Source organism: Ensifer adhaerens (assembly GCF_028993555.1).
In the GTDB taxonomy this organism is placed as follows: Bacteria; Pseudomonadota; Alphaproteobacteria; order Rhizobiales; family Rhizobiaceae; genus Ensifer; species Ensifer adhaerens_I.
The window spans coordinates 678,446-732,025 of the sequence record NZ_CP118610.1; the positions used below are offsets into that span (position 1 = coordinate 678,446).

The following is a 53,580-nucleotide window of genomic DNA, read 5'->3' on the forward strand; positions in this document are numbered from 1 at the left end:
GCACCGGTCCGATCTGGCGCTGGTGAGGCACCCGACGCGTGGCGTCGCGGCATTGAAGACGCGGCATTAAAGTCGATCTCCAACGCCGCGCCATCGTCCAGTCCTGATGTTGCCTCAGGCCTTCTTCAGAAACTCGGTGCGCAGCACCAGGCCCTTGATCTTCTCCACCCGGCATTCGACTTCGTCAGGATTGTCGGTGAGCCGGATGCCCTTCACCATGGTGCCGCGCTTCAGCGTCGTCGAGGTGCCCTTGACCTTCAGATCCTTGATCAGGGTCACGTTGTCGCCGTCCTGGAGGATGGCGCCGTTCGAATCTTTAACGTCCATGCGAATGTTCCTTTCAAAATAACGACGCGCCCCGATCGAAATCAGGGCGCGGGCAAAACATCGATCCCGAGCGTTGCCGGTTGCCGCGGTTATGCTCAGCGCCGGCTGAGGCTGCCGAGGATGCCACGAACCAGCGCCCGGCCGACCTGGGTGGCGACCGTGCGGGCGACCGATTTCATCGCGGCCTCCACGACCGTCTCGCGCTGGTAGCCGGAGCTGCGCGGACGCGCCTGCTTGCCGGCCGGTGTGGCCGGCTCGTCGTCGCCGAAGCCGGGCAGCGTCCAGCGGCTGCCGCCGGTATTGGCCTCTGTCGTCTGCTGCTCGGCCTCTTCCTGCGCCTGGGCCTGCGCGTCAGCTGCCTTCTTGGCGCGCGCCGACAGCATCTCATAGGCCGACTCGCGATCGAAATCCTCGTCGTAAAGGCCACGAACGGGGCTGACATCCATGACCTTCTGCCGCTCGGCCTCGGTCAGGGGGCCGACGCGCGATTGCGGCGGGCGCACGAGCGTACGCTCGACCATCGAGGGCGCGCCCTTGCCTTCGAGCGTCGAGACGAGAGCCTCGCCGGTGCCGAGATTGGTGATGACGGTGGCGCAGTCGAAGTCCGGGTTCGGGCGGAAGGTGTCGGCGGCGGTTTTCACCGCCTTCTGGTCGCGTGGGGTATAGGCGCGCAGCGCATGCTGGACGCGGTTGCCGAGTTGGCCGAGAACGGTGTCCGGCACGTCGAGGGGGTTCTGGGTGACGAAATAGACGCCGACGCCCTTGGAGCGGATCAGGCGCACGACCTGTTCGACACGCTCGATCAACGCCTTCGGCGCGTCGTTGAAAAGCAGGTGTGCTTCATCGAAGAAGAACACCAGCTTCGGCTTGTCCGGATCGCCTACTTCAGGCAGTTCCTCGAACAATTCGGAAAGCAACCAGAGCAGGAAGGTCGCGTATAGACGCGGGTTCATCATCAGCTTGTCGGCCGCCAGCACGGAGATCGCGCCGCGGCCGTCATTGGTGGTGCGCATGATGTCGGAGATCTTCAGCGCCGGTTCGCCGAAGAAATGCTCGGCGCCCTGCTGTTCGAGGATCAGGAGTTCGCGCTGGATCGAGCCGACCGAGGCTTTGGAGATGAAGCCGAACTGGTTGGAAAGCGCACTGGCATTCTCGCCCATGTAGTTGAGCAGCGCCTGAAGGTCCTTAAGGTCGAGCAGCGGCAGGCCGCCCTGGTCGGCGATCTTGAAGGCGATGTTGAGCACGCCTTCCTGCGCATCGGTCGCGTTCATCAGTCGCGACAGAAGCAGGGGACCCATTTCCGACATGGTGGTGCGGACGCGGTGACCCTTTTCGCCATAGAGGTCCCAGAAGATGACCGGGAATTCCTGGAACTCGTAAGGGTTGGTCGGCAGGCCGATCTGCTCGGCGCGCTTCAGGATGAAATCCTTGGGCTCCCCGATCGCGCCGATGCCGGAGAGATCGCCCTTGACGTCGGCGCAGAAGACCGGGACGCCGGCATTGGCAAAACCTTCGGCAAGCACCTGCAGGGTGATGGTCTTGCCGGTGCCGGTCGCACCGGTGATCAGGCCATGCCGGTTGCCGAATTTCAGTTCCAGATACTCGCCCTTGTTGATCGAATCATCAGGCTTGCGGCTGGTGCCGATAAAGAGCTTGCCTTCTTCCAACATGTGGGCTTCATCTCCGTTTCGTCAATGAAAGCGGGCGGTTCGCAGCTGATCGCAAGTGCCCGTCATCGAAATGTGGCTGGCTCTATGTTATAGGTGGTGCGGTTCCGCCGGGCAACAAGACAGTGTAGGCCTGCAACCGGAAACACGATGCGGATGTCGCGTGCGAATGGTCGCCGTGCCATGAACTTGGCGCGATGAAGCCTTAGGCATCGGGTGATCGCGCAAAGGCCGGAAAGGGACGCGCAAAACCCGTCGTTGGCCGGCCGTTCCAGCTTGTCATTCCCGAGGCGATCATTTACCTTGACGTCAACGTCAAAAACCCAAGTGAGGGAGTTTTCCATGAATGAACTGGTCACGCGCGTTGCTGAGAATGTCGGCATCGAGCCGGCGACGGCTGAAAAGGCTGTCGGCATGATCCTCGGTTTCCTGCAGCGCGAAGCCGCTGACGGCCCGGTTGCCCAGATGATCGAAGCGATCCCGGGCGCCTCCGAGCTCATCGCCCAGTACAATGGCGAGGGCACCGGCGGCGGCGGTCTGCTCGGCGGCCTGATGGCAGCCATCGGTGGCGGCGGCGTCATGGCACTCGGCCAGCAGCTGATGAGCCAGGGCCTCGGCATGGGCGAAATCACCTCGCTCGCCAAGGAAACCATTGCCTTTGCCAAGGAAAAGGCGGGCGATGAAGTGGTCGACGAAGTCGTTGCCTCGGTTCCGGGCCTCAGCCAGTTCGTCTGATCCGCGGACAATCCGTCTGAAATGTCGAGCCCACCGGTTTGCCGCCGGTGGGTTTTTCTTTGAAATTCGCCCTTCGGCGCATTGTCGCCATCACCCCCTCCAGGCTTTGCCCCGCAGCGTCCGTTCGAGCGTCGATGAGAGGAAGATGCAGAGCAGCGCGCCGACGCCGATGAAGGCCGCGCCGGAACTCCAGCCATAGAGCTCGATCGCCGTTCCGACCGCGACCGGGCCAACGAGCTGCCCAAGGTTGCTGCCCTGCATCAGCAGCCCCATCGCCATCGGTGCAAGTGCCGGGCGTGGCGCCAGGAGCGGCAACGACGAAATCAGCGTTGCCGGTATGAGACCGCCGATCGCGGAAAACAGAAGGCAGAGGCCAACGGTCAGAGTTTCGCCAGGCTGAGCCAGAAAGATCCACAGACCGGATATGCCCATCAGCACCGCAGCAGTGGCGATCAGCCGTCCGCGGGCGAAACCGCGCGACAGCAGATGCCCGGCGGTGAGATTACCGATGGCATTGACCAGCGTGATGGCGGCGCTGATGACGCTGACGGCCGCAAGCGAGACTTTCAGGCGCTCGACAAGCAGGATCGGCAGGAAACTTGAGAGCGTGAAGCTCATCAAACTGAAGAGGGAAAAGAGCACGAAGAGCAGCACCGGGCCGGGGCTCGTCAGTGTGTCGGCCACATCGGTCTGGAAACTGCTGCCGATGGAGCGAGCCGTCTTCGGCTGCGGCGACAGAACCAGGAAGACTGACAGCAAGCTTGCGAGCGCGACCATTCCGTTGCTCCACCAGATCGCCTGCCAATCGGGAAAAAGTGGCCCGGTCAGCATGGCGGTCGCCATGCCGGCCGGCATGAAGCAGCTCCACAGCGAGAAGGCGAGGTCGCGGCGATCCGATGTCACCAGGCGCATGAGAATGGCCGGGCCCGCAACGACGACAAGCAGGAACCCGAAGCCTTCGACGATGCGTGACAGCAGAAGCAGAGTGAACGCGGGGCTGACGGCTCCACTGAAGGAGCCGAGCGCCAGCATCGCCATCCCGATGCCGAGCAGACGTCGGTCCCCGGCCGCGGTGACGAACGCGCCGGCCGTCATGCCGCCGACGACGCCGACAATGGCGAAGATCGAGGTGATCCAGCCAAGGGCAGAGAGATCGAGCCCGAGGTCGGACTGGAGCAACGGACCTGCAATCAGCCCCTTGCCGACCTGCATCGCCGCGACCACGCCGGCGGCAACGACTGTCATCACGCCTGCCCAATCGGTTCTCTCCCGGACGAAGGTTGCCGCTGTCGCCATCAGGCGATCTCCGCCACGCGCTGACGACCGGCGACCAGCGCTGCCGCCAGGTCTGCGACGTGGCGTCCCTGAAAGTGCGCGCCTTCCAGCTCGTTGGCGCTCGGCCGGCGATCGCCGCCATTGCCGTCATCGGCAAAGCGTCGAGGCGCCATAGGGTGATCCGCCGGTGATTTCATCCATGCGCATCTGCCCCTTGAAACTATAGGGCAGGCCGGCAATCACCATACCAAGATGCAAAAGAACGGTATGGGTGGCGAGGATCGTCGATTCCTGGCCGCCATGCTGGCTTCCGGTCGAGGTGAAAACGCTGCCGATGCGGCCGACCAAGGCGTCGCGCGCCCAGATGCCACCCGCCTGATCGAGAAAGTTCTTCATCTGGGCCGCCATGTTGCCGAAGCGTGTCGGCGTGCCGATGATGATCGCATCGTAATCCGGCAGTTCCGCCACCGTGGCGACCGGCGCGTCCTGATCGCGCTTGTAGCCCGCCTTGATGGCGACGGCTTCCGGCACGATTTCGGGAACCCGTTTGAGTGAGACCGCGGCGCCCGCGGCGCGCGCGCCTTCCGCAACGGCTGCCGCCATGGTCTCGATGTGGCCGTAGGACGAGTAGTAGAGCACGAGTATTTTGGCCATTCGGCTGCACCTTTTCTTTTGAGCACTGTTGTCGGGAACAGGATGGGTGCTTTTATCAATCTATTGAAGTGATATAATTTTCATCAAATTGATCTACGGAATCGATCATGCTGGATGCCCTGACGCTCGATCAGATGCGGACTTTCGTCACCGTCGCCGAAAACGGAAGCTTTCGCGCCGGTGCCGCGAAGCTCTCACGCGTGCAGTCTGCAGTTAGCCACGCCATCGCCAATCTCGAGACGGAGCTCGGAGTCGCCCTGTTCGATCGTTCCGGGCACAAACCGGTGCTGACTGAGGAAGGACGCGCGCTGCTCGGCAATGCCCGCGATATCCTGCTGCGGGTCGATGCCATGCGCGCCCGGGCGCGCGGGCTTGGCGAAGGCCTCGAGTTGGAGCTTTCCGTGATCGTCGATACGCTCTTCCCGATCGAGACGGTCGGGCTGGCCCTGAACGAGATGCGGACGATCTACCCCAATGTTTCGATCAGGCTTGCGATTTCGCCACTGGGCGGACCGCTGGATGGCCTCGTTGAACGCCGCTTCACCCTCGGCATCATGGTCGGCGAAGACTTCCGCGATCCGGCAATCGCCCGCCAGGCGCTCTCGACGGTTCAGATCGTCGCGGTCGTCGCCGCGCATCATCCCCTGGGGCTGAGTGCTGGCGGTGCCGCACTCGCAAATGCCGAACTTGCCGACCACCTGCAGATCGTCCAGTCCGATCCATCACAGCGTACGGCGGGCCGGGATTTCGGCGTGCTCTCGCCGCAGACCTGCCGCGTCAGCAGCCAGGATACCAAACATGCGATGATCCGGGCGGGGCTCGGCTGGGGCCGGCTACCGCTCTGGCAGGTGGAGCGTGATCTCGAAGAAGGTCGACTTGCGCGCATGCCGACGGCAGCGCTTGGCCGCAACAGCCAGGTTGGCGCCGAGTGCTATCTCAGCCATCGGATAGACGAGCCGCTCGGGCCGGCAGCGCGCGTCTTCGGCGAAGCGCTTGTCCGGCTGTGCGCCAAGACCTAACGACGGCCCGCAAGCGTGAAAGCGAGAGTGAAGATCACGAGCACCGTGCCGACACCAAACGGGCCGGCAACGGGGTTGACGAAGTTCATCAGCGCACCGGTGGCGCCGGAACCTGCGGCACTGCCGGCCGCATAGGCGAGCGAGAAGGCGGCGCTGCCGGCAACGAGCATGCTGCCGCGATATTCTTCACCGAGCATGGTGAGCGCCGCCGTGTAGAGCGCGAAGCTCGCCGCGCCGATGAAGGCGAAGGTCAGAAGCAGCGCGATATCGGAAGTGAGGAACGGCACGAGAAGATATCCGGTTGCAGCGACGGCGGCAGCCGAAATTGCCACCCGGCGGCGCGGCAGGCGGTCGAGAAGCACACCGATGAAGGGCTGAGCCAGGGCGGTCGGGATCGCCAGCGCCGTGACGCTGAGCGCGGCAAAGGCCTGGCTGTGGCCGGTCTTGACGAAGTAGACCGGCATGGCGGAGATCGCCGCGATGTCGGCAAAGCCGAAGATCAGCACCATGAGGATCAGGATTGGCGCCTTCCTGAAAAAGGCAAAGAGGTCACGCGTCGACGTGGGCTCGGGCCGGGTGCGCGCGCCCATGGTCAGGAGTCCGGTGAGGAACGCGACGAGCGCGATGTAGATTGCAAGCAGCGCAAAGCCGAGGCCACCGCTGGTGCCGAGCAACGGGATCGCCAGCGGACCGGCGGCAAAGCCGCCGCACATGCCGGCGCCGTAAAGGCCGGAAACACGGCCGCGCAGCCGGTCGGGACAGGCGGTGTTCAGCCAGGCCTCACCGAGCATGAAGACCATGCTGACGAAGAAGCCGAGGGCGAAGCGGGCGACAAACCAGATGGGAAGCTCGGACGTCGAGGCAAGCGTCGCAAGACAGATCGAGCAGCCGCAGAGGCTGGCGATGATCAACTTGTCGGCGGAAGCAAGCCGGGTCAGCCGGCCGAGAAGCAGGGTCGCGGCGCCCAGGCCAGCGGCAAAGCCCATGGCATTGAGACCGATCATGCCGGCAGAAACGCCGCGGCTCTCAAGCGAAAGCGAGATCAGCGGATAGGTGAGCCCTTGCGCCACCGAGAAGGCGGTGACGCCGAGAACGACGGCGATGATCGCCGGCCAATCCGGAGCGAAATCGCTCGCCTGTGCCTCATGCAACGACATCGCCCCCTCCCTCTGATCGGTGTCTGCGGGCCATGTCCATATCGTATCCGCCGCCGGCAGGGAATTGGCCGGCGGCGAAATGGCGGAGCGGGACGAGGAAAAGTGTGAGCGGTTTTCCGCCCGCATCCCGCTCCATTACAAGAGAACAGATCAGGCGGCCCTGTCCCAGACCGGAGCCAGACCCTCGGGGTTGACGATGCGACCGTCTGCGCGGGCAAGCGCGTGGATCTCCGCCATCTCGCCGTCGCCGAGCGCGAAGTCGAAGATCGCGAAGTTTTCCTTCAGGCGATCGATCGTCGCGGTCTTGGAAAGCGTGACCACGTCCTTCTGCTGCACCAGCCAGCGCAGCACCACCTGCGCCGCCGTCTTGCCGTGGCGGCCGCCAATCTCCTTGAGCAGAGGGTCGTTCGGCACCTTGCCGTTTGCCATTGCGTAATAGGCGGTGATCGACATGCCGTGCTTGCGCGCGGTCTGCAGCACCTTGGTCTGGTCGAGATAGGGATGATACTCGACCTGGTTGGTGGCGATCGGGGCGTCGCTGAGCTTCACCGCTTCTTCCATCTGTGCCGTGTTGAAGTTGCTGACGCCGATGTGGCGGACCTTGCCGGCCTTTTGCACTTCGTTGAGCGCGCCGATGCGCTCGGCCATCGGCACGTCGCTGCCGCCCGGCCAGTGGAGGAGAAGCAGATCGACGTGGTCGGTCTTCAGCTTCTTCAGGCTCTCGTCGACCGAGGCGAGGAAGTCGCGATGCGCATATTTGTCGACCCAGACCTTGGTGGTGAGGAAGATGTCGGCGCGCGACACGCCTGAATTATGAATGGCTTCGCCGACCTCGGCCTCGTTGCCGTAGATCTGTGCCGTATCGACGTGGTGGAAGCCGAGCTTCAAGGCTTCCGGCAGCACGCGCAGTACGTCGGCGCCGGGCATGCGGAAGGTGCCGAAGCCGAGCGCCGGGATGTTGGCGCCGTTTGAATTGACGGAATGCATGGGTAACTCCTTGGTTTTGCACAGCGCCCGGCCAGGGGCCGGGCGGGAAAGAGACGAGGGTATAGGTGGGCCAGACGGCCGTTTGTTCAAGCCGGCTGGGCGACGGTTTCTGCCTTGCGGTCGAGTGCACCACTTAAGAGCGTGAGCAGCAGCGCGCCGACCACCAGGGCGGCACCGAAGACCGGTGTCATGCCAAGGCCAAGCGACGATGCAACGATGACGCCACCAAGCCAGGCGCCGATGGCAATGCCAAGGTTGAAGGCGGCGATGTTGAGAGCTGAGGCCACGTCGACGGCACCGGGCCGATGCTGCTTGGCAAGCTGTACGACGTAGAGCTGCAAGCCGGGCACGGTGGCGAACGACAGGAAGCCGAGGCTTGCCAGCGTCACCAATGTTAGGGCTTGGGACGTCGCCGTGAAGGCGAAGAACACAAGGACGGCCGCCTGGGCGAGGAACAGCCCGACAAGCGCCTTGACCGGGTCACGGTTGGCGATCTTGCCGCCGGCAATGTTGCCGATGGCGATGGCGACGCCATAGAGCACCAGGATCAGGCTAACGGCGCCTTCCGAAAAGCCGGTGATGTCCTGCAGGATCGGTGCCAGGAAGGTGAAGGCGACGAAGGTTCCGCCGTAACCGAGTGCGGTCATGGCAAAAACGATCAGCAGACGGCCGGAGCCGAGCACGCGCACTTGGTCGATGAGCTTGGCGGGCGGCGCCTTGGAGAGCGTGTTCGGCAGCAGGGCGACGATCGCGGTGAGCGCGACGACGCCGAGACCGGTGACCGCCCAGAAGGTGGCGCGCCAGCCGAAGGTCTGGCCGATCCAGGTGCCGAGCGGCACGCCGGTGACGATCGCGACCGTGAGGCCCATGAACATCATGGCGATGGCCGAGGCGCGGCGGTCCTCCGGTACGAGGTCGGCGGCAATGGTCGAGCCGACCGAGAAGAACACGCCATGGGCAAAGGCGGAAATGACGCGGGCGACGAGCAGCGGTTCATAGCTTGGCGACAATGCTGCGGCAGCGTTGCCGACGATGAACAGCGCCATCAGGCCGATCAGGAGCGGCTTGCGCTCGATCCGGCCGGTGAGTGCCGTCAGCACCGGCGCGCCGAAGGTGACGCCAAGCGCATAGACGCTGACGATCAGGCCGGCGAGCGGCAGGGTGACATTGAGGTCGGTGGCAACCGTCGGCAAGAGGCCGACGATCACGAATTCGGTAGTTCCGATCGCATAGGCCGCGATCGTCAGTGCAAGGATGGCAATGGGCACGACGAGACCTTTCCCACCCGGCTGGGAGGAACCGGGTGCGTTGGTAGTTGATGAAGTCGAAGCGGAATATGAGCCTTGGCACTCATCATGATAATGAGCATAATGATACAAAGGACTGTGAATTGATTTCAAAGGTGGTGGATGGACAATCGGGCGGGTGAAATGGAGGTCTTCGTTGCCGTCTCGGAGACCCGCAGCTTCTCGGCCGCCGCGCGGCGTCTGAAGCTTTCGCCGTCTGCAGTCAGCAAACTGGTGACGCGCATCGAGGACCGGCTGGGCACGCGCCTGCTCGTGCGCTCGACCAGGACCCTGCAGCTGACACCGGAGGGGGAAGTCTATCTCCAGCGCGCCCAGCGGATTCTCACGGAAATCGCAGAGACCGAACAACTGGTCGCAGCCGGCGGCCGCATGACGCCGCGCGGGCTGTTGCGGGTGAACGCCGCGGTCGGCTTTGGGGAGCGCTACATCCTGCCGCTCGCGCCGGAGTTCCTGGCCTGCTATCCGGAGGTACAGCTGGACCTGACCCTGACGGACAGCATGATCGACGTCGTCGGTGAGCGCGCCGACGTGGCGATCCGCACCGGTCCGCTGCGCGATTCGTCGCTAAAGGCGCGCAAGCTTATGGAAAGCCGTCCGGTCGTGATCGCATCGCCGGGCTATCTGGAAAAGCATGGAGTCCCGCAAACGCCCGATGATCTCGACGGCCACAATTGCATCCGCTTCAACTTCCGCCGCAGCGTCGACGAATGGGCGTTCCGCATGCCCGGCCAGCCGGCTGCGGAACTACGCTCCGTCTTCGGCAATATGCAGGTATCGAGCGGTTCGATCGTCCGCCAGCTTTGCCTGGCCGGCATTGGTATTGGCCGTATCGGCCGTTTCCACGTCGAGCCGGACTTCGAAGCTGGAACGCTCGTGCCGCTGCTCGAAGAGTATCAATCGGGCGAGATCGAGATTGTCTACGCGGTCTATGCCGGTCACGAGCATCTTGCCGCTCGCATCCGCGCCTTCATCGATTTTCTGGCCGAGCGCATGTAGCGCTACGTCCGCAGCCCCTGCGAGAGCCTAGCCCGCCTTTATCGCCACGATGAAAAATCTCGGAAAGTGCAGAAGCACCTTGCCGTCGCTCGTTGCCGGATAGGCTCTGCGAATCCCGTCCGTGTAGTCGGCAAGAAAGGCGCTCCGCCGGTCCTCGGGCAAGGCATCGAGGTAAGGTCTGAGGCCGGTCCCTTTGACCCATTCGACGATCGCCTCGGCATTCGCGAGCCGGTGGTAGTAGATCGTGTGCCAGACCTCGATGCGTGCTGCCCAAGGAACCAGGCATTCGACGTAGGTTGCCGGTGGCGGCATCGGATTGCGGCGGATGGTCTTGCCGGCAAAGGCGTCCGTGAAAGCCGGGCTTCGAGCCGTCTCCTCCATCAGCAAATGGCTCGGCTCGCCGAGATTGTCCGGCATCTGGACCGCAAGCGCTCCGCCGGATGCGAGCGACTTCATCAGTCTTTCGAAGATCGCGAGATGGTTTGGAAGCCACTGGAAGACGGCGTTGCCATAGAACAGCGAAGCGCCGGCGGGTGGGACCCAGGTCGCGAGATCCGCCTTTTCGAAGGAGATTCCGGGCAGCCGCTTGGCGGCGGCAACGAGCATGTTCTCGTCGCTGTCGAGCCCTGAAAGTGTCGCCTCGGGGAACCGGTCGCGGATGATCTCGGTGGAGTTGCCCGGACCGCAACCGAGGTCAAAGGCAAGGCCCTCGGGCAGTTCGGGCACTTGGGCGAGAAGGTCTCTGGCTGGTCGGGTGCGTTCGTCTTCGAACTTCAGATATTGCGCAGGCGACCAGACCATGGGGAGATCCTTCAGATGCCGAATTGCAGGCTTTCGAGAGAGGGCAGGATCAGTGCCGGCCCGTGATCGCGATACTCGTCCGGCATGTCCGCCCGATTGATCCACACGGTGCGGAAGCCGAATTTCGTCGCTCCGGCAATGTCCCAGCGGTTCGACGACTGGAACGAAACCGCGTGCGGGTAGAGCCGGTAGCTGGTGGTAACGAGATCGTAGACGGCAGGCGCCGTCTTGAACGCCTTCACCGCGTCGACCGAGAAGACGTCGTCGATGACGATGTCGAGTGCGGCGTTGCGGACCGCAGAGGCGAGCATGGCTGGCGAGCCGTTGGAGAGGATGGCGATGCGGGCGCCGCGCTCCTTGAGCCCTTTCAGAACCGCCGGCACTTCCGGATAGCAGTCGAGCGTCCAGTAGGCGTCGAGCAGGCGCTTGCGAAGCTTCGGGTCGGCGGAGGGAAATCGTGCGAAGGCGTAGTCGAGCGACTGTTCGGTCAGTTGCCAGAAATCCTGATAGCTGCCCATCAACGAGCGCACCCAGGAGTATTCGAGCTGCTTGGCCCGCCAGAGTTCGGAGAAGGCCTGCCCGTCCGGGCCGATCTCCTGCGCGTGGCGCCTGACAGCCGCGTGCACGTCGAAGAGCGTGCCGTAGGCGTCAAACACATAGGCCGCGTGGGACATCATTTCCTCCCGTCTTTTGCCTTCGGCACTGGCGGGCAAGATCGAGTCTTCCCGTCAAAGCCCAGCCGAAAACAAAGGCTTACAGCATCATGCCTGATCAGGCAGCCAACTGTCACCGTTCTTTCGTGGGATCATGTCAAATCTTTGTGCAATGCACAACGGCTTGCGGCAAAGCTGCAGGTTTCTCATTTCAGCCTTTGGCTGGCTTCCAGACTTTCGCCGGGAAGCGCAGTGCCTGCTTGGCGAGCTTGCCCTTGAGGCCGAGCGCCGTGTCGCAGAGGTTGACCACATGCCTGTTCGGCTTGGCCTCCGGCCGCAGCGCGTGCAGCGCGGCGGCCGCGTCTTCCGGCGGCATGTAGCGTGCGAGGATGCCGAGGGTGAGCGCGGTCGCGCGGCCGATTCCCCGAAGGCAATGGACGAGCAGATGTGCGTCTTCGGGCAGGCGGTCGACAAAAGCGAAGGTGGCTTCGATCGCCTCCGGGCGCGCCGCATCCGGTTCATCCGGATCGGTGGTGTCGCCGAAAAAGAGTTCCAGGTGCCGCTCCGGCGGCAGTTCGATCATCGAAAGCAGCCGGCTGCCGGGAGCGCGGATCGAGATCAGGTGCGTCGGCGCCCAGAGCGCCCGATTGTGCCGCGCTTCGGTCTGTGAACTGACGATTGCCCGAATCGGCCATCCGGCAGGATGCGCCGGATTGGCTTCGAGAACGGGATGGTAGAGTTCATCTCCGGTAACGGCTGCCGCAAGCGCCATGTCAGGACCTCGATCGTGATTCTTCCGAGCGGATTTTGCCCTGAAATCGGTCACGGCTTAAGGGCAAAATCTTGGAAAGGGCGAAAAGCTGCCATGAGGGCAGGGCATCAGCCCGAATGGATATAGCGTCGCGACCAGCGGGACGGCACCAGAACAGTGGCAAGTGCGAGCCCGGTGCTGAGTGCAAAGGACGCCCAGAGCGAGGCTGCGCCGAAGTGGCGCTGCAACAGAGCGCCGGCAACCGCACCTGAGAACATGCCGAGCCAGGGCACGATCTGCACGAGCCATTGACGGTTCTTGTTGCCAAGCAGCCAGCGGCCGAGCCCTCGCCCGAAGCGGGAAAGGGCGCCGGTCACATAGGTAAGCCCGATCGGCAACCCCTCGATATGTTCGACCGCCGCGTTCACCAGGCCCATGGCGAGCACGACGCCATAGAAATAGAAGGGCTTCGGCATCCAGCTGCCGAAGCCGGCGCAGAGCATCAGCATGAGGCTGACCGACGAGAGAACGCCGACGACACTGAGGCGTGCGGCCGCGATCACGCCGAGCGCGTTACCGATGATGAAAGCCCCAAGCGCGCCGACAAGCAGCAGGGCGCCTATGAAATCACCATCGCCGAGCGCGATTGCTGCCCGGGTCGTGTTGCCGCTCATGAAGGAGACGAAATCGCCAATGCTCAAGAGCCCGATCGCATCGGTCATGCCGGCGAGAAAAGAGATCGTCGCGGCAATGGCAAGCGCCGTGCCGGTGCGCTGCCGCTTGATCAATCTTCGCCGTCTCGCAATGGTCATCTGCCTTGCCCCCGATCCGGAACAAGGTTTAGCGCATTGAGGCCGTGAGTCGGAATGGGCAATGCCGGCGCCTTTGCGCAGACGGTGCTGTTCGGGCTGCCCATAGCGCTATCAGAATCGCGTGATGACGCTGATACCGAGGTCGGTTGAGCGGTCCATGGCGGTCAGCGCGGGTATGGCCTCTGCAAGCGAGATCTCCCGGCCGATCAGTTGCTGCGGCTTCAGCTTGCCGTCGGCGATCATCGCCAGCATGGCGTCGTAGCGCCAGGCCTGCATGCCGTGGCTGCCATAGATCTCGAGTTCGTGGCCGATCACTTGCGCCATCGGGATCTGCGGCGTCGCCTGGTCGCCGAGCATCAGCCCGACCTGCACGTGGCGGCCACGCCGGCGCAGGTTCTTGATCGAGTTGAAGCAGGTCACCGGGTTGCCGAGTGCATCGATCGAGACGTGAGCGCCGCCGCCGGTGATGTCTTTCACCGCTGCGGCCACGTCCTCGACTTCGCGGCCGTTGATCGTCGCGACCGCGCCGATCTTCCTGGCGAAGGCGAGCTTGTCCTCGGCAATGTCGATCGCGATCGGCTGGGCGCCGAGGGCGGCGGCGATCATGATCGCCGAAAGACCCACACCGCCGCAGCCATGCACCGCGACCCATTCACCGCCCTTCACCTTCGCCTGGTCGGCGACCGCGCGGAACGAGGTGGCGAAGCGGCAGCCGAGGCTCGCGGCTGTCGTGAAGTCCATGCTTTCGGGCAGATGCACGAGGTTCTGGTCGGCAAAGTCGAGCGCGACATATTCGGCAAAAGAACCCCAATGGGTAAAGCCCGGCTGGAACTGCGCTTCGCAGACCTGCTGATTGCCCGAGCGGCATTCGCCACAGCGGCCACAGCCGGACACGAAGGGCACGGTGACCCGGTCGCCGACCTTGTATCGCATCACGCCGCGGCCGGCGGCTGTGACAACGCCCGCCAGCTCGTGGCCGGGCACATGCGGCAACCGGATATCGGCGTCATGGCCCATCCAGCCGTGCCAGTCCGAGCGGCAAAGTCCCGTTGCCTCGACCTTGACGACCACGCCGTTTTCCGTGGGCGTCGGATCGGGAAGCGTGCGGATTTCCGGCATCTTCTCGAAAGCGTCGTAGTACATGGCTCTCATCGGGGTGCTCCTTGCAAGGCGGATGGGGTGCGGCCGTCGATGTGCCGCGCCATCAGAATTTCGTCGACCTCTACGTCTCCGTCGAGCATGCCACCGGGTACGCGGCCGATTTCGTGAAAACCTTCACGCGCGTAGAAGCGGATGGCCGTCGGGTTGTCGGCGCGCACGACCAGTTCCAGCAGGCGGACGCCCGACGCGTGGGCATGGTCGGTCAGATGGGTGAGAAGGTGGTGCGCCGCGCCGGATCCGCGCGCTTCGTCGCGCACATAGACCATGATGATCGTGGCCCGGTGCGCCAGGCGGCTCGCGCGCTCGCGCATCAGCCCCATGATCCCCAGCGGCCGGTCCTCATCGAGCGCGACAAAGACGGCATTGGTCGTCAATCGCTCACGCCACTCTTCCGTCGAAAGTCGCTCCCAGTCGGCGGCCGTCGACGCGAAGGCCTGGGGTTCGCGGTTGAGCGCCTCCAGCCTTATGCTGCGGAAGATCTCCACGTCGCCTTGCTCGAGATGCTTGATGTGCACGGCTTTCTCCTTCCAGTGAAAGGAGAGACTAAGCGAGAGGCCATCCCGGTACCAGAATGGCTGCCATGACATTTTTTGATAGAACCATTCACCACGATGCTGTTTTTTCGGGTTATGCCGAAGGATGAGAACAAAAAACCTGAAGGAGACGCCGATGGCCGTCGATACATCCCCCCGCTCCGTGACCTGGACCTATGTCGATGGTGAATGGCTCTCCGGCAATCCGCCGCTGATTGGCCCGACATCGCACGCAATGTGGCTGGGCTCGACGGTGTTTGACGGCGCCCGTGTCTTCGACGGCGTAGCACCCGATCTCGACCTCCACTGCCAGCGTGTCAACCGCTCGGCGACGGCGCTTGGCCTGAAGCCGACCATGACCGCCGACGAGATCGAAGCGCTGACGTGGGAAGGTGCCAAGAAGTTCGACGGCAAGACCGCGCTTTATGTGAAGCCGATGTATTGGGCGGAGCACGGCGCTGCCGGGGTCGTCGCGATCGATCCGGAATCGACCCGTTTCGCGCTTTGCCTGTTCGAAGCGCCGATGGGCAACGGCCATGGCGGTTCGTCGTTGACGCTCTCGCCCTTCCGTCGCCCGACGCTGGAATCGATGCCGACCGATGCCAAGGCCGGCTGCCTCTATCCGAACAATGCGCGCATCCTGACGGAAGCCCGCTCGCGCGGCTTCGACAATGCGCTCGTACGCGACATGCTCGGCAACATCGCCGAGACCGGCTCCTCCAACGTCTTCCTCGTCAAGGACGGCGTCGTCTATACCCCGGCCGCCAACCGTACCTTCCTGGCGGGCATCACCCGCTTCCGTGTGATGACGTTGTTGCGAGAGGCCGGTTTCGAAGTGGTCGAGGCGACGTTGACGATGGCTGACTTTGAAGCGGCCGACGAGATCTTCACGTCAGGCAATTATTCCAAGGTGCTGCCGGTCACCCGGCTCGAGAGCCGCGACCTGCAGGCTGGCCCGGTCGCCGCCAAAGCGCGCGATCTCTATATGGATTGGGCGCACGCGGCGCGCGACGTCTGAGGCGCACCAGCATATCTCTTGCCAGCGCAGGGCCGGAGCCACTGCGCTGGCGGCGGTGCGGGCGGATGGCGCTCATCGCGCAAGGGGAGCGCGCGCCCTGACCGCAGCGCGCTTATGGATCAGGTAGGCCTGCACCGTCAGACCCGACAGGAAAATCACCAGCCAGACCAAGAGTGTAGTTTGCACGATCGGCGATTCCGGTCCGCTGGCAAGCGGCTGCCAGGCGGGCAGGCGTTTCAGCGTTTCGGCGATCGCCGGCACGATCAGCAGGAAATAGCTGAACGAGAGACCGAGCGTCGCCAGGTAGGGTCTCAGGCGGCCGAACAATGCGAGCCGCTCGATGACGAGACTTCCACCGATGACGAGCAGCGTGACGATACCGAGCGCATGGCCGGCGTTGAAGCCGCCGGTGCTCGAAAGGCCTGCGGACGTCAGTACTGCCACGACAATGGTGGCGAGGTAGATCTTGCCGGAGCGCGTCTCAGGAACAATCGCCCCGTAACGAGCAAAGCCGTAGAGGCCCGCGACGACGGGTGCGAGGCTGATCGCCGTATGGATGATACCGAGCGTTGAAAGCGGATTTGCCATGATCTTGCTCCTTCTTGCGTTCGACCGACTAGTTGGTCTGGATGAGTGTGAAAAAGAAACGCGATGAGTTCAACTGCCATCGCGTCCGGTTGCGAAAATTTCTAATGCTGACGTCCGCGGCTTGCCGTTCCCGCGGGAACAGGCGGTCGTGGACCGGACGGCGGTTACGTCCGGATCAGGCCTTCCCCGTTTCCTGAAGCTGGTCCAGGGCCGGCCGCGCGATCGACGAAAACACGGCTGGATCCGAACCGGCAACGCGCGCGGCAAGCATTGCGCCGTGGACCGTCGCCATGAGCGCCTCGGCGGCTGTCCTGGATCCTTGTGCGGCCTTCAGGCGGCCTGACGCCACACCGTCCTCGATCGTTGCTCCGAGCCAGCCGGAGAGGTCGGCGAAATGGCCGCGCACTTGCGCGACGACAATATCAGGCAGCGAAGGTATCTCCGAGGCGAGAAGGGCGCCGATACAGAAAGGCATGTCCTGTTTGGCGATACACTCTTCCCAGAAGCCGATATAGGCCTCGAGCCGGGCCACCGGATCGCTGACAGCCGCAAACAGTTGCTCGACACTACGGCGATTGTTCTTGCGGTAGCGGGCAAGCACGGCTGCGGCAAGGTCCGCCTTTGTCGGGAAATGATGGTGGATGGTCGCCTTGCCGATGCCGACCTCCGCCGAGATGTCCGCGTAGCTGAACGCGTTGTAGCCCCGCGACACCATCAGGCGTTCGGCCGCGTCGAGGATCCGCTCGGAAGTATCGCTCACCATGAGCAAGGTCTACCAACTGGTCGGTCGAAGCTCAAGGGAGGAGCAGTCCTCGAAACCTGTTCCTGGGGCGCGGCGGCCGACTTTACCCGACCACGGATCGACGACGCCTTGGTCTGCACGGCAATTTCCCGCACGCCAGACCAGGTCCACGGAAGCGGGTCGGCGGCGTACCGTCCCTGCGGAATTTTGATGAGGTTTACCGTCGGACTGCCATTGTTCATGTTCTGCCGGACGTCGGCATACTTGAGCCGGCCGGACGCCAGCGCGTTGACGAGCCGCTTGCAGGCAAGGGTCGGAACCTTGCTCGGAGGAACATTGAGCAGCATCGCGCGCCCTGTAGATCCGACTTCGACCACTTCTTGTTGACGCAGTCCTGGTACATCGCCTCTTGAAGAGCCGGGCTGCCTTGGGCCGCTGCCTGCAGGTGCGCATAGTCATCCTGCGACGGTGCGCAGGAGGCAAGGACAGTGAGGATCCGGTAATTGCATGGGTGCCTATTCGCAACCCTCTGTAGCGGTGTGCGGCAATCGAACGGCTTGCGCCGGATCGCTCGCGCCCGGGCTATTTCTTCTTCGCCGGCACACCGACCTTCACCGCGTCGGGCGTCAGTTCACCGCCGAGTTCAACTGTCTTCTTCTGCTTGTCGAAGACGCAGATCTGTGTGACAGCGGCCTTGGAGCCTTTTGGCGTACCGACAACCAGCGCCAGGCCGAAGCTTTCCGAGCCGAAGGGGTCGACGACGACGCTGGCCTTTTGCAGCGAGGTGGCTGCGGCCAGGCACTTTTTTGAAACCTCTGTCCGGAACGCCTCCCAGGCGTCGCCGGAAGAGGCTGAGGCACTTGAAGCAGCGAGCGCGGCGGCGGCGGAAAGGGCGAGGGCGGGGATCAGACGCTGTGGCATCGACGGTCCTTTATGCGTGGTTGTAGCCGCCGCAAAGCTGCAAGCAAACCGTGGCATGAATGTGCTCGAAAGTGTCATGCTTTCAAAATGATGTTGAAAGTATATTCCGTGGGTTGAGGAAAAATTGGCATTGCATCGGTTGCCTCCATCGGGGCCGGTGCCTATGTTCCCGCTCACAGAATTACCTGACGAAATCCCATGCCAAGAGGAGATGCCCACATGGCTTTCGAATTGCCGAACCTTCCCTATGACTACGATGCGCTGGCGCCCTACATGTCGCGCGAGACGCTCGAATATCACCACGACAAGCATCACCTCGCTTACGTGACCAACGGCAACAAGCTTGCCGAAGAAGCAGGCCTTGCCGACCTGTCGCTCGAGGAAGTCGTCAAGAAGTCCTACGGTACCAACCAGCCGTTGTTCAACAATGCCGGCCAGCACTACAACCACATCCATTTCTGGAAGTGGATGAAGAAGGGCGGCGGCGGCACCAGCCTGCCGGCCAAGCTCGAGGCGGCGATCAAGTCCGATCTCGGCGGCTACGACAAGTTCCGTGCCGACTTCATCGCCGCCGGCACCGGCCAGTTCGGTTCGGGCTGGGCCTGGCTCTCGGTCAAGAACGGCAAGCTTGAAATCTCGAAGACCCCGAACGGCGAAAACCCGCTCGTTCATGGTGCTTCGCCGATCCTCGGCGTCGACGTCTGGGAACACTCCTATTACATCGACTACCGCAACGCGCGTCCGAAGTACCTCGAAGCCTTCGTCGACAGCCTGATCAACTGGGATTACGTGCTCGAAATGTACGAAGCGGCCGCCAAGTAAGCGGCTCGTCTTCTCTGCATGACATTTGGACCCGGCGCTTGCGCCGGGTCTTTTCTTTTCGGTAGGGCTCCGGTGAGCGCCTCGTCAGGCCGCCGTCGGTGGCGTCTTCCAGCCGCTGACCCACAGTTCCCTCAGGCGGTTGCCTTCGCCCGGAAAATAGGCGTCGGTCGCTTCGCAATGCTCGACGCGGTCTGCCCGGAAATTGCGGATCGCCTGCCGCAATTCACACCAGGCCACGATGTTGGCGGTTTCGGAATAGTAGATCAGCGCCACCGGCCGGATCATCCGTTCCGTCGCCCGGCCGAGTTCGTCGCGATAATTGAGTTCGAGCTTCTGTTCGTCGCGGATCGCCCGGCGCACCAAGGCGAGATCAATACCGGCAGGCGAAGGGGTGATCGTTCCCCAAGCATGCAGCGCCTGGGAACGAAAGGCGAGCCGGAGTGGTTCGGGCACGGCTGCAGTGATCTTGTTGTTGACGCGGCCGGCAGCCGCCTTCAGCTCTTCGTCGCCAGTCCGCGATAGCAGGGCCAGCGCCACGGCGATCGCCTCGGTCTCCTCGATCGAGAACATCAGAGGTGGCAGGTCGAAGCCGGGCCTGAGGATATAGCCGATGCCGCGGCCGCCCTCGATCGGTACCCGCATCGCCTGAAGTGCTGCGATATCGCGATAGATCGAGCGCACTGTCACCTCCAGTGCTTCGGCCATTTGCGCGCCCGTCACGGGTTTCCTCGCAAGCCTGAGAATCTGGATGATCTCGAAAAGCCGTGCCGCCTTGCGCATCGAAAACCGCCCCCGTCATCAACGCTCCTGACAATACCTTGTCAGTTGCCCGGATATATACCATCAGACAACGAATTGAAAAAACAGCAATTCGTCTTGGGAAATGAGAAAACAGGTGACGGACAACTGACATGACCTACACGGAAAATCTCTGGCTCTTCTTCACCTTGCTGTTCGGCATCATCATCGTGCCGGGCATGGATATGGTCTTCGTTCTGGCGAATTCACTGACGGGCGGGCGGGCCTCCGGACTGTCGGCGACGGCCGGCATCATGGCCGGCGGCGTGCTGCACACGCTCTATGCGGCTCTCGGGGTCAGTGTCATCCTGCATCTGGTACCCGGTCTCTTCAACGTGCTGCTTGTCGCCGGTGCTGCCTACATCGCATGGATCGGTTTTTCGCTCGTCAGGAGTTCGATCACCATCGGTGGCATCGAAGGTTCGGGGAAGCTGTCGCGCTGGGCCAGTTTCCGGCAGGGCGCGCTGACGAGCCTGATGAACCCGAAGGCCTATCTCTTCATGCTGGCGGTCTATCCGCAGTTCCTCAAACCCCAGTTCGGGCCGATCTGGTCACAGGCCCTGGTCATGGCCGCAATGATCGCGACAACGCAGCTCGCGATCTATGGCGGCCTGGCGCTCGCCGCCGGCCGCGGTCGTGATTTCCTGGTCGGCAGCCCCGGCGCAACGGTATGGATCGGTCGTGCCGCAGGGGTGGTGCTCATCCTGGTCGCGGCTTTCACCATCTGGCAGGGCTGGGCGAACTGATGTCCACCGCGACCGGCCAGAAGTATAAACATGACTATAATAATCATATTTGTGGTTCTGACCGGAAAAAATCCCGGAAATACGGGGCGACCATCGGAAATTCCGCTGTCGTAACAAGCACATCAAAAAAATGTTACTTCCGCAGAATAATCAAGATGACATCATGCCGGCGCATTGGACTTGAAGGCTAGCCAGGCAGATTCGCCAAGCAGATTTGATTGACCGGGAGATCCTGATGAAAATACGCGCACTGATGTTGGCTGCCGCTCTTGCGGGCCTGGGTGTTACTGCCGTGACTGCGGCCGACGAACCGCAGGTGGTTCGCCAGCAGGCGATGAAGAAGGTCGGCGCGGCGACCGGCGCGCTTGTCGGTATTGCGAAGGGCGAGAAGCCCTACGATGCCGAGGTCGTCAAGGCGTCGCTGACGACGATCAGCGAGACGATGAAGACCTTCCCGGATCACTTCCCGGCCGGCTCGGAGACGGGCCATGAGACCGAGGCGAGCCCGAAGATCTGGGAAAACATGGATGACTTCAAGGCCAAGGCCGCCAAGCTCGGCACTGATACCGCGACGGTCCTGGCCCAGCTTCCTGCCGACCAGGCGGCCGTTGGCGCTGCCCTCGGTGGCATCGGCAAAGACTGCGGCAGCTGTCATGAGAGCTATCGCCTGAAGAAGAATTGACGGGCGGCGACGTCGCATCATGTTGAGGAGGGAGGCACGCGACTTCGAGCGCGTGCCTCTATCTGTATCTGAGGCCGGTCGGTTTGTGACAGGGCACGAGGGGTGACAATGGGTCGTCGCGCGAGAAAGCTGATTTCGGGTCTTGTGGTGCTGGGCGTCGTCGGCGGGGCAGCATTTTGGTGGCTGACGAAGCCGGCGCCGTGGAGCGCCTCTCATTGGGAGGGGCTGGGTGAGCCGGACCTCGCCAATGGCGAACAGGTTTTCTGGGCAGGCGGCTGCGTGAGCTGCCATGCCAAGCAGGGCGCCGAAGGTGACGCTCGTCTCGTTCTTTCCGGCGGCGCGCCGCTGAAAAGCCCCTTCGGAACGTTCCATGCGCCGAACATCTCGCCTGACGGGACCGCCGGGATCGGCGGGTGGACGCTTGCGGACTTCGGCAACGCCATGACCCGCGGCGTGGGACGCAACGGCGAGCATCTCTATCCGTCCTTCCCCTATGGCTCCTATGCGCGCATGACGACCAAGGACGTCAACGATCTCTGGGGTTTCATGAAGACCCTGCCGAAGAGCACCGAAGTTGCGCCGCCGCACGAACTGCCGTTCCCCTACAACATGCGGGTGGCGTTGGGAGGCTGGAAGCTGCTGTTCCTGACGGACAAGCCACGCGTCGCGGTCGACGCCAGCGATCCAAAGCTTGCCCGCGGCCAGTATCTCGTCGAAGGGCCCGGCCATTGCGGCGAGTGCCATACGCCTCGCAATGCGATTGGCGGTTTCGAGCCTGATCAGTGGCTGGCCGGCGCGCCCAATCCGGAGGGCCAGGGCCGCATCCCGGACATCACGCCCGGTTCCAAGAGTATCGGCGGCTGGAGCGCGTCTGATATCGCCTCCTATCTGGAAACCGGCTTCACGCCGGAATTCGATTCCGTCGGCGGCTCCATGGTCGAGGTGCAGAAGAACATGGCCAAGCTGACGCCGGCCGACCGGGAGGCGATTGCCGCCTATCTCAAGGCGGTGCCAGCGCTCTGACCCTTGATCTTCGCGACAAGGCGCGCTCAACTCCTTCTGCACGCTTCGCTTGATCGTCGCCGGTTGAGACGAAAAACATGCAGGAATTCAAGGCGTTGCGGCGGTCTCCATGCGTCGAGAGGGGCGAGCGGTGCTGGAGGACAACGGGGAGGAGACTGAAATGCGCCCACACGAGACCGTGCCCTATGACCAGTGGATCGAACGCAGCCCTGAGGAGATGGCGACGCGGGCCGCTGACTTCTACGAAGAGATCAACCGTCGCCGGACCACACGCTATTTCAGCGATCGCGCGGTGCCGCGGGAAGTGATCGAAACCTGCCTGAAGGCGGCCGGCACGGCTCCGAGTGGTGCCAATCATCAGCCCTGGCATTTTACTGTCATAGAAAGTGCCGCGATCAAGGCTAAGGTGCGCCGCGCGGCGGAAGAGGAAGAGCGCGTCTTCTATCGGGACAAGGCACCTCAGGAATGGCTCGACGCATTGGCGCCGCTCGGAACGGACGAGGACAAGCCATTCCTTGAAACCGCACCCTACCTGATCGTTATCTTCTCGCAAAAGCGCGGCGGGCCCAACCCGGGCGACCTGAAGAAGAACTACTACATCAATGAAAGCGTCGGTATCGCCACGGGCATCCTGATCACGGCGCTGCACCATGCCGGGCTCGCGACGCTCACCCATACGCCAGCGCCGATGAATTTCCTCAACGAGATCTGCGGCAGACCGGAAAGTGAAAAGCCGTTCCTGATCCTGGTTGTCGGCTATCCGGCCCCGGATGCAACCGTTCCGGTCGCCGGCAAGGCGAAGAAGCCGCTCGATCAGATCTCGAACTGGCTCTAGCGCTAGTTCATCCGCTTCGAGCCGCGTCCTAGGCCGCGTTTTTCAATCGACATTCGCGCTTTCATTCGCCTGGTGCTCGTGTCCGTAGAGCGCGAGAAAGCCGTCGAGTTCCGGTGAGCCGAGGCCAAGGCCGTGCAGGATCTCGCCGGCAAAGCTGATCGGTGCGGTTCCCGCGGCGGTGACGACATGACCGCTGCGCAGCGCCTGAGGCTGATTGCGGTAATGCAGCCTGCCGCGATAGCCGGGTAGCGCGGCAAGGCTTTCGGCGCTGTTGCCGGTGTGGTCGATACCGTTGAGAAGACCGCTTGCTGCGAGTGCATTGACGCCGCCGCAAATGGCCGCGACCACCCGTCTGTCGCGATCGAATGCGCGGATCGTTGATGAGAAATCGGGAGCCTCATTCGTGTCCCAGATCGAGCCGCCGCAGATCACCAACCCGTCGAAGCCCGCAGGGTCGAGCGCGTCGATCGACAGATGTGCCGAGACGTCGAGCCCGCCCATCGACGTCACGCGTGCGCCGTCCGCGGTGGCAACCTCGATATCGATACCGAGATGGGTGCGCGCCGCCGCCATCAACAGCGCACATTCCCAATCCGCGAAGCCTTCACAGAGCACGATCGCTAGACGCATCGGTCCGTCCTCACCCAAGCTTCTGCATATAGCGCATGCCGGTCACCGGGCGAGGCACGAAGCGTTCGGATTCGTAGAAATGATGCGCCTGGAAGTTGCCGGTGGCGGCGCTGACCGAAAGGAAGTCGCAGCCGGCCATCTTCGCCTGCTCGCGCGCCTTGGCAACGAGGTGGCGGCCGATGCCCGTGCCGCGGTTTTCGGGGCGAACGAAGAGGTGATGCAGTTCCATGCCGCGTGCACCCTCGGCAGCCCGGTAGACCGGCACCAGGATCGCGTAACCGATCAGCCGGCTGCCGGCCTCGGCAACGAGTGCTGTGATCCAGGGCGTGCGGCCGAAGAGGTCGCGCTCAAGCTGTTCCGGCGTGATCGGCGCGGCATCGCCGTGGTGGGCGGCAAGCTCGGCGATCATCTCGCGCAGTTCCGGCAGGTCGCGCTGCTTGGCGCAGCGGATCGTGACCATCGGCGGTCGTGTCGCTGGGACAGGATGAAGGGTAGGGATGGCGGTCTGTAGCATGTCTGGGCTCCTCGGGTTTTGTCGCCATCAGGAGCCGGAAAAACAAAAGCCGCCTGATGGCGGCCTTGTTGAATATGATCAGCAGGCCGCTCCTATCGGAACAGCCAAAAATACACGCGGCAAATGGGTGCGTTCTTGATCATGGGCGCTAGATTGTTCGTTTTCGAGATTTTGTCAACCGGGATTTTGCGCGCGCTTGAACTAAGTTCGCAGCCCTAGTGTTCGCTGTCGCACATCGAGTGGTCGGCGAGCGCCCGGATCACATAGCAGTCGCCCACCGTGTGATTGCCGTCGCAGGCGACGATGCGTTCCAGTTCTTGCTCCAGTTTCTTCAGCCGGGCGATCTTTTCGCGAACGGTCGCCAGATGCTCGCTGGCGATGCGGTCGGCTTCGCCGCAGGGGCGTTCCGGATGCTGGCTGAGGGCGAGCAGATCCCGGATCGATTCGATCGAGAGGCCGAGATCGCGGGCGTGGCGGATGAAGGCCAGTCGCTCGAGTTCGCTCTTCTCATAGCGCCGCTGGTTGCCTTCGGACCGCTCTGGCGCTGCGATCAGCCCCATCTGCTCGTAATAGCGGATGGTCGGAATTTTGACGCCGGTGCGCCGCGAAAGATCGCCGATGGAATACATGTCCGTCTCAAACCTATAGCTTCTGGAGCAATAGATAATGGCGTACCGCAGTGTGTCAATGGTGGGGTGAGGGAAGGGCCCGTCTGGGCCCTTCCCGAATGCAGAGACTGTGCGTTGGCAACAATCCTGGCCCGGCTCAGCCGCAGCCAGGTCTGCTACCGAGGAACGAGAGCAAGACCTCGTCGAAGAGCTCGCTTTCCTCCAGTTGCGGCGTGTGCCCGCTCTTTTCGAAGGTTCGCACCGTCAGGTCCGCGAAGTTTCCCCGGTACTCGTCCCAGGTGGAAGCCGGGGCGACGAGATAGTCCGACCGGCCAAGGGCAAGCAGCACGGGCGCCTTCAGTGTGCTTAACCCCTTGCGGATATCGATGTCCCGAAAGACCTCACCCCAGAGATGATCGAAGACCGCGTTGTTGACGGTGACATCGAGCCAAAGCGGCGCTGCGTCGAAATCCGGCCGATGCCAGCTCTTGGCACCAAGTCGGATCAGCAGCGATTTGAAGCGGTCCTCCGGCCGCGCGGCGATGTCAGTGCCGAGCGCGGCCATGTCCCGCTCGAAGATCGCCTTGCGCTCAGGCGAGACCGTCTCCTCCCAGACCTGATCGGCAAGCGCCATGTGGCGGGCCGAATGGCTCGGTCCGGTTCCAACCATGACCACGCGGGTGACGCGCCCCGGATGCCGTTTGGCATATTCGAGCGCCATGTAGCCATGGCCGGAATGGCCGAGGATGGCAAAGCGCTCGAGACCGAGATGCGCGCGCAGCCGCTCGATATCGGTAAGCACCGTCTCGAAACCGATGTCGCCAGAGGCGTATTCGGTTCGAGCCGGGGCAAAACCACGGTGGTCAACGAAGATCAGCCCCAGCTTCTCACGAAGCTTCCAGGAGAAGGTGGGCGGGTAATAGATGGTGCTGCCGATGATGAGCAGCGGCATGCCTCTGCCCTCGATCGTATAGCCAAGGTCGAAGGGGCCGGCGCGAAGGCTGCCGGTTTCGGAAACGAATCCGCCTGTGCTTGTCATGAAGATGATCCCAGCGATGGCCGGAGAACGATTGTGTCAGCGTTAAGCGTTCACACGGCCAGAAAAAGCCATGCCAAAAGCCGCCGAAGGGCGGCCGTGGCGTCGGTGATTTTTCTGTCGATGAGCGTCGCTAACGGATCAGGCGCACGGGTGTCGGTCCTCTTTTGAGGATCGTTGAGTACCATCTTTAGCCCGGGGCGGACAAGTCACGCCCGACGATCAGCGGCTCGCAACCGTCGGTCAGGCTAAGGCGCTGCCGCTGTCGGCGATGTCAGTGGCTGCCTCGTCGCGTTGCTTCTCGACCCCCATTGCACGTTCGATCGCCTGGCGGATTTCGTCCTCGACAGCCTTGCGCTGCTCGGGGTCCATCGCCTTGAGGTCCTCTTCGCTGAGACCAAGCGATTCCAGGATCTGCGCGCGGATCTGTTCGGCCAGGCTCATCTTCGCCCGCTTCAGGAACTCGTCGCTGACCGAGTTGCCTGAGGGAGCGGCGCCTTCTTTGTCGGTGATCGAAGCCGTGCCGGTTTCGTCACGGGTCGCGGTCGCCCACAACGCGTTGGAAAGCGCGTTCGACGTCGACGGCGGCGCAATCGTCGGAGCTTGACGCGGACGCGCATCGGCCCCGCCATCCTCGATCGGTGAAACCGTGCCCATCTGCTGGCGGCGCTGGGAGAAGTAGTAGTTCGAGATGCTGTTGTCGATCTTCATGGGAATCCCCCGGGAATCTGTCGTCCGGGGGAAGCTGCTTTTGTCGGCTTGCGCGGAGCTTGCCGCTGCAACCTTCTAGCGAAAACTAGGGATGTCTTCTCGCGTTTCAGGGCAGGGTATAGGCGATGATGTAATCGCCCGGCCTCGTGCCGACGGAACCGTGGCCTCCAGCGACGATCAGCACATATTGCTTGTCGCCGACCGCATAGCTCATCGGTGTCGACTGGCCGCCGGCGGGCAGGCGTGCCTCCCAGAGCTGGCGGCCGGTCGTCAGATCATAGGCGCGCAGATAGTCGTCGACGGCGGCGCCGAGAAAGGCGACGCCGCCCTTGGTGATCATCGGTCCGCCGATGCCGGGCACGCCGACCTTGAACGGCAGCGGCAGCGGCGCCATGTCCTCGACCGTACCGTTCTTATGCTTGTAGGCGATCTTGCCGGTTCGAAGATCGGCGCCGGCGACATAACCCCATGGCGGTGCCTGGCAGGGAATGCCGAGCGGCCCGAGGAAGGGGCCCATGAAAACGCCATAGGGCGCGCCGTCGTTGCGGTTGAGGCCCTGTTCCGATCCCTTCTCGTCCTGTCCCTTGGGCGGAACCTGGTCGCGAGGCACGAGACGCGAGGTGAAGGCAAGGTAGGTCGGCATGCCGAACATCACCTGCCGTTCCGGATCGACCGCGACCGATCCCCAGTTGAACGTGCCAAAGTTGCCGGGATAGACCAGCGTTCCCTCTATAGATGGCGGAGTATAGCGCCCTTCGTATTTCAACGACCGGAACGCGATGCGGCACGCAAGCTGGTCGAAGAGGGTGATGCCCCACATGTCCTTCTCCTGCAAAGGTGCAGGCATGAAGGTGAGGCCGGAGACCGGCTGCGTCGGCGCGGTGAAGTCCTCACGGATTGCGCCACCTGGCGCCTGAACCTCGTCGACCGCGATGATCGGCTCGCCGCTTCTGCGGTCGAGCACATAGATATCGCCCTGTTTTGTCGGCCCGACCAACGCCGGGACCACGGTGCCGTCTTCCTTGGTGATGTCGAGCAGAGCCGGCTGCGCTGGCACGTCCATGTCCCAGAGGTCGTGATGCACGGTCTGCCGTACCCAGCGCACGGCGCCGGAACTGATGTCGAGCGCGACGATCGAGGAGGAGTATTTCTCGACGTGCTCGCTGCGGCCCATGCCAAGCTGGTCCGGCACCTGGTTGCCCATGGGGATGTAGACGAGGCCGAGCGCTTCGTCATAGCTGAACACTGACCAGCTGTTCGGCGAGTTGGTCGTGTAGGTCTGGCCTTCGGGAAGAGGCGTCGTCACATCCGGGTTGCCGCTGTCCCAGTTCCAGATCAGTGCGCCGGAGTTGATGTCGAAGGCACGGATGACGCCGGATTGCTCGTGCGTCGAGTAGTTGTCGTTGACGGCGCCGCCGATGATGATCTTGCCGGCAACCGCTACCGGCGGTGAGGTCGAATAGTAGTAGCCTGCCGGATTGTACTTCATGCCCGCTTCGAGATGCAGCACGCCGTTATCGGCAAAGCTGGTGCAGACGGCGCCGGTTGCCGCATCGAGTGCGATCAGGCGTGCGTCCGAGGTCGGCAGGTAAACCCGCTCGGCGCAGGGACTGCCCGGCGCGGCAGCCGGATCGGCCCAATAGGTGACACCGCGGCAGGTCTGGTGCTGGCGGTCGGGGTTCATGCCCGAGTTGGAATCATACTTCCATTTCTCTTCGCCGGTCGCGGCATCGAGCGCGATCGCCCAGTTGTGCGGCGTGCAGGCATAGAGCGTGTCTTTGATCTTGAGCGGCGTGACCTGATATGTCGTCTCCCCGACGTCGTCAGGCCGTTTGACGTCGCCGGTCTGGTACTGCCAGGCAACCCTCAGATTGCCGACATTGTCCGGCGTGATCTGGTCAAGGGGCGCGTATCTTTGACCGAACGGCGTACGCCCATACTGGTGCCATTCGCCCGGAGGCACCGAGCCACCGAGCGGAGGGTTGGCGGCAACGACGTCGCTTGGCAGGTCGCCGCGGATATCGTGCGGATCGAGCGTCAGGGCATAGCCGGCGACGCCGACCGAGATCAGCACGGCAATTGCGAGCGGCCAGGCGCTCACCGCATAGCGCTCCCCCGTTGGACTCTCGAAGCCGAGCGGCCGACGGACAGACGGCAGCATCAGCCAGAGCCCCAGCAGTACGATGACACCGCCCCGCGGCCCAAGCTGCCACCAGTCGAAACCGACCTCCGAGATCGCCCAGCCAAGCGAGCCGACGATGATGAACGCATAGAGCCAGATCGCCGCCGATTTCCGCATGAATAGGAGCACGGCCGTCAGCAGGAAACCGATACCAACGACGAGGTAGTCGGGGCTGCCGCCGAGCACCAGCAGCTTGGCCCCACCGCCTCCAAGCACGAGGCCGATAAGGGCGAAGACGATGGCCGTCAGGATGAGCATGATGGAAACTCCCGTATTGAAGAACGGTGCCGCGGCACGGTTTTTTCCATAACGCCGGTCCCCGTTCGGGGCCGCGTGAGACAGGTTGGTTTCGGAATTGGCGGTCGCAAGCAAAGTCGCGGCAGCCTGGTGTGGAATGGCGCGCCTGGCGCCCTTACCGCTACGGCGCCGCGCGTCTTGTCAGACGCGCAAAGGTCGCTGTAGCACTTTGAATTGCTGCATGTTTTTGTCCTTCAATCGGCCACGATCAAGGGAGACATGCAGTAGCACCTAACGCGCCACACCTGCCTTTCAATAGCCACGATTCCGCAATGCGGAAATTTAGGGGTATGCGATGGGGTTGCGCTCAAGTTACCGCGATTGCCGGACGCCGCATGACGCGCGCTTGGATCCATCCCCCGAGGGGAAACGCGGACGTGCCTTTCGCAGCCCGCAAAAACAAGAAGATAGAGCGTTTCGGTGAATCAAGACCGGAGGAACGATGCGGGATCGCTAGAAGGCGACGCCGCATCAGGGCTTTGCTTGGGCGACGGTCACGTGCCGCAGAAGGTTCGCTGCACTTCCTCTTCGGGCTTCGGCGGCTCCTGGTAGGCAGCAAATTGCGGCTGATCCTCGTAGGGCTTCGCGGTCACGTCGACGAGCGCCTCGAAAAGCGAAAAATCGGCATCCTCGGTTGCCGCTACAATCGCCTGTTCGATACGGTGATTGCGGGGGATGTAGGCGGGGTTCACGGCCTTCATCGCAGCCGAGCGTTCTTCGGGCGTCGTCGTTTCGCGGGCAAGCCGGTGGCGCCAGTCCTGAAGCCATGGCTGGATTGCCTCGGTCGAGGCAAAGGTCGCGCCGAGCATCGCATCGCTTGCCGGATCGCGGACACTGTCGCAGAGCCGCCGGAAGGTGAGTGTGAAATCGGCCTCGCCCTTGTGCATGGCTGTCAGCAGCGCCTGTACGAGATCGAGATCGTTCTCTTCGCTCGTGGCCAGCCCGATCTTGGCCCGCATGCCGTCCAACCAATGGCGCTGGAAGATTGCGCCGTATTCGCCAAGCGCATCGTTGGCCAATTCAACCGCCGTGTCTGCGTTTTCGTCGAACAGCGGCACCAGGGTCTCGGCCAGGCGGGCGAGGTTCCATTGGCCGATGCCGGGCTGGCTCGCATAGGCATAGCGGCCGATCTGGTCGATCGAGGAAAACACCTTCTTCGGGTCGTAGGCGTCCATGAAGGCACAGGGGCCGAAATCGATCGTCTCGCCCGATATCGTCATGTTGTCGGTGTTCATCACGCCATGGATGAAGCCGACATGCAGCCATCGGGCGATCAGCTCCGCCTGGCGCGCGGACACCGCCTTGAAGAAGGCGAGATAGGGCCGCTCACGGTCCCTGATATCGGGATAGTGCCGCTCGATCGCGTAGTCGGCGAGAATCTTCACCGAAGCCATGTCGCCGCGTGCGGCGAAGAACTGGAAGGTGCCGACCCGCATGTGGCTCGCGGCAACGCGCGTGACGATGGCGCCGGGCAGGATCTGTTCGCGATAGACCGGCTGGCCGGTGACCACGGCCGCAAGCGCCCGTGTCGTCGGGATGCCGAGCGCAAACATCGCTTCGCTGACGATATACTCGCGCAGCACCGGCCCGAGCGCCGCGCGCCCGTCGCCGCGCCGTGAGAACGGCGTCTGGCCCGGGCCTTTCAACTGGATGTCGCGCCGCGTTCCGGTACGATCGATCACTTCGCCAAGCAGGATCGCCCGGCCGTCGCCAAGCTGCGGTACGAAGGTGCCAAACTGATGCCCGGCATAGGCCATGGCGAGCGGCTCGGCGCCAACGGGCACACGGTTTCCGGAGAAGATCTGCGCACCGTCACGTTCAAGCGCTGCGACGTCGAGCCCGAGCTCCTCCGCCAAGGGTTTGTTGAGCTTGATCAGCCACGGTTCTGCGACTGGTGTCGGCTCGACGCGGGCGAAGAACTGCTGCGGCAGCCGGGCATAGCTATTGTCGAAGACAAAGGCTTCGGCGTTTCCGGTCGGTGAGGGGGGAGCGTAGTTCATGATCAAGCGGTCAACGGCGTCTGCGGGGGGTGCCCGGGGCCGTCCTTTCCGCCCAAGTCTACACGAGATCACGATGATTGTGGTCGGCGCCACCAAAAATCATCGTGATCGATCCTTGGAAGTGAGCGGGATGTGGGCGGAAAGCCGCACACACCTTTTCCCATCCCTGACGCTACTGCCTTTGCGAGAGCCGCAAAAAAAAGCGGCGCCCTCCCGCGATTACTCGCGAGAGGGCCGGGAGGGCGAGGCCCCGTACCTCAGGCGCTCAGCGCCGTCGGTGGAAGGCAGGCCTCGCAGATTGCCGCGATATGGCGATGATCGGTGCCGCAGCAGCCACCGAGGATGCGTAACCGTGGCAAATGCGCTGTCAGTGTTCTGTACCGCTGCCCGAGGTCGGCGGGATCGCCGGCATCGAGCGTTTCACTATTGTCGAGTTCGGCGTGGCTCATCATCGAGGCATTGGCCCGGATGCCGGCAATGCGTTGCGTCCAGGTGCCCCGAGCGTCGAGGACCGTTTCGAAATGGCTCGGATGGGCGCAGTTGATCATGTAGTAGTGCGGATAGCCGTCGGTCGAAGCGTCGACGGTCTCTATCGCGGCTTGAAGCGTTCGGCCGTCCGGCAGCCGACCATTTGTCTCCACAGTGAAGGAAATGGCCGAGGGCATTCCGTGGCTTTGTGCAGCACGGGCGATGCCGATCGCTTCGTCGATGCTGGTCAGCGTATAGGCGCTCACCATGTCCGCCTCGCTGGCCGCGAAGGCCGAGATTTGTGGCGAATGATAGTCTTCGGCCTCGTCAGGGCTCATACGGCCCAGTCGATAGCCGTCGCCACGCGGACCGATCGCTCCGCTGAGCACGATCGGCGCCTGCGGGCGTTCGTATTCGCCGCGCAGTTCCGAGAGTATGTAGATGGCATTCTGGTTCACTTCGGTCAAAGCATGGTCATTGTAGCCGAGCTTGACGCCCCAGTCCGCGCTGGCACGCCAGGTGGGCGTGTCGAGTACAAAGCCGGTGCCATGTTGCTGGGCGATTGCGAGGTAGCGTGCGTAGTAGTTCAGCAGCCGTCGCCGCCCATCGGCGGTCGAAAGCAACACGAAGGCTGCGAAATGCGGAAGCGTGACGCCCTCGTGAAAGATCAGCGTCGTCTCCATGCCGCCGTCGCTCAGGAACAGCCCACCCTTCAAGAGTGGCAGGCTCCGTCGGTATTTGGCCATGTCGGTCTCCACCGTTTCAGTCTTGCTGATGAGGCTCGGGGACACCTCCAATCCCGCAGAACCAGGTAGATTACTGCCTTTTTATCGTCTTCTAAACTAGACGACTTAAGGTATACTGTTGCTAATATATCCGCATATTGAAGCGAAATCAGTCACTTACTGCGTTGGTTCCGTCGCGGCGTCGCCAGCTGGTGGCCCCTTCGTTGTCGGAAACCGCACCAATGGTAGGGCAGCGGCTAATGCGAAAGGGTGAGGAAACGCGAGCGAGAATTCTCGACACCGCGGAGGCAGCGGTGCTGGCGAAGGGTTTCGGCGCGACCTCGATCGACGAACTGATCGCCGAGATCGGCATTACCAAGAGCGGTTTCTTCTACCATTTCCGGGACAAGAACGAACTCGCCCGGGCACTGCTTGAACGCTACATCGAGAATGACGAGCGTATCTACGACGAGATCTTCGGTCGGGCCCATCAGTTGGCCGACGACCCGCTGCAGGCGCTCCTGCTCGGGTTGAAACTGCTGTCGGAAACTCTGTCGGACCTGCCGAACGGCCACCCCGGCTGTCTGGTTGCGGTGATGTGCACGCAGGAGCGCGCATTCGATCGTGAGATCCAGGAGATCAACCGGCAGGCGGCGCTGGCGTGGCGACGACGCTTCGGCGCGATGTTCGCGGAGATCATGCGCGTCTATCGGCCGCGCGAACCGCTGAATGTCGATCAACTGGCCGATATGGTTTCGACGGTGCTCGAAGGCGGCATCATCCTGTCGAAAGCGTTGAAACAGCCCGAGAGCCTGCCGCAGCAGTTGCTCGTGCTCCGGTCCTTCGTTCGGCTGCTGTTCCAGCCGGCGGCTGCCTAACCTTCCATCTGGAGCGCCAGGCTGGCGAGCTTGCGCACCGTATTGAGGTTGCGCGCGGTGCCGGTCTTTGCCGCCGGCAGCTTGAACTTCGAACGGCCGGAGCCACTGGGGAAATGGATGTAGATCTCGCTGCCGGCCACCTGCACTTGTTCGCCGTCAGGGGCGACAAGCTTGTCGAGCGCGTCCACGGGTGCGGGTTCCGACAGGAACACGACGTGCATCAGGTTGGGTTGGGCGTCCGGAAACGGAGCACGATCGGCGATCGCCTGCAACTGCGCACCGGTCCGGATCATCACGCCCGGCGCCTTCCCCAATTTCTCGAGGAGGGCGCCGTCTAGCATCGCCGCTGCTTCGGCTGCCGGCAGACCCGAGCGGAACAGCACGTTGCCGCTCTGGATATAGGTCCTGACGTCGGCAAAGCCGAGCCCCTCGCAAATCGCCTTGAGATCGGCCATCGCGAGCGATCCGGTGCCGCCGACATTGACGGCACGCAAGAGTGCGACATGGACGGGCATAGCAGATCTCTCAAATTAAGTGAGAGCGGGATGCGGAAAACTGCAGACACTTTTCCGCATTCCGCTCTGGTTACATCCGGCCGGCGACCTTGATCGCGAAGGCGTATTCGAAGGCGATCTCTTCGAGCCGCTGGAAGCGGCCCGAGGCGCCGCCGTGGCCGGCGTCCATGTTGGTTTTCATCAGGATCGGCTCGTCGCCCGTCGTCTTTTCGCGCAGCCGCGCGACCCATTTTGCCGGTTCCCAATAGGTGACGCGCGGATCCGTCAGGCCGCCGAGCGCCAGGATCGCCGGGTAGGGTTTCGCCCCGACATTGTCGTAGGGCGAGTAGCCGGCGATGATGTCATAGAACTCGCGGCTCTCGATCGGGTTGCCCCATTCCGGCCATTCCGGCGGGGTCAGCGGCAGGGTGTCGTCGAGCATGGTGTTGAGCACGTCGACAAAGGGCACGGCGGCGATGATGCCGGTGAATTTCTCCGGCGCCATGTTGGCGATCGCGCCCATCAGCATGCCGCCGGCCGAGCCGCCCTCGGCGACGATCTTCGCGTAGGACGTGAACTTCTGCTGATTCAGATAGTCAGCGGCGGCGATGAAATCCTTGAAGGTATTGGTCTTCCTGGCCATCTTGCCGTCTTCGTACCAGGCAAAGCCACGATCCTTGCCGCCGCGGATATGGGCGATGGCATAGACGAAGCCGCGGTCGGCGAGCGACAGGCAATTGGTGTTGAAGCCGGCCGGAATGGTGATGCCGTAGGCGCCGTAGCCGTAGAGCAGGCAGGGTGCGGAGCCGTCGAGCGGCGTGTCCTTGCGATAGAGCAGCGTCACCGGAACTTCGGTGCCGTCCCACGACGGGGCGAAAACACGCCGGGTGACGTAGTCGTCCGGGTTGTGGCCGGAGGGCACTTCCTGGGTCTTCAAGAGCGTGCGCTCGCGCGTCGCCATGTCGTAGTCGAAGAGCTGCGACGGCGTCGTCATCGACGAATAGGAAAAGCGGATGACGTCGGTGTCGTATTCGGCGGCACCCGAAAGGCCGAGCGAGTAGGCTTCTTCCGCAAAGGCGATCGCATGTTCCTCGCCGGTCTTGCGATCACGGATGACGATCTCCGGCAGACCTTCGCGCCTCTGCAGCCAGACGAGGTGGCGGGCATAGGCCATGTGGCTGAGGATCAGCGTGCCGGGCTTGTGCGGCACGATCTCGCGCCAGTTCTCCTTGCCCGGTGCAGCAACCGGCGCTTCAACGATCTTGAAGTCCTTGGCGCCATCGGCATTGGTCAGGATGTAGAAGACGTCGCCGCCTTCGGTCATCGAGTATTCGAGCCCGGTGACGCGTTCGGCGACGAGCTTCGGCTCTGCCGTCAGGTCATGGGTCGAGAGCAGCCGATACTCGCTCGTCTCGTGATCGTGGATGTCGATGTAGATGAAATCGTCGAGCAGAGAACCGCCGACCGACATGAAGAAGCCGGGATCCTCTTCCTCGTAGACCAGGCGGTCGTCGGCCTGGCTGGTGCCGAGCACGTGATGGAAGATCTTCGACGGGCGGTGGTTGTCGTCGAGCACGGTATAGAAGAAGCTCTTGCCGTCCGGCGCCCAGGCGCCGCCGCCGCCGGTGTTCTCGATCACGTCAGCAAGGTCCTCGCCGGTGGCAAGGTCGCGAACCTTCAGCGTGAAATATTCCGAGCCCTTGTCGTCATAGCCCCAGATGCCAAGGCTATGGTCAGTCGAATGGTCGAGGCCGGCGAGGCGGAAATAGGCCTTGCCCTCCGCTTCCTTGTCGCCGTCGAGCAGCAGTTGACGGATCGCCTCATCCTTGTGGTCGCCGTCGCGGGGAATGCGGAAGTAGCGCGGCTGCTCGCCGCCGGTGACATAGGCATGGCCATAGGCAAACGGGCCGTCCTTGACCGGTATCGAGCTGTCGTCTTCCTTGATCCGGCCGCGCATCTCGGCAAAGAGCGTCTTCTGCAGCGCCTTCGTGTCGTCCATGGCCGCATTCATGTAGGCGTTTTCCGCTTCCAGGTGCTTGCGGATTTCCGGATCGAGGATCGAGGGATCCCGGAACATCGCCTGCCAGTTGTCCGCACGCAGCCAGGCGTAATCATCGGTGCGGGTAATACCGTGGCGCGTGTCGCTCACCGGCTTTTTAGCGGCGATGGGAGCTTTGGGGAGGTTGCTGAATACGGACAAGATGCGTCTCCGGGATCAATGCGGCGGGAGACAATGAGATAGAGAGCCCGGCGATAGCGATCAAGCGCAAAGGCCCCTGCAGCCGAGTATTCGCCGTTCTCCGGGAGCGGCCTTCCCCCCTTGATTTGGGAGGAAGGCCTGCAACGCTTACGTTTTCGGCTTCGCCTGCCGCCGATACTCCTCAACCGGCAGTCCGCCGACACCCCAGTCTTCGAGCGCCACTTCGTCGATGACGACGAAGGTGGTGGCGGGGTCCTTGTTGAGCACGGTCTGAAGCAGATCGGACACGCCCTTGATCAGGGCGGCCTTCTGCTCGGGGGTCGCGCTCTCGCGGGTAATCTTGATGTTCACGTAAGGCATGTGTTCCTCTTACTTCGAAGGTTTGATGTCGTAGTGGAAGACCTTTGCGATGATCTGCCAGCGCCCGTCCAGGTAGACGAGAGACAACAGGTCGGTAAAAGCCTTTTCGCCGATCGCACATTGGACTTTTGCGAGGGCCGTTACTGGCCCTGCGAATTCGATCGACAGGATCCGGTCGGAACGTTCCTCGCCACGGCTTTCGGGCGAGGGACGCTTGTCGACGATCGGGAAATACCTCTCCATGTCGAGTTCGAGCAGGATGCCGTCCGTCGCCGTCGCGTAGAGCGCCTTCGGATGGAAGACCTGCTTGAGGATGCTGGTGTCGCTTCGGTAGAGGCCATCGAAGTAGCGTTGCAGCACCTCGACGACGGCGACGAATTGCGGATCGTTGGGGGCGCCGCTCATGCCGCGATCAGTCCTTCCGCCTGCATTGCCGCGCGTACGGCCGGCCGGTCGCCGATCCGCTTCATATAGGCGGTGAGATGCGGCCATTCAGCGAGCGAGACACCGGTGACGCTACTCCAGTTGACGACGGTGAAAAGATAGGCGTCGGCAACCGAGAAGGCTTCGCCGAGCAGGTAGGAGCGTCCGTCGGCGAGCAGGCTTTCGACGTTGCCGAAGCGCTTGGCCACCTGAGCGGCGGCCGCTTCCTTTGCCTCGGCGCTTGCCGCCCCGTTGAACAGCGGCGAGAACGCCTTGTGCAATTCAGAGGAGATGAAGTTCAGCTGCTCCTGCAGGCGGGTGCGCTCCAGCGTGCCGTTTGCCGGCGCAAGCTTTGCCGCCGGAAAGCGGTCGGCGATGTATTGCACCACGGCCGCACCTTCGGTGACGACGGCACCGCTCTCAAGTACCAGCGCCGGCACATAGCCCTTGGGGTTGATCGCCTTGAAATCGGCGCCCGTTTCGGTGAGGTGCGTCTTGGTGTCGACCCTGACGATCTCGAAGTCGGCGCCGGCCTCGCGCAGGCTGATATGAGGAGAAAGCGAGCAGGCGCCAGGGGCGTAATAGAGCTTCATGATCAAGTTCCTTCCTGAAATGACTGTCCCTTGTCGGGGACGAGGGAACCTAAGCGCATGCGGTAACCTTTGTATATCAGATAACCTTATGTTACCTGTTTTTTCAGTTTCCCGGCGGTAACTGGAAAGGTTTGGCGATGAGCTTGAAAATTCGGAAAAATCGGGCACCGGCCTTGCCGCCCACTTGTCCGGTCGGCGAGTGCATGGTGCTGCTCGGTGGCGCCTGGACGCCGAACATCCTCTGGTCCTTGAGCGCCGGCCCGCGCCGCTTCAGCGAACTCAGGGGCGATGTCCCCGGCATTTCGGCAAAAGTGCTGAGCACGCGATTGAAGGAACTGGAGGACAAGGGGGCGGTCGAACGGCGGATCATGGCGACATCGCCGCCTTCGGTCGAGTACAGCCTGAGCGAACTCGGCGAGGAGTTCATTCCGGCGATCCACGCCATCGTCGAGGTCGGCTACCGGCTGAAGCAACGGCGTGCGGCCGAGCAGTTGCATGGGGATCGCGCGGCGCCGAATGCCGCACCTGCCACCACCGTCAGCAGGTGAAGCCTACCAACGCCCTTTCAGTGATTGCACGGCGTGCTCGATGAACGCCCGGACTTTCGGCGTTTCCGCCTGGCGGTCGGCAAAACAGGCGTAGAAATCGAAGGGCTCGTGGTCGGTGTTGGCCACCCCCTCGCGTGGCACGCCGCCAAACAACGGCACGACCAGGCCGCGCTCGATCAGCGGCGCAGCGATGAAGGCCCCGAGGCGGGTAATGCCGGCGCCGGCGATCGCCATTTCGGCGAGCGTGTCGATGTCGTTGCTGACGATCGTCGCCTTCAGTTCCGGCTCGAAGCGCAGGCCGTCGCGGGTAAACGCCCAGCGAAAGATGCGGCCGTGTCCCGCATAGCGGTAGACGAGGCAATCGTGGTGGATGAGGTCCTCCGGCCGTTGCGGACGGCCGCGCCGCTCCAGGTAGGATGGCGCCGCGCAGATGATCATCGGCACCGACGCAAGCTTGCGGGCGATCAGGCCCTGTTCCAGCTGCAGACCGAAGCGCACGCTGATGTCGATCCCTTCGCCGATATGGTCGATCTCCCTGTCGGTGACGACGAGTTCGATCGAGACATCGGGATACTTTGCCGCGAAGGACGGCACCAGGGGTGCCACGACATGACGGCCGAAGGCGACAGATGAGGCGATCTTGAGGGAACCGCGCGGCTCGGCATTGAGCGCGGAGACGGCGGCAGCGGCGAGTTCCAGTTCATGAACGACGCCGCGCACCCGCTCGTAATAGATCCGGCCGCTCTCGGTGAGGCCGAGCTGGCGCGTGGTTCGGCTGAGCAACCGGCTGCCGAGCGTTCGCTCCAGGCGTGCGATGTTCTGGCTCGCGGAAGCGGGCGTGATCCCAAGCTTTCGCGCCGCCGCGGCGATGCTGCCTTCTTCGACGCTCCTGACGAAACTCTCGACCCCGCGCAAAGTGTCCATAATGCTATCCATCGAATTAAGATTGCTATTCGATGGTTTTGGCTAATTCTGAACAAGGCTGCAATGGCCTACTTCGCCGGTGCGTGATCCGTATAGTGCGATCCGAAGCGAGGGGGTGATCCCCTCGGTCATTGCCGGAGATTTGCCCATGGAAGAAACGCTGTCCGCCCCGCGGATCGCCCGCAGCCGCAAGCTGCCATCACGCGCCGCCCCCATCGCCTTTGCCTTCTTCATGTCGGCAATCATGGCGTTCCTGATGTCCTGCGTCATCGTCGGCGCCAATACCGGCATTGACGCCGGCTACCCCGCACGCGTGTTGAGCGCCTACGCGCTGGCGATGCCCGTCGCCTTCGTCTGCGTGCTTTTCGTGCGCCCGTTCGTCGCCAGGCTCGTCGGTTCCGTTTGCCGCCTGCCGGCTTGAACAAGCCGCGTCCCGGGATGTCCGGGACGGGCACCCTGGCGCGTGCCCGTCGTCACCTCGATGAGGTCTCTCGGCACGTTCACGTGCAATCGTGGCGCAGGGCCGCGCGGTGCGCGCGACCTGGTGCCAGATCTGGCATGATCCGCAGCGCAACGGGAACTGGCAGGAAGGCTGGGTTTACGGCAAGTTCATCCGGCCTGCGCACTTCTGAAATACGGCCTGCTTGAATGAACTGGAGGGGACGATCTGCGACGGCCGCGGCGATAAACCTTGGGCGTGGCTGGCAAACAACATCCTCCGAAGACGTGCTCATGTAAAACGCACCCGTAAGTTCGATCGGGGGTCGGGATATCGTGAACAATACTTATGGCAGACTTGCCTCTCATGTTTATAATTTAGACAAATATATTGGAAAATCCTTCGGCGACGTAGAGTACTATCGAGCACGGTTGGAGGGCTGTTCTGGGCCGATCCTCGAACCCGCCGTCGGCAATGGTCGCGCGCTGATCCCGTTGCTGGAGGCTGGATTCGATGTCTCCGGTTTCGACGCTTCACAGGATATGCTCGACTATTGCCAGGCCCAATGTGCAGAGCGCGGGCTTGCCCCGACGCTGTCGCGCCAGACCTTCGAAACCTTCTCTTACGGACAGCGATTTGATGCGATCGTTGTGCCCGCCGGTTCCCTACAATTGATCGCCGACCATGCGTCAGCGAGCGCGGTGCTGAGACGTTTCCGCGATCACCTGACGCCCGGTGGACGCCTGATCTTCGATCTCTATCCGAGCGACATGGTCGAGAACTTGCAGCCCAATATCCGAAGCTGGCAGACGGAGGCGGGTGACCTGCTGACCTTGACCAGCCAGCGGGTCAAGACCGATATCATCGCCCAAACAACGGTTTCGCATCTGCGTTACGACCTCTGGCAGGCGGGGCGGCTGGCCTTGAGCGAACTGGAATTCTTCACCATGCGCTGGTGGGGCATTCAGGAAATGATGCTCACGCTACAGGCGGCCGGTTTCGCCGATATCGTCGTTTCCGGCGACTATGCCTTCGGTCGCGCGCCGCGCGATGGCGACCATGTCGTCACCTTCGAGTGCTGCCAAGCAGGGTAGGCCAACCCGATCAGACAAGCGAGAAGCCACGCCCGGTTGCCTGGGCGTGGCTTGCGCGTTCAGCGGCAACGCGCCACGGCATTGCCCTGGTCGAGCTTGGTGCCGTTCACGGTCAACACGGAACCTGGCGACTGGGTGATCGTTCCGGCCGACCAGCCATTGTCGAGCAGGCAATCCTTCGGCGTGTTGGTGACCGTGACGTTGCCCGTGATGTCTTCGGTCGGACCTGAGAAGTAGAGGCCCGCCTTGCCGGCCTTGTCGACCGTCATGTTCTTCAGCAAGACGTCGCGCACCGGACCGCCCAGGAACTCGTACTCGTTACCGTAGATGTAGGCGCCATAGGTGCCGGCATTGGTGACGGCTACGTCCTCAAGGGAAATGCCGGAGACCGGATTGAAGAAGATGCCGGCGTTGCGGGTGCCGTCGATCTTCAGGCCCTTCACGTTGACATTGGCGGTCGTCGCATCGAGGTTCGGGCTGGAAACAAGCATCAGGCCGTTGATGCCGCCCATGAGCTGCATGTCGTTGATGGCGACGTTCGAGGTACCCTGGAGCACGACGAGATCCATGTCGCGATCCTGCTTGGAGTTGTCGACCGTGACGCGATCGAGTTTGACATCCTTGCCGGCCACCAGCAGCACGCCTTCGCGGCGGGAGTTGCTGATCGTCACGTTGTCGAGCGTGACGTTTTCCGTGCCGGTGACCAGTTCATAGTCTGTCCGGCCGACTTTCCTGAACTCGCCGCCGGCAAAGACCCCATAGGTGACCTTGTCGATGGTCGTGTCGCGCACCGTGACATTGCGGCTGCCGACGGAACTGATCGCCGCATAGGGCGCCTTGTTCGGATTGTAGATCGAGAACTCGCAGGTCGTATTGTTTTCGCAGACGTAGAGGTCGTGGACACGGCTGTCCCGAACCAGAGCGCCATTGACCCGGGTGAAGCGGATGCCGTCATGGCTGGTGGCGGCAATATCGACGTCGTCGACGGTAACATCAGCAGCGTCGGTTGCCGAAATGCCGGCGAGGCCGCCGCGCACCGAAAGCTGCGAGATGGTGCTGCCGGACGCCATGGTGATCACGTCCTGGGCCGGGTTGTAGCCGGTGATCGTGGTGGCGGCGCCCTGATTGACGAAGGTTGCGGTTGCGCCGCTGCGCGCGCCACGCACGGCGATTGCGCCGCCGCCACCCAGGAGCGTCTGGCCGTTGCCGAGCGCAAGCGTGCGGTCTAGCGCGAGGTCCCCGTCGGCAAGGATCAGTGCATCGGCGCCGGCGGCCGCAATCAGCGTATTGACCGCACTGGCATTGCCGGAGGCCGAGGAAACGGTGACGACCCGACCGGGCGCACGGTCGGTGTCGGCGAACTGTGCTGTTTCGATGTCGCCGGAGGCGCCGGCATGGGTGCGGATCTTTGACGCGCGCTCGACGCGTTGCGTCATCGGGTCGAAGGCGTTGCTGGTCGAACCGGTTGCGCCGAACGGGATGCGCAGCCGCGCCATGACGGCGCCCTTCAGCTTGTCCTCATTGTCATAGGTGCCGGTGACGCCGAGAGAAACGGTCGAGCCTTCGGACAGACCGGGCAGATCGGCGAAGGTCAGCTCCGCACGCAGCTTGGCACCGAACATGTCGTCGAGGTTGCGGCCGCCATACCAGTGGCTGCCGCCAAAGACCTTGAGCTGTACCTTGGAGTCATCCTCGAACACCGGCAGCCGGCCGCCGATTTCGGCGTCGATGCCGCGCCGCGCTCGTTCCTTGCCCTCCTGGAAGACCAGTACATGATCGCGCACATAGGCGGCATTGAAGGCGCTGAGTGTCTTGGCGCCGGTCAGCGGCAGGTAGAAGTTGCTGCGCATTTCGAGGTCGCCGCTCAACGCCTCGAGGCCGAGGGACAGCTGGCTGAAGGAGTTGCCATAGCTGCTCTTCAGATAATCGTAATAGCCATAAGCACCGATCACCCACTGATCATTGGCGCGAAAGCGATAGCCCGCACCGATCGAACCCTGACGGACGGAGTCATTTTCAATCGCTCCGCGTGTATCTATGAAAATCGCATTGCCCGAATCGAGCACGAAGGGCAGGAAGAAGCCGCCACTGGCGCCAGAGCCGCCGCTGAAGAAGCCGCCTTCGATCTCCGCCTGCGGGCGGAAGTCAACGGCCAGTGCAGGGCTTGAAAGCAGGGTGCTGCTTGCCAGGGCAGTCATAAAAATGTTTTTGTTTTTCATATCATTAACTCCGCATATATGTGACCTTGGGCGAGGCCACTCGGGCATGCGGTTAAGATATGTGAGTAAAATACTCAAGTTTATTGATCGACGAAGAAGCGGCTATCCAGCGACGTGTTGACGCAGGCCCCCAATGATCTTCATTTGCAACTTTAGGAATATATAGCGCGCGTTCGGCATGCCACCCGCCAGTCGGCGGGCGGGGGCGAACAAATGGTGGTTAGGCTTTGAGCGCCGCGATGTTGTCCTTGGCGTAGGTCTCCACACTGCGCGGTTCGTGGCCCGTCAACGCCTTCACGTCGCCAGTCGGTCTGGCGACCCAGCCTTCGCGCACCGGATAGAAGATGGAGGCGAGGAAACGGGCGTAGTCCGCCGGCACGCTTGCACCTGTCAGAATGCCGACGAAAGTGTCGTCGTCGACCGGTGCATAGGCGATCGGCTTGCCGGTGACGCGCGAAAGAATCGCGGCGGCTTCGTCGTAGCTCAAGGCTTCCGGGCCGGTGAGATTGTAGGCGCGACCGTTGAAGGCGTCGCTTGTCAGCGCGGCTACCACGCATTCCGCGATGTCGCGCGTATCGATGAAGCTTGTCTTGCCCTCGGCCGCAGGGACCGCGATGGCGCCATGTCGGATGCCTTCGATCCAGTAGGTCTGGAAATTGTCGGAGAACCAGTTTGGCCGCAGGATGACGAAGGGAGTACCGGTCTTTTCGAGCTGCAATTCAAGCTGACGATAGGGGATCTTGTCGTCCGCATCGACGCCGATGACGGTCATCAGCACGATCTTGATGCCGCGGGCGGCGGCCGCGGAGATGATCGGGCTGAGCAGCCCTGCCGGGTCGAGGTACCCGCCAGGTGTCAGCACAAAGACTCGGTCGACGCCATCGAGTGCAGGCCCAAAGGTCGCGGCGTCCTGGTAGTCGAAGGCAACGGCTTCGGCGCCTTCGACCGGCGTCGCTTTGCGGGATGCTGCCTTGACCGCTTCCCCGGCTGCGATCAACGCGCGCACCACCTTGCTCCCGATCGTTCCATTCGCCCCGAGAATCAGAATCTTGCCTGCCATCTTCATGCTCCTTAGTATCAAAATGAAACCATATTGCGGATGGATACTAGATATAAGCGCCGAAAAATGCTGTAAAGGAGGCAGTTTTTGGTGCCATGGTTTCCGACCGGAAACCGCCATGGGGAGTGCCTTATGGAATACGACGTCTATGTTCAGACCTGCCCGACCCGCTTGATGCTGGACCGGCTTGCCGACAAATGGGCGGTCCTGGTGCTCGGCAGGCTCAACGAACAGCCGGTGCGTTTCAACCAGCTGAAGCGCGAGATCGACGGCATTTCGCAGAAGGTGCTGTCTCAGGTTCTGAAGATGCTGGAGCGCGATGGCCTCGTCAGCCGCAGCGTCTATGCGACCGTGCCGGTGACCGTCGAATATGCGATCACGCCGCTTGGCCGCACGTTGACGTCGACCGTCGCCGCCCTGACGCGCTGGGCCGAAGACAACATCGAGGCGGTGCTGGAGGCGCAGCAAAAATACGACCGCAGCGCCTGAGGCGGCTGCGGCCGACGAGTTGCCGCAGATTCGTCTGCGGCCCGGGAGCGAGAGGTCAGGCGACCAGCTTGAGGCCGATGCCCCAGGGGTCGATGAGGCTGTAGCCATCGCCGGCGCGATCGACCGGAATTTCCAGCGCATCGAGCCTGGCAACCGCCTGAGCGAGTTCGGCCGGATCCTTGAACTGGATTGTGTAGTTCGAAAGCCCGGTCATATGGCCCTCGCGCTTCGGCGCGCCGCGCGAGTTCCAGATATTGGCCGCGACATGGTGGTGGTACCTGCCCGAACCGAAGAAGCTGGCCCCCGGATAGCGTGCCATCAGCCCAAGTCCCAGCACATCGCGGAAGAACGCATCGGCTTCGGGGATGTTGGAGACCTGCAGATGGATATGGCCAATGGCAGTTCCATCGGCCATGCCGTCCCAATTGTCCTTGGGCGCTTCGTCATAGAGCGCCTGTAGATTGAGCGGCAGCGTGTCCATGCCAACGGTGCCGTCGGGCTTGAAGCTCCATTCGGAGCGCGGCCGGTCGCGATACACCTCGATGCCGTTGCCCTCGGGGTCGGCAAGGTAGATCGCTTCGCTGACCAGATGATCGGAGGCACCTTGCAGCCGGATGTTGTTGTGAGCAGCATGAGCCAGCCAGCGGCCGAGTTCCTTGCGGTTCGGCACGAGAAAGGCGTTGTGGAAGAGACCGGGAGCATTGCGGGGTGCCCTGGCGGCGTTGCCTTCGGTCGTCAAGGTGAGGAGCGGCCGGCCGGCGACGCCGAGCGTCTCGCCGTTTTTGCTCGTTTCGATCGGCTTCAAGCCCATGATCTTCTGGTACCAGGCCGAAGCAACGGGGAGATCCTGGACGACCAGATGCGCATGATCGACATGTGCCGGCATGGCAAGGGCGTGGTCGGTCGGGGTATCCGTCATGTCTGCCTCCTTGGGCGTCGAAACTGCAGCCGGTGTGCCGGCCCAGTTTCGTTGAAACTGTTGCTCGGAATATGGGCCGGCTCGTCCGTTCACGGAAGACTGTCAGTCGTTTGATGTTGTGTTCGATGAGCGTTGACAGTGCTTGCCGTCGCCCTACCTCAATTTGAGTAGGGTCACGCGAGCGCGGCGCTTTCGATTTGATTTCAATCAAAGCCGGGAAAGCGGTCGAGGCGCAATCTCCAGACGAGGGATTGGCCCGCCACATCTGGTGCGGCGATCCGTGAGGGCAACAGAAGGAGTGCAGCATGTATAAGAAGATCATCGTCCCGATCGCCATGGATCAGCTCGAGCACGGCGAATCTGTGCTGGGCATCGCCGAGAAGCTGATCGATGAAGGGGGCGAGATTGTCCTGCTCAACGTCGTCGAGGATCTGAATGCCTATGCGCAGGGCTATATGATCGTCGATTTCCCGTTGGAGATGGTCGAGGAATCCCGCAAGCAGGCGAAAAAGACCCTCGATGACATGAAGACCAAGCATGGGATCAACGGCCGTGTCGAAATTCGCACCGGCGGCGCTGCCGGTACCATCAACGCCTTCGCCAGCGAAGAGAATGCCGATCTGGTGATCATCGCCTCCCACCGGCCGGGCCTGATCGATTACTTCATCGGATCGACCGCAAGCCGCGTGGTCAGCCATTGCCCCTGCGCCGTACTCGTCGACCGGTAACCTACCAACAATAAGAGCGGCTGCGGCGCGAGCTTGCGCCGCCACCGCCGAGGAGTCTTCAGATGGACAAGTTTGCGCTTGACGATTTTCGCAACCGCCTCACCCACCGCAAGGAGGAGTTGCAGGGGCGACTGGTCAAGATCGAGCACGATCTCGATGAGCCCATGAACGCCGATGTTCCGGATCGCGTGACCGAACGGGAAGGCGACGAGGTGCTGGAAGGCCTCGGTCTTGCCGGGCAGGAGGAAATCCGCGCGATCGACGCGGCACTCGACCGGATCGCCGCGGGCACCTTCGGTACCTGCGTCCGCTGCGGCCTGCCGATTTCGCAAGCGCGCCTGCAAGCTGTTCCCCATGCTCCGCTCTGTCAGGAATGTGCGGCGGAAGTTGCCGGCAGCGCAAGGTGAACCGTCGAGCGATCGCCGCTGCGCTGGCCGCGGCGATCGGATCGCTATCTTAGTTCCAGCTTCAGCCTCGGCAGGAAGCGCCCCGGGATTACGGTCGATGCAATGACGCCGTCATCGACCGCGCCCATGCGGCGATAGAAATCGGCAGCGCCCGGGTCGGCATCGATCGTCATGACCGTGGCGCCGCGGTTGAGCGCCGCTTCGACACACCAGGCAAACAGGCTGCGGCCAATGCCAACGGCGCGCGCATCCGGATCGATGAAGAGCTTGTCGAGTTCGGCGATCTCGCCTTCGGAGCGAACCTGCGCCAGACCAAGGATCCGCTCGCCATCGACGGCAATCTGCAGGTCCGAATCCTTCCAGTCTTCGGCCGTCAGCGTCAGCGCCGGACGGCAGGCCTCCAGGAAGGCGGCATCATATCCCCAGACGGCTTTCGACCGCAGGCAGAGCGCGCTGAGCGCGGCCGCCTGTTCGTGCTCCGGGGTGCGCAAGACTGACATGGGTTCTCCTCCCGATCGGCGTCATCCTGTGAGCCCATGTGGCCATTGTCGGGCGCGCGAACAAGGCCTCACGCACTTGGCTGGCATGTGATGCCGTTGTTGTAATGCGTTGCAAAAGTTGATGCTTTCGCCGCGCCACCCTGTCTTTGCGGCGGCTCGGGGCTGTGGCAGGATAACGGAGATGGCGCGACAGCTGCGAGCGTGCCGAGAAAAAGACAGAGACCCGGGAGAGGGATCGCGTGGAATTCGCTGGCGTCAAATGGAACTATGACCGCTCGGAGCTGATTGCCGACGGCATCGTGCACGGCATCGGTCTTGCCGCAGCGCTCGTCGGCGTCACCGCATTGATCTTCTATGCGACGCTTTGGAGCACCAGCGGCCAGCTCGCGGCCGCCGCCGTCTACGGGGCAGGGCTGCTTGCGACGCTGTCGATCTCGTTTCTCTATAATCTCTATCCGGTCTCGCGGACCAAATGGTTCCTGCGCCGCTTTGACCATTCCTCGATCTTCATCCTGATCGCCGCGACCTATACGCCGTTCCTGCAGCGTGGCCTGGACGACCCGTTCCTGTTCGTGATGCTGATCGGCATCTGGGCGATCGCAGCGCTTGGCGTTGCGATCAAGTGCCTTTTCCCCGGCCGGTTCGACCGGTTGGCGATCCTGCTCTATCTCGCCATGGGCTGGAGCGGTGTGCTCGCCGTCGGGCCGCTTCTGTCGGCACTGACGGCAACGACGCTGGTGTTGATCCTGATCGGCGGCATCATCTATTCCGCCGGCGTGATTTTTCATGTCTGGGAAAGGCTGCGCTTCCAGAACGCGATCTGGCACGGCTTCGTCGTGACCGGTGCGGCTGTTCATTATTCGGCGGTGCTGACCTGCTTCAGCGCCGCGGCCTGAGCCTGGTCAGTTCGGCGCTTCGCCCGCAACAGCAGCGACAGGCGGATGCTGACAGCCTTCCGATGGCCTGAGGGCCTCCGCCATGCGCGAGATCACGCCGTCGAAACTGGTCAGCCGGCTCTTGCGGTATTGCAGGCGGAAATAGGCGGCGCTGCCGTCGCAGAGCGCGATGGCGCGCGTGTAGAACACTTCTTCGCCACGGACTCCCGAAAAGCTCGCCCAGGCCGCTGTCACCCGTGAATAGGCGATCCGCCAGTCGCTTTCGCGCTCGAATCCGATGCGCTCGTTCACGTCAGTCTCGAAGTCGCCGTCCAGCAATGTGCTGCCGAACACTGACAGGCTCGCGCCATTGTCGTTGGCATGAAAGCTCGCGCCATCGCCATTGTCGCCCTGGCTCTGCAATTCGAAACCAGGAGGAATATCGAGCACGTAGCCGAAACGAGCATTGGCATAGGACACCCAATCCTCAGCGGCCGACGTCGTCACAGTTGACGCGAGCAGGAGCGTGAATGCAGTCAGGATGCGCAGCATGCGGACCTCCTCTCGCTTGCTCGACCCAAAGCCTAGATAGCGCGGCTGCGGCGCGGGGCCTGTTCCTAGTGGAACAGCAGACCCCATGCCACTCCTTCCGCGCGTCAGTGTCAATCCTCGGTAAACGTCATCGCATGGCCATTGAGGCAGTAGCGAAGACCCGTCGGCGGTGGGCCGTCCGGGAAGACGTGGCCGAGATGCGCATCGCAATCAGCACAGCGGATCTCCGTACGCACCATGAAGTGGGAGCGGTCCTCGATCTCGCGGATCGCCTTGTCGTCAATCGCCGCGAAATAGCTCGGCCAGCCGCAGCCGGAATCGAACTTCGTATCCGAGCGGAAGAGGGCTCGGCCGCAGCACACGCATTCATAGGTGCCGGTATGCTTGTTGTTCAGGAAAGGGCCGGTGAACGGACGCTCGGTACCTTGCTGTCGGGTGATGCGGTATTGCTCCGGCGAGAGCATGGCCCGCCATTCCGCATCGGTCTTCACCACCTTGGGCGTCTTAACGGTCGTCATGAAAATTCTCCTGTCGTTGCGGCGACTATATAGGAATGCTGCCGGAAGCGCGCAATTCACGTTGCGGTCTGGCCTTGCGATTGGCGGCGCCCGGCGTCAGGCGATCTCGCGGCGGATTACCGTCGGGCCTGCACCGCGCCGGCGCTTGCTGTTGTTGTAGAAGGTGATGAATTCCGCTGCGGGCAACGCCTTGGAGAACAGCCAGCCCTGGCCATATTGTACGCCGCGTTCGACCAGGTAATCGGCCTGCTCCTGTCGTTCGATGCCCTCGGCGACGATGTAGAGATCGAGCGACTTGGCAATGTCGATGATGTGCGGCGTGATCGAACTGGTTGCAGAGTCCGTTCCGATCGTGTCGATGAAGGATTTGTCGATCTTCAGTGCATCGAGCGGAAGCTCCTGCAGGTATTGCAGGCTTGAGTAGCCGGTGCCGAAATCGTCAATCGCCACGGAGTGACCGCGCCGGCGGGCCTCCTCAATCGTTGCGCGGGCCGATTTCACGTCCATGAAACCCCGTTCGGTCGCTTCCAGCCAGATCTGCTGGGGCATTATGCCGGTTTTTTCCAGCGCCGCCTCGATCACCGGCAGGATGCGCCCCGATTTGATGTCGTCGGCGGCAAGGTTGACCGCAATGTGTAGCGAACGATCCGCAAGGAGGACCGCTTTCAGCTCGGCTATCGTGGCAAAGATGACTTGGTCGGTGATTTCTTCGATCAGGCCATTCTCCTCCGCCAATGGTATGAAGTGATCGGGGCGGACCATTTGCCCGTCAGGTCGCCGCCAGCGCACCAGCGCTTCGGCGCCGACGCAGATACCGGTCTTCAGTTCGATGAGTGGCTGATAATGGACGATGAATTCGCGCCGCTGAACGGCGATCGAGAGCTCTCCGAGCGGCGAAAGGCGACGCCGCGACAGCCAGACGACGAGGCCGACCATTCCTGCCGCGACCAGCGCCCCACCGGGTAGAAGCAACAGGCGTTCCCGATCCATGTCGTTGAAAATGGCGATACTGGGGGCACTCGCAACGGCGATCCAATTTGCGCCCCGCGAAGTTGCGAACAGGTCGTCGGCGTTGCTGCCGGTTTGGGGAAGCTCCGCGAGCCGGGCCGTCAGCGACGCATCAGGATTGTTCAGAGTGCCGATGAGGACGCCATTTTTGGTGGCCACTGCAAGCCGCGTACCGGGTTCCGCAATCACGTCGACGAATCGAGCCGGATTGGTCAGCGCGGTGTAGGAGCGATAGCGAAACGCCGTCATGGGCGCGCCGGTACTGATCGTCGGATACGTCCGCGGGATGACTTCGACGCCGTTGCTCGCGAAGAAATCGGCGGGCGTGGAGCGGGTGAGACGGCGCGGCGGATAGCCCCACGACGTGCATCTCAGCAGCCCGTTCTCGAAATAGCCGATGTCTTCGATGGAGGTTGTGTTGACGACGAGGGAGCGCAGCGCCGCGATATGCGTTGCCATGCACGGCGGCATGTCGAACCGGTCGGCGGCTTTCAGGGCCCGGGAGGCTTCCTCGAGCGCCGCATCGGCGCGCATGATCGCGTAGTCGGCAAGACGGGAAAGCCGTGTCTGCTCGCTGCGTACCGCAATCGACCAGGAAAGATAATAGGCCGCCAGCATCGGCAGGATCGCGCCGAGTGCAGCCAGGATACTGGCGATGACGACTATGCGAGATCGTTCCAAGCAAGCCTCGCCCGTGATCGTTGTGTTGTTCAGTTCATGCTGCTTGCGGCAGAAAGACGCTCGATGAGCCGCAGTCTGGCGGTTCACAGATATCGTCGAAGGCAGACGTTCCGATCAGTTGTTGGTTTCCGCCGATTCGGCGCTTCAGGCTTCGTATTATTTTGAATTGAAGAAGCCTTTACGTACAACTACCACGTCTTATTGTCCCGATCCTAGGACGTTCGATCCTGCTGCGACGGCAACTGAATATTTTGCTAACAGCATTTTAATTGTTGGCGGCCGCCGACGCATGAAACGAACGAATCTGATAGTGCTTGGACTGCTGCGTCCGATATCCGAAGCGACTTAACGGCACATAACGCCGATTTTACCTGGATAAGGCTTGAGGCGCCATAACCCTTCTTTTATGTCGGGTCTTCGATTGATTGTATGGTGAAAATATAAAGGAGCAGGCCAGGACGATGGATGTTGCGGCCCTGACATTTCTGGCTCTCGCACTGCCTTTCGTGGGGGCTTTGGTCGCGCCGCTGCTCACGCGTCTTCTCGGGCACAATGCAGCCTGGGTTCTGGCACTCTTTCCGGCAGCCATTGTCCTGCATTTCACCCGCTTCTGGCCCGAAGTGGCCAAAGGCGAAGTGGTCACCGGCGGCTATGCCTGGGTACCTTCGTTCAATGTCAGCTTTTCCTGGTTGATCGATGGTCTGTCGCTGACCTTCGTGCTCCTGATCGCCGGCATCGGCATGCTGATCGTGCTCTATTCCGGCGGTTACCTGAAAGGCCATCCGCAGCAGGGACGGTTCTTCTCGTTCATCCTGATGTTCATGGGATCGATGCTCGGGCTTGTCGTGTCTGACAGCTTCCTGATGCTGTTCGTCTTCTGGGAACTGACTTCGATCACGTCATTCCTGCTGATCGGCTTCGACCATTCGCGCGAAGCCGCAAGGCGCGCGGCGCTTCAGGCATTGGTCGTGACCGGAGGGGGCGGCCTGTTCCTGCTCGCCGGACTTCTGATCATCTGGAATGTCAGCGGCGTCACCCAGCTTTCACTGCTCATGGCCTTTGGCGCCGAGATGCGCGAGAGCCCGTTCTACCTTGCCGCGCTCATCCTTGTTCTGGGTGGCGCTTTCACCAAGTCGGCGCAGTTTCCGTTCCATTTCTGGCTGCCGAACGCGATGGAAGCGCCAACGCCCGTCTCGGCCTACCTGCATTCGGCGACCATGGTGAAGGCCGGCGTCTATCTGTTGATGCGGCTCAATCCCGTTTTCGGCGGCACGCCCGAATGGCAGATCCTGCTGCCCCTCTTCGGCGGCACCACCCTCGTCATCGGCGCGGCCCTTGCCTGCCGCCAGAACGACCTGAAGCTGATGCTCGCCTATACGACCATGGCATCGCTCGGCCTGCTCGTCATGCTGACCGGCCTCGGCTTTCCGCATGCGATTGAGGCGGCGGCGCTCTATCTCGTCGCACATTCCCTGTTCAAGGGCGCCCTTTTCATGGTCGCTGGCATCATCGACCATGAGACCGGCACGCGCGACGTGACCAGGCTCGCAGGCTTGCGTTCTGCCATGCCGCTCACCTTCGTCATTGCGCTTGCAGCGGCATTCTCGATGGGCGGCCTGTTTCCCTTTTTCGGCTTCATCGCCAAGGAGGAGATCTACTATGCACTATCCGGCTTCGATCGCCGCTCCATGGTCTTTGCGGCAATCGCAATCCTCGGCAATGCGCTTATGTTTGCGGTCGCCTTTGCCGTTGCCCTGAAGCCGTTCATCGGGGCGAAGGTCCAGACGCCGAAGGCAGCGCACGAGGCGCCGCTGCTGCTCTGGCTCGGGCCGGCGCTGCTCGCCGCCAAGGGGCTTTCCGCCGCCCTTCTCTCGGGGCTGACGCACGAGCTCGTGTCGACGCCGATGGCATCGGCGATCGCAGGGGAACCGCGGACGGTCACGATATCCGTCGTTCCGCATGTCGGGGTGCCCTTGGCCATGTCGATCGCGACCGTGTTGATCGGGATCGTTTTCTACCTCAAGCTGGATCGCCTGCGTGCCTTCATCGCCGCGATCCTTGCCGATATCGGCTGGGGGCCGGACCGCGGTTTCGACCAGTTCATCCGTGGGCTCGTTCGGTTTTCCGTCTGGCTGACGCGCCGGCTGCAATCCGGCCGCCTCGACGTCTACATGACGGCCACCTTCGTCCTGGTTGCCTTCGTGCTGCTGGTCGTTCCGCTCACCTATGGCGAACTACCGCGCGCGCCGTTCTTTGCACCCGACGTACCACTGCATGAGCTTGCGATCATGGCCATTGCGGTCATCGGTCTCGTTGCCGTCGTGCTCGCGCCCGATCGGCTGACGGCGATCGTCTCGCTCGGCATCCAGGGTTTTGCCGTTGCCGTCATCTTCCTGCTCTATGGCGCGCCGGACCTTGCCTTCACCCAGTTCATGATCGAGACGCTGTCGGTCGTGGTGCTGGCGCTGGTGATGACGCGGCTCAGGCTCTCGCCGTCCGACCATCGGCCGCTTGCCCAGAAAGTCCCGGATTTTGCCATTGCACTCGCCTGCGGCCTCGGCTTCGGCTTGATGTTGCTGAAAGCGACGGGCGTTCCTTTTGACGCCACGCTCACGGAATTCTTCAATCTCTATTCGAAATCGATCGCGCACGGCGCCAATGTCGTGAATGTCATCATCGTCGATTTCCGCGGTACGGACACACTGGGTGAGATTGCCGTGGTGATGGTCACCGGTCTTGCCATCCTGTCGCTGGTCCGGTTGAGGGCCGGTTCTCTCCGCCGTATCGCCGACAACGATCCGGATGCGGAGGAACGCGCATGAAGTCGGTGATCTTCCGGGCCGTCGCCCCGTTTCTCACCAGCCTGATGGTGCTGTTTTCGATCTTCGTGCTGCTTCGCGGCCACAACGAGCCCGGCGGCGGCTTCATCGGTGGGTTGATCGCGGTGTCGGCGTTGGCGATCTACGGCATCGCCTGCGGTGTCGAGACCGTGCGCCGGGCGATCTACTTCCACCCGATGGCAATTGCCGGCGCTGGACTTTTCGCAGCGACGGTCGCCGGCCTGATTTCGATTGCCGCCCGGGTCCCCTTCATGACCGGTCTCTGGATCTATCCCTCGGTTCTTGGCCTGGAGGTTCCGCTCTCGACGGTGATGCTGTTTGACTGCGGCGTCTATCTCGTCGTCGTCGGGGCGATCAGCTCGATTGCGCTTTCGCTCGAAGAGCGGGGAGGCGAGTGATGGAAGCCTGGTTCGCGCTGCTCGTCAGTATCTTCTTCACGGTTGCCGTCTACCTGCTGCTGTCGAAATCCATCATCCGGGTGCTGCTTGGTGTTGCCATTCTCGGCAATGCCGTCAACCTGCTGATCTTCACCGGCGGGCGGCTGACACGCGGCGTGCCGCCGGTCATCCCCGGCCATCAGGATGCGCTCACGGGACCGGCCGCAAACGCCTTGCCGCAGGCGCTGATCCTGACGGCAATCGTCATCTCCT

The 53,580-nt window shown here is 62.6% G+C and carries 59 protein-coding genes and 1 pseudogene (2 of these 60 only partly in view); 21 read left to right on the top strand and 39 right to left on the bottom strand.

Annotation, left to right across the window (positions count from 1 at the left end):
* Positions 1-70, top strand: partial view of a hypothetical protein gene (locus PWG15_RS03185; RefSeq protein ID WP_275023062.1) — the final stretch only. It extends 170 nt beyond the left edge of the window; only the last 70 of its 240 coding nucleotides appear in the window; its start codon lies beyond the left edge, outside the window; its stop codon occupies positions 68-70.
* 44 nt (positions 71-114) lie between these two features.
* Here the strand turns inward: PWG15_RS03185 and PWG15_RS03190 are convergent, their stop codons facing one another.
* The gene (locus PWG15_RS03190) at positions 115-327 is read right to left on the bottom strand and encodes an alkylphosphonate utilization protein (protein WP_057250526.1); all 213 of its coding nucleotides are present in this window, start codon (positions 325-327) and stop codon (positions 115-117) included.
* Between the two features lie 95 nt (positions 328-422).
* Complete coding sequence (locus tag PWG15_RS03195; RefSeq protein WP_275023063.1) at positions 423-1,997, bottom strand: helicase HerA-like C-terminal domain-containing protein; 1,575 nt, start codon at positions 1,995-1,997, stop codon at positions 423-425.
* A 339-nt stretch (positions 1,998-2,336) separates the two neighbouring features.
* Between PWG15_RS03195 and PWG15_RS03200 the strand changes: the two genes are divergently transcribed.
* Complete coding sequence (locus tag PWG15_RS03200) at positions 2,337-2,729, top strand: hypothetical protein (protein ID WP_275023064.1); 393 nt, start codon at positions 2,337-2,339, stop codon at positions 2,727-2,729.
* 90 nt (positions 2,730-2,819) lie between these two features.
* Here the strand turns inward: PWG15_RS03200 and PWG15_RS03205 are convergent, their stop codons facing one another.
* Positions 2,820-4,025 (bottom strand): MFS transporter, encoded by a 1,206-nt coding sequence (locus PWG15_RS03205; protein WP_275023065.1) that lies wholly within the window; start codon positions 4,023-4,025, stop codon positions 2,820-2,822.
* A pseudogene (gene wrbA, locus PWG15_RS03210) lies at positions 4,025-4,658 on the bottom strand (NAD(P)H:quinone oxidoreductase). The gene PWG15_RS03205 and the pseudogene wrbA overlap by 1 nt, the downstream one beginning before the upstream one ends.
* A 107-nt stretch (positions 4,659-4,765) precedes the next feature.
* Here wrbA and PWG15_RS03215 point away from each other — a divergent pair.
* On the top strand, positions 4,766-5,677 hold the full coding sequence (locus PWG15_RS03215; RefSeq protein ID WP_275023066.1) for a LysR family transcriptional regulator: 912 nt from the start codon (positions 4,766-4,768) through the stop codon (positions 5,675-5,677).
* Here PWG15_RS03215 and PWG15_RS03220 read toward each other — a convergent pair.
* The 3 genes from PWG15_RS03220 to PWG15_RS03230 form a co-directional block, all read right to left on the bottom strand.
* Positions 5,674-6,834, bottom strand: a complete 1,161-nt coding sequence (locus PWG15_RS03220; protein ID WP_275023067.1) for an MFS transporter — start codon at positions 6,832-6,834, stop codon at positions 5,674-5,676. The genes PWG15_RS03215 and PWG15_RS03220 overlap by 4 nt on opposite strands.
* A 150-nt stretch (positions 6,835-6,984) precedes the next feature.
* Positions 6,985-7,821, bottom strand: a complete 837-nt coding sequence (locus PWG15_RS03225; RefSeq protein ID WP_275023068.1) for an aldo/keto reductase — start codon at positions 7,819-7,821, stop codon at positions 6,985-6,987.
* An 86-nt stretch (positions 7,822-7,907) separates the two neighbouring features.
* Positions 7,908-9,089: an MFS transporter gene (locus tag PWG15_RS03230; RefSeq protein ID WP_275023069.1), complete on the bottom strand. Its 1,182-nt coding sequence runs from the start codon at positions 9,087-9,089 to the stop codon at positions 7,908-7,910.
* Positions 9,090-9,230: 141 nt separating this feature from the next.
* On the opposite strand from PWG15_RS03230, the gene PWG15_RS03235 reads away from it, so the two are divergent.
* A complete protein-coding gene (locus tag PWG15_RS03235) occupies positions 9,231-10,124 on the top strand; it encodes a LysR family transcriptional regulator (RefSeq protein WP_275023070.1) in 894 nt (297 codons plus the stop codon).
* 27 nt (positions 10,125-10,151) lie between these two features.
* On the opposite strand, the gene tam is transcribed toward PWG15_RS03235, so the two are convergent.
* The 6 genes from tam to PWG15_RS03265 form a co-directional block, all read right to left on the bottom strand.
* Positions 10,152-10,925: a trans-aconitate 2-methyltransferase gene (gene tam / locus PWG15_RS03240; RefSeq protein WP_275023071.1), complete on the bottom strand. Its 774-nt coding sequence runs from the start codon at positions 10,923-10,925 to the stop codon at positions 10,152-10,154.
* A gap of 11 nt (positions 10,926-10,936) precedes the next feature.
* A complete protein-coding gene (locus PWG15_RS03245; RefSeq protein WP_223726723.1) occupies positions 10,937-11,599 on the bottom strand; it encodes a haloacid dehalogenase type II in 663 nt (220 codons plus the stop codon).
* 190 nt (positions 11,600-11,789) lie between these two features.
* Positions 11,790-12,350 carry a phosphatase gene (locus PWG15_RS03250; RefSeq protein ID WP_275023072.1) on the bottom strand — a complete coding sequence of 187 codons (561 nt, stop codon included), beginning with the start codon at positions 12,348-12,350 and terminating at the stop codon, positions 11,790-11,792.
* 107 nt (positions 12,351-12,457) lie between these two features.
* Positions 12,458-13,141: a YoaK family protein gene (locus tag PWG15_RS03255; RefSeq protein WP_275023073.1), complete on the bottom strand. Its 684-nt coding sequence runs from the start codon at positions 13,139-13,141 to the stop codon at positions 12,458-12,460.
* 111 nt (positions 13,142-13,252) lie between these two features.
* Positions 13,253-14,293 carry a zinc-dependent alcohol dehydrogenase family protein gene (locus PWG15_RS03260; RefSeq protein ID WP_275023074.1) on the bottom strand — a complete coding sequence of 347 codons (1,041 nt, stop codon included), beginning with the start codon at positions 14,291-14,293 and terminating at the stop codon, positions 13,253-13,255.
* A complete protein-coding gene (locus PWG15_RS03265) occupies positions 14,290-14,817 on the bottom strand; it encodes a GNAT family N-acetyltransferase (RefSeq protein ID WP_275023075.1) in 528 nt (175 codons plus the stop codon). The genes PWG15_RS03260 and PWG15_RS03265 overlap by 4 nt, the downstream gene beginning before the upstream one ends.
* 154 nt (positions 14,818-14,971) lie before the next feature.
* Here PWG15_RS03265 and PWG15_RS03270 point away from each other — a divergent pair, with 154 nt between their 5' ends.
* Positions 14,972-15,853: a branched-chain amino acid aminotransferase gene (locus PWG15_RS03270; protein WP_275023076.1), complete on the top strand. Its 882-nt coding sequence runs from the start codon at positions 14,972-14,974 to the stop codon at positions 15,851-15,853.
* Positions 15,854-15,925: 72 nt separating this feature from the next.
* On the opposite strand, the gene PWG15_RS03275 is transcribed toward PWG15_RS03270, so the two are convergent.
* From PWG15_RS03275 to PWG15_RS03290, 4 genes are all read right to left on the bottom strand, one after another.
* Positions 15,926-16,441, bottom strand: coding sequence for a hypothetical protein (locus tag PWG15_RS03275; protein ID WP_275023077.1), 516 nt, complete (start codon positions 16,439-16,441; stop codon positions 15,926-15,928).
* A 175-nt stretch (positions 16,442-16,616) separates the two neighbouring features.
* A complete protein-coding gene (locus PWG15_RS03280; protein ID WP_275023078.1) occupies positions 16,617-17,204 on the bottom strand; it encodes a TetR/AcrR family transcriptional regulator in 588 nt (195 codons plus the stop codon).
* Complete coding sequence (locus tag PWG15_RS03285) at positions 17,198-17,530, bottom strand: hypothetical protein (protein WP_275023079.1); 333 nt, start codon at positions 17,528-17,530, stop codon at positions 17,198-17,200. Before PWG15_RS03285 ends, PWG15_RS03280 begins: the two co-directional genes overlap by 7 nt.
* A gap of 235 nt (positions 17,531-17,765) precedes the next feature.
* The gene (locus PWG15_RS03290) at positions 17,766-18,104 is read right to left on the bottom strand and encodes a hypothetical protein (RefSeq protein WP_275023080.1); all 339 of its coding nucleotides are present in this window, start codon (positions 18,102-18,104) and stop codon (positions 17,766-17,768) included.
* Between the two features lie 219 nt (positions 18,105-18,323).
* Here PWG15_RS03290 and PWG15_RS03295 point away from each other — a divergent pair, with 219 nt between their 5' ends.
* Positions 18,324-18,926 (top strand): superoxide dismutase, encoded by a 603-nt coding sequence (locus tag PWG15_RS03295; RefSeq protein ID WP_275023081.1) that lies wholly within the window; start codon positions 18,324-18,326, stop codon positions 18,924-18,926.
* Between the two features lie 84 nt (positions 18,927-19,010).
* On the opposite strand, the gene PWG15_RS03300 is transcribed toward PWG15_RS03295, so the two are convergent.
* Positions 19,011-19,706, bottom strand: coding sequence for a helix-turn-helix transcriptional regulator (locus tag PWG15_RS03300; RefSeq protein WP_275023082.1), 696 nt, complete (start codon positions 19,704-19,706; stop codon positions 19,011-19,013).
* A 131-nt stretch (positions 19,707-19,837) separates the two neighbouring features.
* Here PWG15_RS03300 and PWG15_RS03305 point away from each other — a divergent pair, with 131 nt between their 5' ends.
* The 4 genes from PWG15_RS03305 to PWG15_RS03320 all read left to right on the top strand — a co-directional run bounded on the left by PWG15_RS03305 (position 19,838) and on the right by PWG15_RS03320 (position 23,010).
* Positions 19,838-20,470: a LysE family translocator gene (locus tag PWG15_RS03305; protein WP_058325547.1), complete on the top strand. Its 633-nt coding sequence runs from the start codon at positions 19,838-19,840 to the stop codon at positions 20,468-20,470.
* Positions 20,471-20,705: 235 nt separating this feature from the next.
* Entirely contained in the window at positions 20,706-21,152 is a 447-nt protein-coding gene (locus PWG15_RS03310) for a c-type cytochrome (protein ID WP_275023083.1), read from the top strand.
* 108 nt (positions 21,153-21,260) lie between these two features.
* Positions 21,261-22,175 carry a c-type cytochrome gene (locus PWG15_RS03315; protein ID WP_275023084.1) on the top strand — a complete coding sequence of 305 codons (915 nt, stop codon included), beginning with the start codon at positions 21,261-21,263 and terminating at the stop codon, positions 22,173-22,175.
* Between the two features lie 160 nt (positions 22,176-22,335).
* On the top strand, positions 22,336-23,010 hold the full coding sequence (locus PWG15_RS03320) for a nitroreductase family protein (RefSeq protein ID WP_275023085.1): 675 nt from the start codon (positions 22,336-22,338) through the stop codon (positions 23,008-23,010).
* A gap of 42 nt (positions 23,011-23,052) precedes the next feature.
* On the opposite strand, the gene PWG15_RS03325 is transcribed toward PWG15_RS03320, so the two are convergent.
* The 8 genes from PWG15_RS03325 to PWG15_RS03360 form a co-directional block, all read right to left on the bottom strand.
* Complete coding sequence (locus tag PWG15_RS03325; RefSeq protein ID WP_275023086.1) at positions 23,053-23,640, bottom strand: DJ-1/PfpI family protein; 588 nt, start codon at positions 23,638-23,640, stop codon at positions 23,053-23,055.
* Positions 23,641-23,650: 10 nt separating this feature from the next.
* Entirely contained in the window at positions 23,651-24,154 is a 504-nt protein-coding gene (locus PWG15_RS03330) for a GNAT family N-acetyltransferase (RefSeq protein ID WP_275023087.1), read from the bottom strand.
* Between the two features lie 215 nt (positions 24,155-24,369).
* On the bottom strand, positions 24,370-24,783 hold the full coding sequence (locus tag PWG15_RS03335) for a MerR family transcriptional regulator (RefSeq protein WP_275023088.1): 414 nt from the start codon (positions 24,781-24,783) through the stop codon (positions 24,370-24,372).
* A gap of 136 nt (positions 24,784-24,919) precedes the next feature.
* Positions 24,920-25,801 (bottom strand): alpha/beta fold hydrolase, encoded by an 882-nt coding sequence (locus PWG15_RS03340; protein WP_275023089.1) that lies wholly within the window; start codon positions 25,799-25,801, stop codon positions 24,920-24,922.
* 240 nt (positions 25,802-26,041) lie between these two features.
* A complete protein-coding gene (locus PWG15_RS03345) occupies positions 26,042-26,509 on the bottom strand; it encodes a hypothetical protein (protein WP_275023090.1) in 468 nt (155 codons plus the stop codon).
* Between the two features lie 106 nt (positions 26,510-26,615).
* Complete coding sequence (locus PWG15_RS03350) at positions 26,616-28,949, bottom strand: glucose/quinate/shikimate family membrane-bound PQQ-dependent dehydrogenase (RefSeq protein WP_425536735.1); 2,334 nt, start codon at positions 28,947-28,949, stop codon at positions 26,616-26,618.
* 533 nt (positions 28,950-29,482) lie between these two features.
* Positions 29,483-30,988 carry a protein adenylyltransferase SelO gene (locus tag PWG15_RS03355; protein WP_275023091.1) on the bottom strand — a complete coding sequence of 502 codons (1,506 nt, stop codon included), beginning with the start codon at positions 30,986-30,988 and terminating at the stop codon, positions 29,483-29,485.
* A gap of 257 nt (positions 30,989-31,245) precedes the next feature.
* Positions 31,246-32,202, bottom strand: a complete 957-nt coding sequence (locus PWG15_RS03360) for a homocysteine S-methyltransferase family protein (protein ID WP_275023092.1) — start codon at positions 32,200-32,202, stop codon at positions 31,246-31,248.
* Between the two features lie 239 nt (positions 32,203-32,441).
* Here PWG15_RS03360 and PWG15_RS03365 point away from each other — a divergent pair, with 239 nt between their 5' ends.
* Complete coding sequence (locus PWG15_RS03365) at positions 32,442-33,059, top strand: TetR/AcrR family transcriptional regulator (protein ID WP_275023093.1); 618 nt, start codon at positions 32,442-32,444, stop codon at positions 33,057-33,059.
* On the opposite strand, the gene PWG15_RS03370 is transcribed toward PWG15_RS03365, so the two are convergent.
* From PWG15_RS03370 to gstA, 5 genes are all read right to left on the bottom strand, one after another.
* On the bottom strand, positions 33,056-33,574 hold the full coding sequence (locus PWG15_RS03370) for a DUF1697 domain-containing protein (protein ID WP_275023094.1): 519 nt from the start codon (positions 33,572-33,574) through the stop codon (positions 33,056-33,058). The genes PWG15_RS03365 and PWG15_RS03370 overlap by 4 nt on opposite strands.
* Before the next feature lie 70 nt (positions 33,575-33,644).
* Complete coding sequence (locus PWG15_RS03375) at positions 33,645-35,753, bottom strand: S9 family peptidase (protein WP_275023095.1); 2,109 nt, start codon at positions 35,751-35,753, stop codon at positions 33,645-33,647.
* Positions 35,754-35,900: 147 nt separating this feature from the next.
* Positions 35,901-36,113 (bottom strand): tautomerase family protein, encoded by a 213-nt coding sequence (locus PWG15_RS03380; RefSeq protein ID WP_275023096.1) that lies wholly within the window; start codon positions 36,111-36,113, stop codon positions 35,901-35,903.
* A gap of 9 nt (positions 36,114-36,122) precedes the next feature.
* A complete protein-coding gene (locus PWG15_RS03385; RefSeq protein ID WP_275023097.1) occupies positions 36,123-36,518 on the bottom strand; it encodes a nuclear transport factor 2 family protein in 396 nt (131 codons plus the stop codon).
* Entirely contained in the window at positions 36,515-37,129 is a 615-nt protein-coding gene (gene gstA / locus PWG15_RS03390; protein WP_275023098.1) for a glutathione transferase GstA, read from the bottom strand. The genes PWG15_RS03385 and gstA overlap by 4 nt, the downstream gene beginning before the upstream one ends.
* 137 nt (positions 37,130-37,266) lie before the next feature.
* Between gstA and PWG15_RS03395 the strand changes: the two genes are divergently transcribed.
* Positions 37,267-37,677, top strand: a complete 411-nt coding sequence (locus tag PWG15_RS03395; protein ID WP_275023099.1) for a winged helix-turn-helix transcriptional regulator — start codon at positions 37,267-37,269, stop codon at positions 37,675-37,677.
* Positions 37,678-37,680: 3 nt separating this feature from the next.
* Here the strand turns inward: PWG15_RS03395 and PWG15_RS03400 are convergent, their stop codons facing one another.
* Positions 37,681-38,601 (bottom strand): LysR family transcriptional regulator, encoded by a 921-nt coding sequence (locus PWG15_RS03400; RefSeq protein ID WP_275023100.1) that lies wholly within the window; start codon positions 38,599-38,601, stop codon positions 37,681-37,683.
* Between the two features lie 148 nt (positions 38,602-38,749).
* Between PWG15_RS03400 and PWG15_RS03405 the strand changes: the two genes are divergently transcribed.
* On the top strand, positions 38,750-39,022 hold the full coding sequence (locus tag PWG15_RS03405; RefSeq protein WP_275023101.1) for a DUF2798 domain-containing protein: 273 nt from the start codon (positions 38,750-38,752) through the stop codon (positions 39,020-39,022).
* A gap of 449 nt (positions 39,023-39,471) precedes the next feature.
* A complete protein-coding gene (locus tag PWG15_RS03410; RefSeq protein WP_275023102.1) occupies positions 39,472-40,134 on the top strand; it encodes a class I SAM-dependent methyltransferase in 663 nt (220 codons plus the stop codon).
* A gap of 59 nt (positions 40,135-40,193) precedes the next feature.
* On the opposite strand, the gene PWG15_RS03415 is transcribed toward PWG15_RS03410, so the two are convergent.
* Positions 40,194-42,353: an inverse autotransporter beta domain-containing protein gene (locus PWG15_RS03415; protein ID WP_275023103.1), complete on the bottom strand. Its 2,160-nt coding sequence runs from the start codon at positions 42,351-42,353 to the stop codon at positions 40,194-40,196.
* Between the two features lie 220 nt (positions 42,354-42,573).
* Positions 42,574-43,413 (bottom strand): SDR family oxidoreductase, encoded by an 840-nt coding sequence (locus PWG15_RS03420; RefSeq protein ID WP_275023104.1) that lies wholly within the window; start codon positions 43,411-43,413, stop codon positions 42,574-42,576.
* 132 nt (positions 43,414-43,545) lie between these two features.
* Here PWG15_RS03420 and PWG15_RS03425 point away from each other — a divergent pair, with 132 nt between their 5' ends.
* Positions 43,546-43,902, top strand: coding sequence for a winged helix-turn-helix transcriptional regulator (locus PWG15_RS03425; protein WP_275023105.1), 357 nt, complete (start codon positions 43,546-43,548; stop codon positions 43,900-43,902).
* A gap of 55 nt (positions 43,903-43,957) precedes the next feature.
* Here PWG15_RS03425 and PWG15_RS03430 read toward each other — a convergent pair whose 3' ends face one another.
* Positions 43,958-44,821, bottom strand: coding sequence for a VOC family protein (locus PWG15_RS03430; protein ID WP_275023106.1), 864 nt, complete (start codon positions 44,819-44,821; stop codon positions 43,958-43,960).
* Positions 44,822-45,126: 305 nt separating this feature from the next.
* Between PWG15_RS03430 and PWG15_RS03435 the strand changes: the two genes are divergently transcribed.
* Both PWG15_RS03435 and PWG15_RS03440 read left to right on the top strand, forming a co-directional pair.
* Positions 45,127-45,549 (top strand): universal stress protein, encoded by a 423-nt coding sequence (locus tag PWG15_RS03435; RefSeq protein WP_275023107.1) that lies wholly within the window; start codon positions 45,127-45,129, stop codon positions 45,547-45,549.
* A 62-nt stretch (positions 45,550-45,611) separates the two neighbouring features.
* Entirely contained in the window at positions 45,612-45,956 is a 345-nt protein-coding gene (locus PWG15_RS03440) for a TraR/DksA family transcriptional regulator (protein WP_275023108.1), read from the top strand.
* Between the two features lie 44 nt (positions 45,957-46,000).
* Here PWG15_RS03440 and PWG15_RS03445 read toward each other — a convergent pair whose 3' ends face one another.
* Entirely contained in the window at positions 46,001-46,456 is a 456-nt protein-coding gene (locus PWG15_RS03445; protein ID WP_275023109.1) for a GNAT family N-acetyltransferase, read from the bottom strand.
* A gap of 239 nt (positions 46,457-46,695) precedes the next feature.
* On the opposite strand from PWG15_RS03445, the gene trhA reads away from it, so the two are divergent.
* The gene (trhA, locus tag PWG15_RS03450) at positions 46,696-47,352 is read left to right on the top strand and encodes a PAQR family membrane homeostasis protein TrhA (protein ID WP_275023110.1); all 657 of its coding nucleotides are present in this window, start codon (positions 46,696-46,698) and stop codon (positions 47,350-47,352) included.
* 6 nt (positions 47,353-47,358) lie between these two features.
* Here trhA and PWG15_RS03455 read toward each other — a convergent pair whose 3' ends face one another.
* From PWG15_RS03455 to PWG15_RS03465, 3 genes are all read right to left on the bottom strand, one after another.
* Positions 47,359-47,883, bottom strand: coding sequence for a hypothetical protein (locus PWG15_RS03455; protein WP_275023111.1), 525 nt, complete (start codon positions 47,881-47,883; stop codon positions 47,359-47,361).
* A 110-nt stretch (positions 47,884-47,993) separates the two neighbouring features.
* A complete protein-coding gene (gene msrB / locus PWG15_RS03460; RefSeq protein ID WP_275023112.1) occupies positions 47,994-48,401 on the bottom strand; it encodes a peptide-methionine (R)-S-oxide reductase MsrB in 408 nt (135 codons plus the stop codon).
* 96 nt (positions 48,402-48,497) lie between these two features.
* Positions 48,498-50,090 (bottom strand): EAL domain-containing protein, encoded by a 1,593-nt coding sequence (locus PWG15_RS03465; RefSeq protein ID WP_275023113.1) that lies wholly within the window; start codon positions 50,088-50,090, stop codon positions 48,498-48,500.
* 461 nt (positions 50,091-50,551) lie between these two features.
* On the opposite strand from PWG15_RS03465, the gene PWG15_RS03470 reads away from it, so the two are divergent.
* The 3 genes in view from PWG15_RS03470 to PWG15_RS03480 are tightly spaced (each overlapping or abutting the next) and all read left to right on the top strand, a layout consistent with a single transcriptional unit that may run on beyond the window.
* Positions 50,552-52,912, top strand: coding sequence for a putative monovalent cation/H+ antiporter subunit A (locus tag PWG15_RS03470; RefSeq protein ID WP_275023114.1), 2,361 nt, complete (start codon positions 50,552-50,554; stop codon positions 52,910-52,912).
* Positions 52,909-53,328, top strand: coding sequence for a Na(+)/H(+) antiporter subunit B (locus PWG15_RS03475; RefSeq protein WP_057250427.1), 420 nt, complete (start codon positions 52,909-52,911; stop codon positions 53,326-53,328). Before PWG15_RS03470 ends, PWG15_RS03475 begins: the two co-directional genes overlap by 4 nt.
* Positions 53,328-53,580 carry the 5' portion of a Na+/H+ antiporter subunit C gene (locus tag PWG15_RS03480; RefSeq protein ID WP_275023115.1) on the top strand. It continues 125 nt past the right edge of the window, so 253 of the gene's 378 nt are visible here — the first part of the coding sequence; the start codon lies at positions 53,328-53,330; its stop codon lies off the right edge, out of view. Before PWG15_RS03475 ends, PWG15_RS03480 begins: the two co-directional genes overlap by 1 nt.

Bases quoted from the DNA above. Each gene is read 5' to 3' on its own strand.
- PWG15_RS03190 (WP_057250526.1), bottom strand. From the start codon at position 327: ATGGACGTTAAAGATTCGAACGGCGCCATCCTCCAGGACGGCGACAAC.
- PWG15_RS03195 (WP_275023063.1), bottom strand. From the start codon at position 1,997: ATGTTGGAAGAAGGCAAGCTCTTTATCGGCACCAGCCGCAAGCCTGAT.
- PWG15_RS03200 (WP_275023064.1), top strand. From the start codon at position 2,337: ATGAATGAACTGGTCACGCGCGTTGCTGAGAATGTCGGCATCGAGCCG.
- PWG15_RS03205 (WP_275023065.1), bottom strand. From the start codon at position 4,025: ATGGCGACAGCGGCAACCTTCGTCCGGGAGAGAACCGATTGGGCAGGC.
- PWG15_RS03215 (WP_275023066.1), top strand. From the start codon at position 4,766: ATGCTGGATGCCCTGACGCTCGATCAGATGCGGACTTTCGTCACCGTC.
- PWG15_RS03220 (WP_275023067.1), bottom strand. From the start codon at position 6,834: ATGTCGTTGCATGAGGCACAGGCGAGCGATTTCGCTCCGGATTGGCCG.
- PWG15_RS03225 (WP_275023068.1), bottom strand. From the start codon at position 7,821: ATGCATTCCGTCAATTCAAACGGCGCCAACATCCCGGCGCTCGGCTTC.
- PWG15_RS03235 (WP_275023070.1), top strand. From the start codon at position 9,231: ATGGACAATCGGGCGGGTGAAATGGAGGTCTTCGTTGCCGTCTCGGAG.
- tam (WP_275023071.1), bottom strand. From the start codon at position 10,925: ATGGTCTGGTCGCCTGCGCAATATCTGAAGTTCGAAGACGAACGCACC.
- PWG15_RS03245 (WP_223726723.1), bottom strand. From the start codon at position 11,599: ATGTCCCACGCGGCCTATGTGTTTGACGCCTACGGCACGCTCTTCGAC.
- PWG15_RS03250 (WP_275023072.1), bottom strand. From the start codon at position 12,350: ATGGCGCTTGCGGCAGCCGTTACCGGAGATGAACTCTACCATCCCGTT.
- PWG15_RS03255 (WP_275023073.1), bottom strand. From the start codon at position 13,141: ATGACCATTGCGAGACGGCGAAGATTGATCAAGCGGCAGCGCACCGGC.
- PWG15_RS03260 (WP_275023074.1), bottom strand. From the start codon at position 14,293: ATGAGAGCCATGTACTACGACGCTTTCGAGAAGATGCCGGAAATCCGC.
- PWG15_RS03270 (WP_275023076.1), top strand. From the start codon at position 14,972: ATGGCCGTCGATACATCCCCCCGCTCCGTGACCTGGACCTATGTCGAT.
- PWG15_RS03275 (WP_275023077.1), bottom strand. From the start codon at position 16,441: ATGGCAAATCCGCTTTCAACGCTCGGTATCATCCATACGGCGATCAGC.
- PWG15_RS03280 (WP_275023078.1), bottom strand. From the start codon at position 17,204: ATGGTGAGCGATACTTCCGAGCGGATCCTCGACGCGGCCGAACGCCTG.
- PWG15_RS03285 (WP_275023079.1), bottom strand. From the start codon at position 17,530: ATGCTGCTCAATGTTCCTCCGAGCAAGGTTCCGACCCTTGCCTGCAAG.
- PWG15_RS03290 (WP_275023080.1), bottom strand. From the start codon at position 18,104: ATGCCACAGCGTCTGATCCCCGCCCTCGCCCTTTCCGCCGCCGCCGCG.
- PWG15_RS03295 (WP_275023081.1), top strand. From the start codon at position 18,324: ATGGCTTTCGAATTGCCGAACCTTCCCTATGACTACGATGCGCTGGCG.
- PWG15_RS03300 (WP_275023082.1), bottom strand. From the start codon at position 19,706: ATGCGCAAGGCGGCACGGCTTTTCGAGATCATCCAGATTCTCAGGCTT.
- PWG15_RS03305 (WP_058325547.1), top strand. From the start codon at position 19,838: ATGACCTACACGGAAAATCTCTGGCTCTTCTTCACCTTGCTGTTCGGC.
- PWG15_RS03310 (WP_275023083.1), top strand. From the start codon at position 20,706: ATGAAAATACGCGCACTGATGTTGGCTGCCGCTCTTGCGGGCCTGGGT.
- PWG15_RS03315 (WP_275023084.1), top strand. From the start codon at position 21,261: ATGGGTCGTCGCGCGAGAAAGCTGATTTCGGGTCTTGTGGTGCTGGGC.
- PWG15_RS03320 (WP_275023085.1), top strand. From the start codon at position 22,336: ATGCGCCCACACGAGACCGTGCCCTATGACCAGTGGATCGAACGCAGC.
- PWG15_RS03325 (WP_275023086.1), bottom strand. From the start codon at position 23,640: ATGCGTCTAGCGATCGTGCTCTGTGAAGGCTTCGCGGATTGGGAATGT.
- PWG15_RS03330 (WP_275023087.1), bottom strand. From the start codon at position 24,154: ATGCTACAGACCGCCATCCCTACCCTTCATCCTGTCCCAGCGACACGA.
- PWG15_RS03335 (WP_275023088.1), bottom strand. From the start codon at position 24,783: ATGTATTCCATCGGCGATCTTTCGCGGCGCACCGGCGTCAAAATTCCG.
- PWG15_RS03340 (WP_275023089.1), bottom strand. From the start codon at position 25,801: ATGACAAGCACAGGCGGATTCGTTTCCGAAACCGGCAGCCTTCGCGCC.
- PWG15_RS03345 (WP_275023090.1), bottom strand. From the start codon at position 26,509: ATGAAGATCGACAACAGCATCTCGAACTACTACTTCTCCCAGCGCCGC.
- PWG15_RS03350 (WP_425536735.1), bottom strand. From the start codon at position 28,949: ATGCTCATCCTGACGGCCATCGTCTTCGCCCTTATCGGCCTCGTGCTT.
- PWG15_RS03355 (WP_275023091.1), bottom strand. From the start codon at position 30,988: ATGAACTACGCTCCCCCCTCACCGACCGGAAACGCCGAAGCCTTTGTC.
- PWG15_RS03360 (WP_275023092.1), bottom strand. From the start codon at position 32,202: ATGGCCAAATACCGACGGAGCCTGCCACTCTTGAAGGGTGGGCTGTTC.
- PWG15_RS03365 (WP_275023093.1), top strand. From the start codon at position 32,442: ATGCGAAAGGGTGAGGAAACGCGAGCGAGAATTCTCGACACCGCGGAG.
- PWG15_RS03370 (WP_275023094.1), bottom strand. From the start codon at position 33,574: ATGCCCGTCCATGTCGCACTCTTGCGTGCCGTCAATGTCGGCGGCACC.
- PWG15_RS03380 (WP_275023096.1), bottom strand. From the start codon at position 36,113: ATGCCTTACGTGAACATCAAGATTACCCGCGAGAGCGCGACCCCCGAG.
- PWG15_RS03385 (WP_275023097.1), bottom strand. From the start codon at position 36,518: ATGAGCGGCGCCCCCAACGATCCGCAATTCGTCGCCGTCGTCGAGGTG.
- gstA (WP_275023098.1), bottom strand. From the start codon at position 37,129: ATGAAGCTCTATTACGCCCCTGGCGCCTGCTCGCTTTCTCCTCATATC.
- PWG15_RS03395 (WP_275023099.1), top strand. From the start codon at position 37,267: ATGAGCTTGAAAATTCGGAAAAATCGGGCACCGGCCTTGCCGCCCACT.
- PWG15_RS03400 (WP_275023100.1), bottom strand. From the start codon at position 38,601: ATGGACACTTTGCGCGGGGTCGAGAGTTTCGTCAGGAGCGTCGAAGAA.
- PWG15_RS03405 (WP_275023101.1), top strand. From the start codon at position 38,750: ATGGAAGAAACGCTGTCCGCCCCGCGGATCGCCCGCAGCCGCAAGCTG.
- PWG15_RS03415 (WP_275023103.1), bottom strand. From the start codon at position 42,353: ATGAAAAACAAAAACATTTTTATGACTGCCCTGGCAAGCAGCACCCTG.
- PWG15_RS03420 (WP_275023104.1), bottom strand. From the start codon at position 43,413: ATGGCAGGCAAGATTCTGATTCTCGGGGCGAATGGAACGATCGGGAGC.
- PWG15_RS03425 (WP_275023105.1), top strand. From the start codon at position 43,546: ATGGAATACGACGTCTATGTTCAGACCTGCCCGACCCGCTTGATGCTG.
- PWG15_RS03430 (WP_275023106.1), bottom strand. From the start codon at position 44,821: ATGACGGATACCCCGACCGACCACGCCCTTGCCATGCCGGCACATGTC.
- PWG15_RS03435 (WP_275023107.1), top strand. From the start codon at position 45,127: ATGTATAAGAAGATCATCGTCCCGATCGCCATGGATCAGCTCGAGCAC.
- PWG15_RS03440 (WP_275023108.1), top strand. From the start codon at position 45,612: ATGGACAAGTTTGCGCTTGACGATTTTCGCAACCGCCTCACCCACCGC.
- PWG15_RS03445 (WP_275023109.1), bottom strand. From the start codon at position 46,456: ATGTCAGTCTTGCGCACCCCGGAGCACGAACAGGCGGCCGCGCTCAGC.
- PWG15_RS03455 (WP_275023111.1), bottom strand. From the start codon at position 47,883: ATGCTGCGCATCCTGACTGCATTCACGCTCCTGCTCGCGTCAACTGTG.
- msrB (WP_275023112.1), bottom strand. From the start codon at position 48,401: ATGACGACCGTTAAGACGCCCAAGGTGGTGAAGACCGATGCGGAATGG.
- PWG15_RS03470 (WP_275023114.1), top strand. From the start codon at position 50,552: ATGGATGTTGCGGCCCTGACATTTCTGGCTCTCGCACTGCCTTTCGTG.
- PWG15_RS03475 (WP_057250427.1), top strand. From the start codon at position 52,909: ATGAAGTCGGTGATCTTCCGGGCCGTCGCCCCGTTTCTCACCAGCCTG.